The sequence below is a fragment of the Hoylesella timonensis S9-PR14 genome (assembly GCF_000762405.1).
GTDB classification, from domain to species: domain Bacteria; phylum Bacteroidota; class Bacteroidia; order Bacteroidales; family Bacteroidaceae; genus Prevotella; species Prevotella timonensis_A.
In genome coordinates this window covers 1-57,671 of sequence record NZ_JRPQ01000278.1, presented here as the reverse complement: position 1 = coordinate 57,671, position 57,671 = coordinate 1, and the positions used below count along the sequence as shown (strand labels likewise).

44 protein-coding genes (1 of these 44 running past the window's edge) are annotated in these 57,671 nt (G+C 43.9%); 19 read left to right on the top strand and 25 right to left on the bottom strand.

The annotated features are described in order from the left end of the window. From HMPREF9304_RS13355 to rodA, 11 genes are all read left to right on the top strand, one after another. Positions 1–562, top strand: partial view of a virulence-associated E family protein gene (locus tag HMPREF9304_RS13355; RefSeq protein WP_036882775.1) — the end only. 713 nt of this gene lie to the left of the window's left edge; 562 of the gene's 1,275 nt are visible here — the last part of the coding sequence; its start codon lies off the left edge, out of view; its stop codon occupies positions 560–562. A 218-nt stretch (positions 563–780) separates the two neighbouring features. Beyond that, a complete protein-coding gene (locus HMPREF9304_RS13350) occupies positions 781–1,743 on the top strand; it encodes a toprim domain-containing protein (protein ID WP_036882773.1) in 963 nt (320 codons plus the stop codon). A gap of 4 nt (positions 1,744–1,747) precedes the next feature. After that, a complete protein-coding gene (locus HMPREF9304_RS13345) occupies positions 1,748–2,215 on the top strand; it encodes a DUF3408 domain-containing protein (RefSeq protein ID WP_036930021.1) in 468 nt (155 codons plus the stop codon). 358 nt (positions 2,216–2,573) lie between these two features. Next, positions 2,574–3,005 carry a plasmid mobilization protein gene (locus tag HMPREF9304_RS13340; protein WP_036930020.1) on the top strand — a complete coding sequence of 144 codons (432 nt, stop codon included), beginning with the start codon at positions 2,574–2,576 and terminating at the stop codon, positions 3,003–3,005. Further along, entirely contained in the window at positions 2,989–4,047 is a 1,059-nt protein-coding gene (locus HMPREF9304_RS13335; protein WP_036930018.1) for a relaxase/mobilization nuclease domain-containing protein, read from the top strand. Before HMPREF9304_RS13340 ends, HMPREF9304_RS13335 begins: the two co-directional genes overlap by 17 nt. Before the next feature lie 573 nt (positions 4,048–4,620). Next, entirely contained in the window at positions 4,621–5,214 is a 594-nt protein-coding gene (locus HMPREF9304_RS13330; protein WP_036930016.1) for an IMP cyclohydrolase, read from the top strand. Between the two features lie 71 nt (positions 5,215–5,285). Then, positions 5,286–6,308: a rod shape-determining protein gene (locus HMPREF9304_RS13325; RefSeq protein WP_008125450.1), complete on the top strand. Its 1,023-nt coding sequence runs from the start codon at positions 5,286–5,288 to the stop codon at positions 6,306–6,308. 38 nt (positions 6,309–6,346) lie between these two features. Further along, positions 6,347–7,204, top strand: a complete 858-nt coding sequence (gene mreC / locus HMPREF9304_RS13320; protein ID WP_036930014.1) for a rod shape-determining protein MreC — start codon at positions 6,347–6,349, stop codon at positions 7,202–7,204. Positions 7,205–7,220: 16 nt separating this feature from the next. Continuing rightward, on the top strand, positions 7,221–7,721 hold the full coding sequence (gene mreD, locus HMPREF9304_RS13315) for a rod shape-determining protein MreD (RefSeq protein ID WP_036930012.1): 501 nt from the start codon (positions 7,221–7,223) through the stop codon (positions 7,719–7,721). A gap of 29 nt (positions 7,722–7,750) precedes the next feature. Further along, a complete protein-coding gene (gene mrdA / locus HMPREF9304_RS13310) occupies positions 7,751–9,601 on the top strand; it encodes a penicillin-binding protein 2 (RefSeq protein ID WP_036930010.1) in 1,851 nt (616 codons plus the stop codon). Beyond that, positions 9,582–11,051, top strand: a complete 1,470-nt coding sequence (gene rodA / locus HMPREF9304_RS13305; RefSeq protein ID WP_036930007.1) for a rod shape-determining protein RodA — start codon at positions 9,582–9,584, stop codon at positions 11,049–11,051. The genes mrdA and rodA overlap by 20 nt, the downstream gene beginning before the upstream one ends. A 71-nt stretch (positions 11,052–11,122) precedes the next feature. Here the strand turns inward: rodA and HMPREF9304_RS13300 are convergent, their stop codons facing one another. The 4 genes from HMPREF9304_RS13300 to HMPREF9304_RS13285 form a co-directional block, all read right to left on the bottom strand. After that, the gene (locus HMPREF9304_RS13300) at positions 11,123–12,646 is read right to left on the bottom strand and encodes a Gfo/Idh/MocA family protein (protein WP_374187988.1); all 1,524 of its coding nucleotides are present in this window, start codon (positions 12,644–12,646) and stop codon (positions 11,123–11,125) included. A 215-nt stretch (positions 12,647–12,861) separates the two neighbouring features. Beyond that, on the bottom strand, positions 12,862–13,317 hold the full coding sequence (locus HMPREF9304_RS13295) for a gliding motility lipoprotein GldH (protein WP_036930004.1): 456 nt from the start codon (positions 13,315–13,317) through the stop codon (positions 12,862–12,864). 6 nt (positions 13,318–13,323) lie between these two features. After that, positions 13,324–14,541: a PSP1 domain-containing protein gene (locus tag HMPREF9304_RS13290; protein ID WP_036930003.1), complete on the bottom strand. Its 1,218-nt coding sequence runs from the start codon at positions 14,539–14,541 to the stop codon at positions 13,324–13,326. 81 nt (positions 14,542–14,622) lie between these two features. Further along, on the bottom strand, positions 14,623–15,774 hold the full coding sequence (locus HMPREF9304_RS13285) for a DNA polymerase III subunit (protein ID WP_036930002.1): 1,152 nt from the start codon (positions 15,772–15,774) through the stop codon (positions 14,623–14,625). 737 nt (positions 15,775–16,511) lie between these two features. Between HMPREF9304_RS13285 and aroB the strand changes: the two genes are divergently transcribed. Continuing rightward, on the top strand, positions 16,512–17,564 hold the full coding sequence (gene aroB, locus HMPREF9304_RS13275) for a 3-dehydroquinate synthase (protein ID WP_036929997.1): 1,053 nt from the start codon (positions 16,512–16,514) through the stop codon (positions 17,562–17,564). 30 nt (positions 17,565–17,594) lie between these two features. On the opposite strand, the gene HMPREF9304_RS13270 is transcribed toward aroB, so the two are convergent. The 8 genes from HMPREF9304_RS13270 to HMPREF9304_RS13235 all read right to left on the bottom strand — a co-directional run bounded on the left by HMPREF9304_RS13270 (position 17,595) and on the right by HMPREF9304_RS13235 (position 26,720). Continuing rightward, positions 17,595–18,302 (bottom strand): phosphatase PAP2 family protein, encoded by a 708-nt coding sequence (locus HMPREF9304_RS13270; RefSeq protein ID WP_036929995.1) that lies wholly within the window; start codon positions 18,300–18,302, stop codon positions 17,595–17,597. After that, on the bottom strand, positions 18,302–19,870 hold the full coding sequence (locus HMPREF9304_RS13265; RefSeq protein ID WP_309597608.1) for an LTA synthase family protein: 1,569 nt from the start codon (positions 19,868–19,870) through the stop codon (positions 18,302–18,304). Before HMPREF9304_RS13265 ends, HMPREF9304_RS13270 begins: the two co-directional genes overlap by 1 nt. 499 nt (positions 19,871–20,369) lie before the next feature. After that, positions 20,370–21,452, bottom strand: coding sequence for an AMP-binding protein (locus HMPREF9304_RS13260; RefSeq protein ID WP_036930038.1), 1,083 nt, complete (start codon positions 21,450–21,452; stop codon positions 20,370–20,372). Positions 21,453–21,456: 4 nt separating this feature from the next. Next, entirely contained in the window at positions 21,457–22,509 is a 1,053-nt protein-coding gene (locus HMPREF9304_RS13255) for an o-succinylbenzoate synthase (RefSeq protein WP_036929992.1), read from the bottom strand. Between the two features lie 10 nt (positions 22,510–22,519). Then, the gene (gene menB / locus HMPREF9304_RS13250; RefSeq protein WP_004349392.1) at positions 22,520–23,347 is read right to left on the bottom strand and encodes a 1,4-dihydroxy-2-naphthoyl-CoA synthase; all 828 of its coding nucleotides are present in this window, start codon (positions 23,345–23,347) and stop codon (positions 22,520–22,522) included. Between the two features lie 6 nt (positions 23,348–23,353). Further along, positions 23,354–25,066 (bottom strand): 2-succinyl-5-enolpyruvyl-6-hydroxy-3-cyclohexene-1-carboxylic-acid synthase, encoded by a 1,713-nt coding sequence (gene menD / locus HMPREF9304_RS13245; RefSeq protein WP_036929990.1) that lies wholly within the window; start codon positions 25,064–25,066, stop codon positions 23,354–23,356. 123 nt (positions 25,067–25,189) lie between these two features. Next, complete coding sequence (locus HMPREF9304_RS13240; protein WP_036929988.1) at positions 25,190–26,308, bottom strand: isochorismate synthase; 1,119 nt, start codon at positions 26,306–26,308, stop codon at positions 25,190–25,192. After that, entirely contained in the window at positions 26,301–26,720 is a 420-nt protein-coding gene (locus HMPREF9304_RS13235; RefSeq protein ID WP_036929985.1) for a PaaI family thioesterase, read from the bottom strand. The genes HMPREF9304_RS13240 and HMPREF9304_RS13235 overlap by 8 nt, the downstream gene beginning before the upstream one ends. A 619-nt stretch (positions 26,721–27,339) precedes the next feature. Between HMPREF9304_RS13235 and HMPREF9304_RS13230 the strand changes: the two genes are divergently transcribed. From HMPREF9304_RS13230 to HMPREF9304_RS13220, 3 genes are all read left to right on the top strand, one after another. Beyond that, positions 27,340–29,859: a ribonucleoside-diphosphate reductase subunit alpha gene (locus HMPREF9304_RS13230; RefSeq protein WP_036929984.1), complete on the top strand. Its 2,520-nt coding sequence runs from the start codon at positions 27,340–27,342 to the stop codon at positions 29,857–29,859. Positions 29,860–29,977: 118 nt separating this feature from the next. Then, the gene (locus HMPREF9304_RS13225; protein WP_004351072.1) at positions 29,978–31,021 is read left to right on the top strand and encodes a ribonucleotide-diphosphate reductase subunit beta; all 1,044 of its coding nucleotides are present in this window, start codon (positions 29,978–29,980) and stop codon (positions 31,019–31,021) included. A 12-nt stretch (positions 31,022–31,033) separates the two neighbouring features. Next, on the top strand, positions 31,034–32,257 hold the full coding sequence (locus HMPREF9304_RS13220) for a BaiN/RdsA family NAD(P)/FAD-dependent oxidoreductase (protein ID WP_036929983.1): 1,224 nt from the start codon (positions 31,034–31,036) through the stop codon (positions 32,255–32,257). A gap of 301 nt (positions 32,258–32,558) precedes the next feature. On the opposite strand, the gene HMPREF9304_RS13215 is transcribed toward HMPREF9304_RS13220, so the two are convergent. The 5 genes from HMPREF9304_RS13215 to HMPREF9304_RS13195 all read right to left on the bottom strand — a co-directional run bounded on the left by HMPREF9304_RS13215 (position 32,559) and on the right by HMPREF9304_RS13195 (position 41,412). Beyond that, positions 32,559–34,061 (bottom strand): arylsulfatase, encoded by a 1,503-nt coding sequence (locus HMPREF9304_RS13215; RefSeq protein ID WP_231564548.1) that lies wholly within the window; start codon positions 34,059–34,061, stop codon positions 32,559–32,561. Between the two features lie 51 nt (positions 34,062–34,112). Next, positions 34,113–36,182: a RagB/SusD family nutrient uptake outer membrane protein gene (locus HMPREF9304_RS13210; protein WP_036929980.1), complete on the bottom strand. Its 2,070-nt coding sequence runs from the start codon at positions 36,180–36,182 to the stop codon at positions 34,113–34,115. Between the two features lie 17 nt (positions 36,183–36,199). Further along, the gene (locus HMPREF9304_RS13205; RefSeq protein WP_036929978.1) at positions 36,200–39,676 is read right to left on the bottom strand and encodes a TonB-dependent receptor; all 3,477 of its coding nucleotides are present in this window, start codon (positions 39,674–39,676) and stop codon (positions 36,200–36,202) included. A 126-nt stretch (positions 39,677–39,802) separates the two neighbouring features. After that, positions 39,803–40,816, bottom strand: a complete 1,014-nt coding sequence (locus tag HMPREF9304_RS13200; RefSeq protein WP_036929975.1) for a FecR family protein — start codon at positions 40,814–40,816, stop codon at positions 39,803–39,805. 32 nt (positions 40,817–40,848) lie between these two features. Continuing rightward, on the bottom strand, positions 40,849–41,412 hold the full coding sequence (locus tag HMPREF9304_RS13195; protein WP_036929973.1) for an RNA polymerase sigma-70 factor: 564 nt from the start codon (positions 41,410–41,412) through the stop codon (positions 40,849–40,851). A 326-nt stretch (positions 41,413–41,738) separates the two neighbouring features. Here HMPREF9304_RS13195 and HMPREF9304_RS13190 point away from each other — a divergent pair, with 326 nt between their 5' ends. Continuing rightward, the gene (locus HMPREF9304_RS13190; RefSeq protein ID WP_036929971.1) at positions 41,739–42,281 is read left to right on the top strand and encodes an NUDIX hydrolase; all 543 of its coding nucleotides are present in this window, start codon (positions 41,739–41,741) and stop codon (positions 42,279–42,281) included. Positions 42,282–42,294: 13 nt separating this feature from the next. Here the strand turns inward: HMPREF9304_RS13190 and mfd are convergent, their stop codons facing one another. The 8 genes from mfd to HMPREF9304_RS13150 form a co-directional block, all read right to left on the bottom strand. Then, on the bottom strand, positions 42,295–45,789 hold the full coding sequence (gene mfd, locus HMPREF9304_RS13185) for a transcription-repair coupling factor (protein WP_036929969.1): 3,495 nt from the start codon (positions 45,787–45,789) through the stop codon (positions 42,295–42,297). 282 nt (positions 45,790–46,071) lie between these two features. Further along, positions 46,072–46,824, bottom strand: coding sequence for a polyprenol monophosphomannose synthase (locus tag HMPREF9304_RS13180; RefSeq protein WP_036929967.1), 753 nt, complete (start codon positions 46,822–46,824; stop codon positions 46,072–46,074). Positions 46,825–46,936: 112 nt separating this feature from the next. Then, positions 46,937–47,695, bottom strand: coding sequence for a lysophospholipid acyltransferase family protein (locus HMPREF9304_RS13175; protein ID WP_036929965.1), 759 nt, complete (start codon positions 47,693–47,695; stop codon positions 46,937–46,939). A gap of 17 nt (positions 47,696–47,712) precedes the next feature. Then, positions 47,713–48,882 carry a metallophosphoesterase gene (locus HMPREF9304_RS13170; protein WP_036929964.1) on the bottom strand — a complete coding sequence of 390 codons (1,170 nt, stop codon included), beginning with the start codon at positions 48,880–48,882 and terminating at the stop codon, positions 47,713–47,715. 55 nt (positions 48,883–48,937) lie between these two features. Then, the gene (locus HMPREF9304_RS13165) at positions 48,938–50,260 is read right to left on the bottom strand and encodes a dihydroorotase (RefSeq protein WP_036929962.1); all 1,323 of its coding nucleotides are present in this window, start codon (positions 50,258–50,260) and stop codon (positions 48,938–48,940) included. A 14-nt stretch (positions 50,261–50,274) separates the two neighbouring features. Beyond that, the gene (locus tag HMPREF9304_RS13160) at positions 50,275–51,072 is read right to left on the bottom strand and encodes a DUF4369 domain-containing protein (RefSeq protein ID WP_036929961.1); all 798 of its coding nucleotides are present in this window, start codon (positions 51,070–51,072) and stop codon (positions 50,275–50,277) included. A gap of 248 nt (positions 51,073–51,320) precedes the next feature. Then, positions 51,321–51,731, bottom strand: a complete 411-nt coding sequence (locus tag HMPREF9304_RS13155; protein ID WP_036929960.1) for a hypothetical protein — start codon at positions 51,729–51,731, stop codon at positions 51,321–51,323. Next, positions 51,715–52,062, bottom strand: coding sequence for an FtsB family cell division protein (locus tag HMPREF9304_RS13150; RefSeq protein ID WP_008125391.1), 348 nt, complete (start codon positions 52,060–52,062; stop codon positions 51,715–51,717). The genes HMPREF9304_RS13155 and HMPREF9304_RS13150 overlap by 17 nt, the downstream gene beginning before the upstream one ends. A 147-nt stretch (positions 52,063–52,209) precedes the next feature. Between HMPREF9304_RS13150 and HMPREF9304_RS13145 the strand changes: the two genes are divergently transcribed. The 3 genes from HMPREF9304_RS13145 (at position 52,210) to HMPREF9304_RS13135 (ending at position 57,476) form a co-directional block, all read left to right on the top strand. Further along, on the top strand, positions 52,210–53,991 hold the full coding sequence (locus HMPREF9304_RS13145) for a DNA polymerase III subunit gamma/tau (protein WP_036929958.1): 1,782 nt from the start codon (positions 52,210–52,212) through the stop codon (positions 53,989–53,991). A gap of 920 nt (positions 53,992–54,911) precedes the next feature. Continuing rightward, complete coding sequence (locus tag HMPREF9304_RS13140; protein ID WP_036929957.1) at positions 54,912–55,937, top strand: lysylphosphatidylglycerol synthase transmembrane domain-containing protein; 1,026 nt, start codon at positions 54,912–54,914, stop codon at positions 55,935–55,937. 81 nt (positions 55,938–56,018) lie between these two features. After that, a complete protein-coding gene (locus HMPREF9304_RS13135; RefSeq protein ID WP_036929956.1) occupies positions 56,019–57,476 on the top strand; it encodes an aminoacyl-histidine dipeptidase in 1,458 nt (485 codons plus the stop codon). Positions 57,477–57,671: the final 195 nt, after the last annotated feature.

Genomic DNA, 57,671 nt, shown 5'->3' with positions numbered 1-57,671 from the left:
CTGTCCGATGGTCAAATACCGTATGCCCTATGACAAGTATGTGGAGGAACATCCGCACTTGGCGAGCTTCGTGGCATCGGTAAACGGCAATGATTTCTTGACCGACCCGACAGGCAGCAGACGATTTCTTCCCTTTGAGGTGCTATCTATTGACATAGAACGAGCTAAAGCTATTTCTATGGATGCCGTCTATACCGAAGCTAAATCCTTGTTAAACGCAGGCTTTCGCTATTGGTTTGACGATGACGAGATAGCTGAACTCTACAAGGAGAGTGAGGACTTCCAAGTGCAGACCGCAGAAATGGAACTCTTGTCGTGCTGTTTTGAGAAGCCAATGGAGGACAATTCTCATTGTGCTTACATGACCACTACCGAAATACTCGCTTATTTAGGTGTTTATACGCATCAACCCTTGACACTCAAACGTATGGGCGAAGCACTCAAAAGAGCTGGCTTTGAAAAGGTAAGCAAGAGGCGTGAGGGTTGTAGTCCTGTCTATGTTTATAAGATTAGGAAAATCCACCCCTGCCCACTGGTAAATAGCTGTAGTAGTTTGATGTAGTAGAGTGTGTAGTATCATCGTTTACTGCAAAGTATTGTTGATTATTAATAACTTACATTAAAGAAGTATGTAGTAAGAAGAAAGTGAAAAAAGTTTTTAGGGGAAAAGCTTTAGGAAGCAAAAAAGCATCAATGAAGTTTGCGCTATCAGCATAATCAAAATATAATCCGATATAAAAATCAGAATGAATAAATGTTCAACCAATAATTATAATGACAATGAAAGATGAAGATTTATCACGCATTAAGCGATACCCCATAGTGGAGTATCTTGAAAGGAAAGGTATCAAACCAGTGCGCAGCACACCAGCCTATGCCCTTTACCATTCACCGTTTCGTGAAGATACGCATCCAAGTTTCAAGGTGGACACAGAAAAGAACCTTTGGATAGATTATGCTGAAGGCAAAGGCGGAAGTATTATCGACCTTTGTGTGCGGTTAGAAGGCTGCACGCTGTTGGCAGCCATCCGTCAATTGGGACGAAACGCTCCCGATTATACTGCTTGCAGTTCTCAAAAGACAGACAGGGCAATGAAAAGAAGTAGCAAACCTATGGCATTCGCAAGTGGGGCAAGAAGACTGACAGGTATATTAGACACCTTGCCACCCCACTTGCAGAAATACCTCACGGAAGAACGCTGCATCAACATAGAAAAGGCTATGCACTTTCTGCGTTGTATCAGCTATGAGGTAGGAGGTCGCCATTACCAAGCCATTGGTTTCGCCAATCAATCTGGAGGTTATGAGCTTCGAGATAACGGTATGTTCAAGGGAACAATAGCACCAAAGGACATTACTCCGATATTTACAGACAGAGCTAATCCTGTCTGTATATTCGAGGGATTTATGGACTTTCTATCCTTTCTTTCAATGAAAGAAGAATTTACCAACCACTGTCTTGTGATGAACTCCGTAAGCAATGTAGCGAGGAGCATCCGCTACCTCAATGAAAAACAGGTGTTTTCTATTCGTACATTCTTTGACAATGATGAAGCAGGACGCAGAGCTACGGCAGATTTCGTGAAGGCAGGTTTTAAGGTGGAGGATATGTCCGTGCATTACAGGGACTTCAAAGACCTCAACGAGTATCACGTCCATAGGGTACGTGAGAAACTAAAACGACAAGGACAGATGCAAGGTAAGTCTGTTAAGATGAAACAAGTTAAACATAAAATGAGATAGAAAAATGGAAAAGAAGAAAACAACAGAGGTAGAGTATGACCTTTCATATTATTTAGGTGGTAACGAAGAAGAACTGCTCGGAAGAAGTAGCCAGCAGCACACAAAGATGACACGGAGCGGTAAGCCATCAGAGGATGTCGAGCCATTACAGAACACAGAGGTATCACGGTGTACCGAGCTTTCACACGAAACTGAACAAGCAAGGCTGCCAGAGAATGCACCCGTTCAGAAACGCATCAGTGTCAAAATGAGAAAGGAAACGCTTGAAGCCTACAAGCAAGCCTATCTTTTACCTGCCAAACTCAGTAATAGGAAGGCTGTCTATCTGAGCAAGGAAACACAGGAACGTGCAGACCTTATCGTGCGAAGATTGGGCGACAGGGGCAGCAATCTTTCAAGTTTCGTGGAGAACCTCGTGCGCAGCCATTTAGATGAGTACGGAGAAGATATAGAGAAATGGAGGAAACTGTAAGCACGAAAAAAAGGTGAGGATTTCAAAAAAAGTGATGACCTTTTTGTGCAAAACCCTCAACCCTTTCTCGGAAAAATGAATACCATATTCTTGACCCAATAATTGAACGGTGGGAATGCCACGAACGTAGTTAGACAATGAATGCAGTGCATTCGATTTCAAGTAAAGAAACGCTTCGGGCGTTATCGGCTTTTTCACTGACATTGCAAGACGTCAGTTTGTACCCACAAACTGCGCTTGCTCCCCTCGATAAACAGTCGGGGAGATTAGACCGTAATCACTCCGTTCTCATCGGTCATCATTCAGAAATTAAGCAGTAATGAATCATCTATAATGATTAACTTTCAGAGAAACTTATATGAAGAAATACAGAAGAAAAGCTACCCAATGGCAGCAGAAGGACAATGAAGAAAAACAGATGAACAAGACGGAGTTCATCAAGGTTAGGTGTACTTTGGAGGAGAAGCAGCGCATCAAGGCAAAGGCAGAAAGCACAGGGCGGAAGTTCTCCGAGTTCTGCCGTGAGATTCTTTTGAATGGTGAAGTGGTAGCCGTTCCCAAGATGACCGACAATGAAAAGGAAGCCATTGCCGTACTCCACCGAACGGGAATGTACTACGCACAGGTTTCCAACCTCATCAGGATAAAGGACGAGTCATGGGTGCCGATAACCAAGAACCTTTCCATATGTGCCAAAGAAGCATTTAAGCGTTTTTTCGACCCTCACTTCCGCATTGGTGACGATATATATAAGGTCTTAAATCTGCCGAGATATGATAGGAAAGTGTAAGGCGATAGCGCACGGAAGTACTGCATTGGACTATATCTTCAGAGAGGGCAAGCTGGGTAATCGGCTTGCCTTCCATAACCTTTGTAGCAGAGAATCAAAGGCTATTTACGAGGAAATGAAGTTGGTCAGCGATTACAATACCAGATGCAGAAACAAATACCTGCGCATCGAAATCGGCATTGCACCACAGGACGAGAAGAAACTATCAGTTTCTGAACTTGCCCAAATAGCCCATCTGTTTGCCAAGAAAATGGGACTTGACAACCATCAGTGGGTGGCAGTAACGCACAAGGATACAGACAACAGGCATATCCACATTATTGCCAACCGCATCAGCCTATACAGCGAAGTCTATGACACCACCTTTGTAAGCAACAAGGCTGCAAGAATAACAGAGGAAATCAGCAGGGAGAAAGGCTTAACCATTGCAAAGGAAGTCAAGACTGAAAGGAAGCATAAGAAAGCGAAAGCCAATCCAACAAGAGAACAGACCAAGCAGCAGGTTCAGAAGATTTGCTATGCTCTGCTTGAAAAGTACAAAGGCACAGGTATCACGGGACACTCCATGTTCCTCTATGAGCTGAACAGGCAGGGAATAACCATAGAGCGCATGAAGAACAAGCAGGGAAAGGTCTATGGCTTGAAGTTCTCATACGGAGGACAATCTTTCAAGGCGTCGGAAATAGGCAGGGAGTTCGGCTACCGTTCCCTGAAGAAGAACTTTGAACCAACTAACAAAGAAGCATTAAAAAGACCACACCAAACGATACAGGAACCGATAGAAAAGAACGAACAGCCTGATACAGGCTATCAACTCGTACCCAAAAGCCGTTCCTCTATCTCACGAGACAATGACACACCACAAGTGCAGAATTCTATTAGTACAGTGGCAGACTCCATTGTTAGTGCAGCCGATGAAGTTGTGGAAGGGTTAGGCGATTTGATTACACCATCCGCACAGGGCGATGATTATGCCGAAGCAGCATGGCAGCGCAAGCTCAGATACCAAGCGAACAGAAAGAAACGAGGGAGAAAACTATAAGCCATACGAGTTTACAAAAAAACGCAAAACAAAGAATTTCTTAGCATAAACGCTTGTTATTCGGTAACAAAGTATTATCTTTGCAGACAGAATAACAAGCGTTCTTTGTTAGGCAGAAAACAGCAAAGCCAAGTAGCTCGCTCGTTTCCAAATCGTTACCTGTTTAGTTATACCAACAAGGTAACTTCTTTATTTTCAGATAGATATATTTTTATAATTATCTTGCGTTGCTTAACCCATTGACTTAACAGACTAATTCAGTGACTTAGCTGACTTAACCCATTGACTTTGTATCATTAACCCAATGACTTAACGACCTTAATTCATTGATTTAACGAGATTAACCCATTGACTTAGCAGGATTAACTTAATGACCTAAAAAGCCTAACCCATTGAGTTAATGTGTGCATTTGAAAGTTACGAAAAGCAAATAGAGCAGCATTAGCAGAGATAGATGTATTGATTGGTCGGGAAAATTGAACAAGAATGTTTGTGAAAAAAAGTTTTTTCTATCCTTTATTGCGGTGCATTCAAGGGTTTTTCGTAACTTTGTAACCAAATATACATTAAAGTATGACTGGAACAAAACAAATCAAGACAGCACTGATTTCAGTCTATCATAAAGACGGACTTGAATCACTGTTATCAAAACTGCACGCAGAGGGCGTGAAATTTCTTTCAACTGGTGGAACACAAAGTTTTATAGAATCGTTGGGATATGAATGCCAAACGGTAGAAAGCGTCACCTCATACCCCTCTATTTTGGGCGGACGAGTGAAAACATTACATCCTAAAATCTTTGGAGGTATCTTGGCTCGACGAGACAATGACAGTGATCAACAGCAAATGAAACAATATGAAATACCTGCGATCGACTTAGTTATCGTCGACCTCTATCCCTTTGAGCAGACAGTAGCAAGTAATGCACCCGAAGCTGACATCATTGAGAAGATTGATATTGGCGGCATCTCGCTCATTCGCGCAGGGGCAAAAAACTTCAAAGATGTTGTCATTGTACCCAGCAAGGCAGAATATAGCATGCTGGAAGATATTCTGAACAGGCAAGGAGCACAGACAACTTTAGAGGAAAGAAAGAAGTTTGCTGAGCATGCGTTCAAGGTGAGCAGCCACTATGACACAGCCATACATACATGGTTTACCAAATAATATGACAGATATGGATATCGCAAATCGAAGCGAAATCCAACATTAGGTCTCAATAAAATATTGATTTAGAAATGGGATTTTTTTCTTTTATCCAAGAAATTGCAATGGACTTAGGAACCGCCAACACTATTATTATCAGTGATGACAAAATAGTTGTTGACGAACCTTCCGTCGTTGCGCTCGACCGTCGTACTGACAAAATGATAGCAGTAGGCGAAGAAGCAAAAATGATGTATGAGAAGACGCACGACAATATTCGTACTATTCGCCCTCTGCGTGATGGTGTGATTGCCGACTTTACAGCCTGCGAACAGATGATGCGTGGACTTATCAAGATGGTAAGGCCTGGTAGACGCTTGTTCTCTACCTCACTGCGCATGGTCATAGGAGTACCATCGGGAAGTACTGAGGTAGAACTTCGTGCAGTACGCGACTCTGCTGAGCATGCTGATGGGCGCGATGTGTACTTGATTTTTGAGCCTATGGCAGCAGCCATTGGTATCGGTATAGATGTAGAAGCACCCGAGGGAAATATGATAGTCGATATCGGTGGTGGCAGTACAGAGATAGCTGTTATCTCTTTGGGAGGTATCGTATCCAACAACTCCATACGCACAGCGGGCGACGACCTTACTGCCGACATTCAGGAATACATGAGCAGACAGCATAATGTGAAAGTCAGCGAACGTATGGCAGAGCGTATTAAGATTCATGTGGGTTCTGCTTTGACTGACTTAGGAGATGAGGCACCAGAGGATTATGTGGTTCACGGTCCTAATCGTATCACCGCATTACCTATGGAAGTACCTGTTTGCTATCAAGAAATAGCACACTGTTTGGACAAGACTGTGGCTAAAATAGAAAACGCTGTCTTGTCTGCATTAGAGTCAACTCCACCTGAATTGTATGCCGATATTGTTCAGAATGGAATCTATCTCAGTGGTGGTGGTGCATTGCTCCGTGGTATCGACAAACGTTTGACAGACAAAATCAACATACCATTCCACATTGCAGAAGATCCTCTACACAGTGTTGCCAAAGGAGCTGGCATCGCATTGAAGAACGTAGATCGCTTCTCGTTCTTGATGAGATAAGGAGTGGTGTATTTTCACACTAATAATCAACTGTAAGTATGCGGAATCTCATTGAGTTTCTGGCACGTCAGCACCATTGGTTTGTATTTGTGTTACTTGAGGCAATTAGCCTTACCCTGCTTTTCAGCTACAATAATTACCAAAGTAGTGTGTGGTTTTCATCAGCGAATGTCGTTGTTGGTAGGATATATGACTGGAGTTCGCAGTTAGAGCATTTCTTCTCACTCACCAAAGTGAATGAAGAACTCACGGCAAGAAATATTGCGCTGGAAGAGAAGATTTCAGATTTATCCGAGAAACTGACAACAGTAACAAAAGATTCATCTTACGTGAAAGATAGCTTACTGCTACCTGTACAAGAGATGAAGTTGATTCCCGCCAAAGTCGTAAGCAACTCTATTATTCGGCCTGATAACCTCATGACTATCAATAAAGGTTCGAAAGATGGAGTGAAAAAGGACATGGGGGTGGTCTGCGGAACAGGGGTTGTAGGCATTGTCTATTTGGTGTCTCCACAGTATTCAGTAGTGATTCCATTGCTCAATACAAAGTCCAATATCAGTTGTAAAATAGAAAATAGAGAGTATTTTGGCTACTTGATTTGGCAAGGTGGAGCTACCGACATTGCTTATCTGGATGACATTCCACGACACGCACGGTTCAAGTTAAACGAAAATATCGTAACCAGTGGTTATTCGTCTATCTTTCCACCCGGAATAAAGGTGGGAAAGATTCTGCATGTGTACAACTCTGCAGATGGAGTTTCTTATAGATTAAGTGTCAAGTTATCAACAAATTTCAGTACGTTGCGCGATGTTTCTGTGGTCGATAACACCGCTATGAAAGAGCGCATAGAACTGATGCGGGCAGCCAGCGATTCACTGGAAGCTAAATAAAGATAGGAGTAAAGAGATGGGGGTTGATTTATTGAAAGGTATATCCATATTTGTAATATTGCTGTTATTACAAGTGCTGATATTTAACCATATCCATCTCTTTGGTTTTGCCACACCCCTTTTGTATGTGTACAGTATGTTGCTGTTTAGAAGAAACTTCCCAAAGTGGGGCATTTTGGTTTGTGGATTCTTGGCAGGACTAAGTGTTGACATCTTTTCAAACACCCCCGGACTGGCTTCTGCCAGTATGACATTTATCGGATTGATACAACCTTATGTATTAATGTTATTCTTGCCACGTGATAGTGCGGAAGACTTACAGCCGTCAATGCACACATTAGGCATATCTGCCTTTTGGGGCTATGCCCTTGTATTAGTGTTCTTGTATTGTCTCATCTTCTTTTCACTCGAAGCATTCAATTTCTTTAACTGGCTTCAGTGGCTCAAGTGTGTCGGTGGTAGTACGGTTTTAACACTGATTCTACTCATGACAATAGAGAATGTTAGACGAGGGTAGACATGCAAAGTTGACCCACGAATTGACGAATGAAGGATTATAATCTTGAAAACCGCAGGTATGTTATTGCAGGGGTGGCCATTACTATTGTGGTCATCTATACCATTCGTTTGTTTACTTTGCAACTGTTGAGCGATGATTATAAAAAGAATGCTGACAGTAATGCTTTTCTTAAGAAAATAGAATATCCGTCTCGTGGAATCATTACAGACCGTCATGGCAAACTGATGGTGTATAATCAGCCAGCTTACGACATCATGGTCGTGATGAATGAGCAAAAAGGTAGAATAGATACTCTCGAATTTTGCGAAGCCTTGGGTATTACCAAAGAGTTTTACCAGCAACGAATGACGGAAATTAAAGATCGCAACAAGAATCCAGGTTACTCACGGTTTACGCAACAACTGTTTATGAGTCAGCTCAGTGATAAAGAGTTTAGTATCTTTCAGGAGAAAATGTATCGGTTCCCAGGTTTTTATGTTCAGAAGCGTAGCATTCGACAATATCAATATCCATACGCAGCACATATCTTGGGAGATGTGGCAGAAGTATCACCCAGCGACATTGAAGAGGATGATTATTACCAAGCAGGAGACTATATTGGAAAATTAGGTATTGAACGTTCTTACGAGAAACAGCTAAGAGGACAGAAAGGGGTTCAGATATTATTACGTGATGTTCATGGTCGCGTGCAGGGCAGTTATCAACATGGAGCATTAGATAAAAAGCCTATACCCGGAAAGAATTTAACGCTTTCTATCGATTTACAATTGCAAGCACTCGGTGAACGATTGCTGGAAGGAAAGATTGGTAGCATTGTCGCCATCGAGCCTTCTACGGGTGAAGTGCTGTGCATGGTATCTACACCTACCTACGATCCACGTTGGTTAGTGGGAAAGAAACGCAGCAAGAATCATCTTGCTTTACAGCGAAATGTGTGGAAACCTCTCTTAAACCGTAGCATTATGGGACAATATCCACCCGGTTCAACCTTCAAGACGACACAGGCTTTGACGTTTCTCTCAGAAGGAATCATCTCCCCTTCCACCCCATTTGCCTGCCATCGAGGATTTTATTTCCGTGGACTTCACGTAGGTTGTCACGGTCATGCTTCACCCTTAGCGTTAATTCCAGCTATTAGTACCTCATGTAATGCTTTTTTTTGTTGGGGGTTGTATTATATGATGAGCAATCGCAAGAAATATAGAAACGTACAAACAGCCATGAACACCTGGCGCGACTATATGGTCAGCATGGGCTTTGGATACAAGTTAGGAATCGATCTCCCTGGAGAGAAGCGTGGTCTCATTCCCAATGCAGCGTTTTATGATCATGCTTACAAAGGCTCATGGAATGGACTGACGGTGATTAGTATTTCGATTGGGCAAGGCGAAGTCAATCTTACCCCATTGCAAATCGCCAATCTCGGAGCTACCATCGCTAACCGAGGATATTATTATGTACCTCATGTTGTGAGAAAAGTACAAGGCGATGCCATGGATACGCTATACACTCGAAGGCATTATACCAAAGCAAGCAAACGGGCTTATAATTACGTTGTGGCTGGAATGCGGTCGGCTGTAGAACGAGGAACATGTAGGTCAGCAAACCGATCTGATTATATTGTCTGTGGAAAGACGGGTACAGCAGAGAACCGTGGACACGACCACTCCGTATTCATGGGCTTTGCTCCCATGGACAACCCAAAGATAGCCATTGCTGTCTATGTTGAGAACGGAGGATTTGGTGCTGATTATGGCGTTCCTATTGGGTCTCTCATGATGGAACAATACATCAAAGGAAAGCTTTCACCAGCATCAGAGGCGAAAGCAAAGGTATTTCAAAATCGAAGAATAGGATATGGCAAGAGTAACCGATAAACCATCTGGCGTCTTTCGTTCATTAGACTGGTGGACCATTCTTATCTACATGTCACTGCTCATCTTTGGCTGGCTAAGTGTCTGTGGAGCAAGTTACACGTATGGTGATACCGATATTTTCAGTTTGAGTACGCGTTCAGGAATGCAAATCATCTGGATTGTTTCGTCCATTTTTCTCGGATTTGTCCTGCTCATGTTAGATGACAGATACTATGACATGTTTGCATATATCATCTATGCCGTCATGCTGTTGTTACTTTTTGCAACTATATTTAATCCCCACGAGATAAAAGGTTCAAGGTCATGGTTAGTGCTTGGTCCCTTGCGTCTACAGCCTGCAGAGTTTGCAAAGTTTGCTACTGCCTTGGCTGTTGGTAAGTACATGGGACGATATGGCTTTAATATTCATAAGTGGAAAGACTTTGCTTATGCGTTAGGCATTGTACTTCTACCCATGCTTTTCATCGTAGCACAGAAAGAAACAGGTTCTGCTTTGGTTTATTTATCATTCTTTCTCATGTTTTATAGAGAAGGAATGCCTGGCAGTGTTTTGTTCACTGGGGTGGCTATGATTATTTATTTTGTAGTTGGCATCAAGTATGAAGACGTACAGTTGTGGGGACTTCCTGTCTCTTTGGGTAAATTCATTGTCATTTTGCTCTTACAATTGTTTTCTACGTCCATGGTTTACCTCTACTGTAAGGATAAGAAACAGAGTCAACTCCTCACGCTTATTTCACTCGGTACCACCCTCATCGCCCTGTTGTTTGCCAAGTTTGTGGTGCCATTTGATATCGTTTGGATTCAATTAGTTGTATCATTCGCTTTGATTGGCTTTCTACTTTACAGCTGGTTAGCAAGCCAATATAAGAATTATCTCTACATTGCATTGTTTGCATTGGGTTCATTGGCTTTCTTTTACTCTGCCGATTATGTCCTAAATAATGTGATGAAGCCTCACCAAAGAGTACGTATAACAGTGCTGTTGGGCTTAGAAAAGGATATTTCGGGGGTGGGATACAACGTACATCAGAGCGAAATTGCCATTGGAGCTGGTGGACTGAAAGGCAAAGGTTTCTTGAATGGAACCCAAACAAAACTAAAGTTTGTTCCCGAACAAGACACAGATTTTATTTTCTGTACGGTAGGTGAAGAGGAAGGGTTTATTGGATCGGCAGGTGTATTACTGCTTTTCTTGGCTTTAATCTTACGACTTTTGAAAATGGCAGAACGACAACCTTTTGCCTTTGGGCGTATCTATGGCTATTGTGTCGCCAGCATCTTTTTGTTCCATGTCTTTATAAATGTGGGCATGGTACTTGGGCTTACCCCCGTTATTGGCATCCCCTTACCGTTCTTCAGCTATGGGGGGTCATCGCTATGGGGCTTTACCATCCTGTTATTTATATTTCTGCGCATTGATGCTGCACGCAACCTCGTCCATACGTAACAATACGACAGAAAAGAAAAACGGGAGTCAAACCCAAATTATCGTTGTTTTTAACTCCCGTTCTTGATACGTTACTTTTTCTTTTTCTTATCTATTTTCTCCCAGTAACGTTTACCTTTTTCCTTCAGTTTTGCTGTAAAAGCTTTTGCTTGGGCATCATTTGCCGCCTCTTCTTCAGGAGAGGCAAAAGCATGAGAATAACCCTTTATCGTATTCCAACCACCTCTTGTAAAGTCGGGTACCTCTACTGGAAGACAACCATTCTCCATGGATATCGCTCCCAATTCAGCCAAACAGCACCATTCTGCCAAGTCATAAACATCAATGTCCATAGGCAATCCGTTCTGTAGACAATAAACCAAACGACAGTCCATGATGAAATCCATACCGCCATGTCCGCCTACTTCCTTCGCTTCATCGCCATATTTTGTCACCAAAGGACTTGCGTAAGCTTTTTCCAATGCCTTCATATCTTCCTTTGATAGGTACTCATGCCCCGACAAATCATCGTTAGAGGGAGACACGCCACCTTGCTTCATGTTCTTTGAAGATAGTGCATAGCCCTCAACAGGATATTTGTTAGCAAAGCCTTCAGTACCTGTGAGCTGATACATTCTATTATATGGTTGAGGAGTCATGACGTTGTGATGTATCTCGATGACTTTCCCTTGCTCCGTTCTAATAAGCGTTGTGGTTTGGTCTCCATTGGCAAATTTCTCACAAGGCTTTCCACTCATCTGCTCAACATGTTTCTTTCCATTGAACGACTTTGTGTCCATGGCTACCAAAGTCTTCATTCTATCGCCTCTGTGGATGTTCATTACTTGTGCTACTGGACCAAGTCCATGGGTAGCATAAACATCTCCACGATATTTTTGATTATAGTCCAATCGCCATCCTAACTTATCGTTTTGGTCTTTTTTCCAATAGTGATCCCAGAAAGGAGATAGCTCGTGGCGGTATGCTCCTTGTGCATAGATCACCTCACCAAACAAACCTTTCTGTGCCATGTTCAACGAATTAAGCTCAAAGAAATCATAACAGCAGTTTTCGAGCATCACGCAATGCAACCGAGTCTTTTCTGACATGTCAATAAGCTGCCATATTTCGTGCATGTTCATCGCAGAAGGAACCTCGATAGCCACATGCTTCCCATTCTCCATGGCACACTTAGCCACGGGGAAGTGATGCAACCAGTCGGTAGCAATATATACTAAATCAATATCTTTGCGCTTGCAAATTTCCTCGTATCCCTTTTCACCACTATAGATATCGGCAGCTGGCATCGAGGCTTTCCTCAAGTACTTTTGACAGTCTTCTGCCCTTTCCTTCTCATAATCGCACAATGCCATGACCTGTATACCAGGAATATGCGTCCATCTCTCCACAGCTCCGGGGCCACGCATACCCAAGCCAACGAAAGCCACGCGTACGGTTTTCAGTTTTGGTGTCTTTAATAACAAAGCCGACTGTTGTCCTGCTGCACGCTGAGGTACTTCGGTAACAATCTTTCCACCTTCGATTTTATACTTCCAATTGAATTGTGCCATTCCCTTACTGGGCAGCAACGTAAATGCTGCTACAGTAAGCATCATAGATAATGTCTTTAACTTTTTCATTTTTTTATGGGTTAATAATAATTTAGATAGTTTTTTTGGCGTTACAAAGATACAAATAAAAAAAGGGAAAATGGACATTTGCCGACTCAAAAAAAATATCTTCAGTGAGCAGTTTAATATCCTTTTCTCCCTCTTCCACACAATAAAGAAAACATATCTTGACAAGCGTGGACTGAGCCCTCTCTACAAATTTACTTTCTTATAAAGGTGATACCCACATTGCTAATACCTGGTAGAATCTCCCTTTTCATATCGTGTCTTACCTTGATGTGGAGCGAATCACCCTGATGCAACTTTAACTGAGTAATATTAAAATCGTATTGATAATAGCTAATACCTCGTCCCTGTGCTATCCCGTTGTTGCCAATAAGTTCACAATCCAAAGTGTCTACATATTTATTACGATGGGGCAACACCGTTTGCTCTACTATCAGGGTCAGACTTTTGAAAGGAAAACTACTATTGATGCGCATGGCCAACTTTGCTTGATAGTTGCCCGACTGGCGCATCGGTGGCACATCAAAGGTCAAAGTATCATTTTTCTCCCACCCGGAAAGAGGTGTATGCTGAAATCGATCATACACCTTGCCTTCGTTGCAAGCAAAAAGAAGCAAACAGCAACAAACGAGTATCCCTACATTTTTCATGCTCCACTACTGATTCATCGTCTCTTCCGAACGTCTTCTCTCTGTTGGGCGACCCTCTTTATCCATGGGTTTTCGGCGATTTCTGTTTTGACTTGCCCCACGTGTTGCCTCCTGTTCAGAACCTTGTTGGCGTCTTCTTTTCCGTTTCTTTGTTTGATCAAATCGACTAATGTCAGCTTCAGCCAACAAATCGACAGGACGTGCTTTCTCTTTTTGCCTACCATCCGAAAGCAACTGTGCTGGTTTTTCACCCCGCTTGTTCATCTCTATAATCTCCTTGGCACGATGGGTGGTAATCGTTTCTAAGTTAGCAGCGAGGTTTTTATCGGTAGAATAGGTGACTAACCCAGCCAAGATGTCCGCCTTAAAGAAATAGTAATCCCCATCAACGGTTTGCAGAATAATCTCTCTATTTGGGATTTTCCTGCTTGATTCCACATAATTATCGGCTTCATAGTTGAGACAGCACTTCAGTTTGGCACACATCCCAGCCAATTTTTGTGGATTTAAGGAAATGTCCTGTATACGGGCAGCATTCGTGCTTACCGATACAAAGTTCTTCATCCACGTGGCACAGCACAGCTCACGTCCGCATGGACCTGTTCCGCCGATACGTCCTGCCTCCTGTCGGGCACCTATCTGCTTCATCTCAATACGCACATGAAAGGCATCCGCCAACACCTTAATGAGCTGTCTAAAGTCCACACGTTCATCGGCAATATAATAGAAAATGGCTTTGTTGCCATCGCCTTGGTATTCTACATCTCCAATTTTCATCTGTAGCCCCAAGTCTTTGGCAATCTTCCTACTTTGTATCATCGTATCATCTTCACGTGCCTTCGCCTCTTCATACTTTTGCATGTCCACAGGCTTCGCTATTCGATAAATCCGTCGTATCTCATCTGGAGACTTCAGGTTGGCTTTCTTAATTTGGAGTTTCACCAAACTTCCTGTCAACGTCACCACGCCTATGTCATGCCCTGGACTTGCTTCTACTGCTACGATATCGCCTTTTTTCAAGTCCAGTCCGTTCACATTATGGTAATATCCCTTTCGTGTATTCTTGAATTGTACTTCTACCAAATCTGTCGTTAGGTTATTACCTGGAACATCAGCCAACCAGTCGTAAGTGTTCAACGGTCTGTCTTGACGACAACAAGATCGACGACAGAGTCCTCTGTCACAACCGTTGGCTAATTTGAATTTCATATTTTTGTAATCCATTGTTTCTTTTTTGTCATGAGATGTCTGGCACTTATCCCTACCGTTAATAACATCGGAGAGCGCATCATCTCTATTATATGTTTATTTTCTCATCAATAGCACTATTAAATGCAAGGCTAAATCAAAAAAAACAATTTTAGCATTGGCATTTTGTCCTATATCCCTACGTGCCGTTGCCAATAGCTCTTCAATTTCAATCACATTCGCTTCATTCACAAAACGAGCAAAGTTTTTAGTAAAATCTTCTTCTTCCTGCGTCATATAAACGAGTTCAGGTTGCTGAAAGTTATACATAAAACTTTCACGAATCATCCTACTGAAATAGGTCAGCATGCGCCGTTGCTTTTCACGTCCAAATCCTGCCACGCTATCTGTCCACTTCTTCAAGCTCCTGATATTGCGCATGTAAGCCAAGCGCATCAACAGCTTAAAGGTGTCCAAGAACTGCTTGTTCTCGTTGTCTGCGCTCAACGTCTGCAATGCCCTAAGCCAACTGCCGTTTGCGATACGAGCAATATAATGCGCATTATTCGCTTCTATTCCTCGTTGCTGTATCAGTGCTTGCTCAATAGCCACGTCGTCGATGCGTGGAATATCAATTCGTTGCACACGACTCAGAATGGTTTCTAACAGTCGGTCAGGCTCTTCGCATACCATTAAGAACAAAGTTTGCGAGGGAGGTTCTTCTAACAATTTCAACAACTTGTTGGCGCAAACCTGATTCATTCGTTCAGGTAGCCATATTAAGCAAACTTTATACCCTCCTTGACTGGACTTCAAACTTAACTTCTGCGTCAGGTTGTCACTCTCTGCCTCAAATATTTGAGCCTGTTGGGTGGTTGCCTTCATGCACTCGAGCCACTGGTCAATGCTAAAATAGACGGTGTCATTGAGCAACGTTCGCCACTCTTTGCCAAAATCGTCACTAATCATTTTGTGATCGGAAGATGTACCTGTGGGACGAATCACTGGATACGTAAAATGCAAATCGGGGTGTTGCCAGTTACGCAACATCGCCTCGGCATTGTGTATGGCACTTTCTGAGGCAAGGATAGACTGTCCGTTTGCGTCTCGCTCTCCTAAGACATAAGAGGCAAAAGCCAAAGCCAAAGCCAACTTGCCGCATCCTTGTGGACCACAGAGCATCAGCGCATGTGGTACACGATTTTCGTGTACCAGCTGCACAAGCCGAGCCTGTGCCTCCTCCTGACCAATCACCTCGCTGAATTTCACTGTCCTCAATGGTTGATAAAAGCCTTACATAAAAAGCACTTTCATGCCAATTTACGTTGTTTGCAAAGTTACTAAAAATTACGCAAAATTGTTACAAGGAATCAATATATTTGACAAATTGCAATGGGAAAAATGGTAAAAAAGCGTACAAAAGGTTCTTTATAATTGCAATATTTTACGTCTTCCGCATCTTCGGCTGCATTTTAGCCGAATTTTGAAAATGCGCTAATGCGCTTATCTACATGGGTTTGTCGGCTTACTCCATTACACTTACACGGTTAAGTCATGTAGATAGGCAGGTTAACCCATTGACTTAATCTCGTGAAAACAGTCATTATTTTGCACGTTTCTACCCAAATAGACTCGTTTTTGAACAAAAAAATCACTTCAAACTATACTTTTACCCTAACTTTCCCCATTATTTGTAATGCTCAAAACATCAAGAAATCAGAACGAAGGGCAAATACTTTTTCTATTTGTGCAAAACTTTTGAACCAAAAAAGTGTCATTTTATTTTACGATTTTTATTTATTTCTTTTGTAAAAATCATTACTTTTTTTCATCTATTTCATTCCTGAAATGGGATATATTTTTAGAGACAAGGAAAAAAGAGGATAAGAAACAGAGTCCAAAGATGGCATCACAAAAAACAGAGAAAATGTTTACAGGAATTGAGAGATGCCCACATTTTTTCGTATTTTTGCAGACACACCAAGCGTATATCAAGCAAATATAGCATGAAGCAAAACATCATCATCTCTCATCATTTACAAACAGACCTAACCAAAGCTATTGCAGACTGCCAACCCGACTATCTGTTTGTACTCACAGATAGCACCACAAGAGAACATTGTTGGACGCGAATACAAAATTTGGAAATACTGAAGGAGGCACAACTCATTACCATTGCCCCTACCGATACGCACAAAGACCTGGGCGCTGTAGAACAAATTTGGACAGCACTGCAAAACAACCATGCCACTCGCCATTCTTGTCTTATCAATTTGGGAGGTGGAATGGTCACCGACATTGGTGGATTTGCCGCTTCTACCTTTAAGCGTGGCATCTCATTCATCAACATCCCCACTACCCTTTTGGCAATGGTAGACGCTTCGGTGGGCGGTAAGACCGGTTTCAATTTTAATGGATTGAAAAACGAAATTGGTGTTTTCAACGAGGCAAACTTTGTGATTCTCAACACCTGTTTTCTTCAGACACTGGATTTGGAGAACCTGCGAAGTGGTTATGCAGAGATGCTGAAACATGGATTACTTGCCCATGAAAATAGGTTTGCTCAATTACTTTCGTTCAATTTGGAGCACCCCATTGACTACCAGCTTTTACAACAGATGGTGGAAGATTCGGTGAAAATAAAAGAGGACATTGTGAGACAAGACCTTCATGAGAAAGGTTTACGCAAAGCACTCAACTTAGGTCATACCTTTGGACATGCTTTCGAGTCTTGGTCTTTGAAACATACCCCCGTACTACATGGTTATGCGGTTGCCTACGGACTGACTTGCGAATTGTATTTGAGTGCCCTTAAAAGTGGGTTTCCTACCCACAAGATGCACCAGCTGAACCAGTTTATTCACGAGAACTACGGTACACTTCCTATCACCTGTCATGACTATGATGCGCTTATCCAACTGATGAAGCATGACAAGAAAAATGTAGGAGACACCATCAACTTTACTTTGCTTGAGAATATAGGAAAGGTGAAGACAGACCAGACAGCCACGGTTGAAGAAATCAAAGAAGCTTTGGATTTTCTAAGAGAGGGATGCTAAGCACATCAGATGCTATCCTTACAAGAGGGATTAAAGCCCAATACTGGGGTCATAAAACGATGCTAAAATCAGCATGATGACGACAGAGAACACGCATACTGCGATAGGTATATACTTGGTGTATTGAGACACGGATGTCGCCCTATGCCTTTGAGCAAAATTGCGTACATACCACCACACCGTAAAACAAACAAGTGTGGCATTGAGAAGTCCTAACAAGGCTCCTGCCAATAAGTCGCCAACATAGTGTACGCCCAAATACAAACGAGTATAGCATTGTAGCAAAGCCCATAATATCATCAACACGCTCAAACTTCTTTGTCTGAAAAGGTAAATCATCAGGAACACCAACCCCCATGAGTTGGCAGCATGTGCCGACGGGAACCCATATTTTCCACCTCGATATCCGTCTACTATCTGTATCACTGATGAGATAGGATTATCTAAGTTAGCAGGACGAAGTCTGCAAACAGCTTGTCGAATAACAGAAGAACTGGTTTGGTCGTTCAAAACCAACAGCAAAATAGCAAGTATGAAGAATACAGAAGCGTCTTTCCAACCAAACTTTTTATACATCAGGTACACCAAAGAAGCGTAAAACGGAATCCATACGAACCGCCCAGTGCAAATTTCCATAAAGTTATCCCAATAGTCTGTATGTCCTCCATTCAGCCAAATGGTTGCCAAGGTGTCCCAGTGTACCAACGTATGAATGAGTAAAAGTAAGCTGTCTGTCATTATCTTGTTGCTATGTCGTTAAAAATTGTTTGCGTATAGGCTTTGCCTGCCTGCACATATTGTTGCTGTTTGTCTCCAAAAGCATGAACGATTTGTTGTCGCTTAAAATCATAGGTCACCCCATGATGCGCATCCATGAGTCCAAACCCATCGTTCATCATAAAGAAAGCAAAATGAGGTGCTGCTGGATTAAACATATCTTTACTAAATGGCAACGCCACATGAGCTATGCCCAAGGAGCCTAACAGAGTGGCTGCCAAGTCTTGTTGCGATGCAAATGTGTCAACCTTCTGTGGCTGGCGCACTGCCCCACCAGTCCATATCATAGGAATATGGTAGCGCGCGAAAGAAAAATTATCAATGTCTAATGGCCAAGCACCCAAGTGATCGGGCAAGAGAATTACCAAAGAACGGTTCCATTGTGGAGATGACCTTAAGCATTTAAGAAAATCAGTCACACAGCTATCTGTATAAGCAAAGGCATTCAGCACCTTGTCATTAAGTCTATAAAATGGCACATCAAAAGGTTCATGCGAACTGGAGGTTTGAATAACACGCAAAATAGGTGTGGAAGTCTTTGTTTGCCGAAGGTCTTTTTTCACCCTTTGAAACAACAAATGGTCTGGTACTCCCCATTTACTGATACGTTGACTCACAGGGAAATCAACATCCTCAACAATCTGCAAAAAGCCTTGATTGATGAGAAACGAGCGCATATTGGTAAAGTCGGCATCGCCACCATAATAATATTGCAAATCCCAACCTGCCTGTTTCAAGAGTTGTGGCATGGATGTAAGGGCGGCAGTCTTCTTGGGATACTTCATTAAGCTTACAGTTGCTGGTGCTGGATAGCCGTATAAGATGGACAACAAACCACGATCTGTACGAAAACTGTTAGCGTAAAAGTTGGAGAAATATACGCCTTCTTTTTTCAAATGATTGAGTCCGGGAGTGACGTTGGCAACACTCATCAAGGTATCGGAGAAACTTTCCAGCACTATCAAATAGATATCGGGGCGTTGTACGGTTAGGAAAGAAGAGGAAACTGTTGAGTCAGCCTCGCTTTTAGAGGACAACATCGTCGAAACCAATCGATGCGCTTGCTGCTCATCCATCAAGCGATACATCGAAGAAAAATCTTCTTGATGTGTCACACTTTCCATAAAGGAGAATAACGGATTAACAGCGGCATGGTTGAGTCGTTGATGATTCGAGAAATAAGCTTTACCTGTGTTCATCGTAGACGTTGACCATCCGCCGCGTATGGGTAGAAACAAGGCTGCTACGAAAACGAGAAGAAACAGCCAAGGCAAGGTAGAAACAGGCTGACATAGGGTTGTGGAGAAACGACGACCTATGGTTTTGAACAGGGAGTATATAAGAAAAGAAATCCCTATGACTGCTACCAATCCGAGTAGCAATTGCCAATAGCTCACACTGGCGATGGCATCTTTGGGAGAAGAAGCAATATAAAACAGGGGTGTCGCATCTAATGGGAATTGCCAATAAGGATACAAAGCAATATTAGCCACAAACGACAGCGAAACTAAGACTGCTGCTAATACCATCCAACATTGATAGCTGCTTGAAACAACTCGTTTGACAAACGGTGTATGAACGCAATGAAAGGGCAAAGAACCAAGCAATAACAGAAGTCCAGGAACTGCTGTCATATAGCCCGCCAAAGATAAGTCTAAGGGTAAACCGTGCCAAAGAACCGCATACAAACTTGATAACCCTTCACCTGTAAATAGTAGAAAGAAAGGCTTTTGTAATACAAAAACAATCACCCATAACACAAAAATTGTGAGTAACCAGCTTATTTTCTTACCAAAAAGGATTTTTGACACCATATAAAAAATATTATTTCCCTGTATATCTGTTCCAACTTCGCACTCATATCACACAAGCTTCAACTGATAAGGACAAAGATAACCATTAGGAATTGAATCAGACAGCAACAACATGCAAAAGTATAAAGAACTATACGAAGTACAAAATGTTGAAGAAAGATTATATGATATTAGTTGTTACCATCAACGATTGACCAACTTCTTACTACGAGGATTACGCTTCAACCTTATCTAAATCAAAGACATGGGTTGCAGGAAAGTTAAACGTCTCCGCCATAAGAAGCGCTTCGGCTCTATTGGGTTTGCCATTCTCAGTCATAGGTATCTTGTCTACAGCAATGTATAAACGTGGTTCCCAGTAAGGAGGAAGGGTTCGATGACATATTTTATGAAGGACTCGCAACACAGCTTGAGGATTTTGAGAAGCTGCTTGTTGTCGAGAATCAGATAGTTCCATTTGAACAAAGAGTACGACAATTTCGCCAAATTTAGCATGCTTCCGCTTGGTGATCATATAAGGAAAGGTCAAGAAGTTACGCATCAGGTTCTCCAACTCCTCGGCATGAACCTTCACACCACCCGTGTTTATCACATTATCTTGTCGACCAATGATGCGAAAAGCAAGGGCGTTTTGACCCTCAGAAGTGCTTGTCTCTCGGATTTTTGCAATATCATTCGTCACAATAGGTGAGTCACAAAGCATCGGAGCATCAATGACCAAGCATTCATCAGCATTCGTTGTTACCTTTATTCCTTGCAGGGGCGTGTACCAACTTGAAGACTCGAGACCGCTCAGTCTGCGTAAGGCAATGTGTGAAAGGGTTTCGGTCATGCCGTATGTACTCCATACCGCATGAGGAAAGTCGCGCAGTTGGACTGCCAAGACATCGTCAATGGCCCCTCCACCAATGATAAGATGTTTGATTTGGCGTAATTTTTCCCGTTCTTCGGGTACTTGCAGCGAGTTATATACTTGCAGGGGAACCATGGCGGCAAAGGTAATTGGAGCATCAACCGTTGCCAACGGATGACCAGAGGGGGCTACCTGTATCAAACGGAGTTGCCTGACCAGTGAGCGAACCACCATCATCTTGGCGCCAATATAATCGAGATTCATGCACAACAATGCGGTGTCACCAGGCTGTAATGCAAGGAAGTCACACGTCATCTTGGCACTTTCAATCATTTTTTCCTTTCTTACATTCAACTTTTTCGGTGCGCCTGTCGACCCACTGGTTTGCACATGGATAGTCTGTGCATCATTATTCCATTCGCTGATAAATTCTTGATAAGTCATTTTTTCATCCATTTAATGTCTTTGTCGGCATGAACCACAACTGATCTCCTCTCACTTCCAACGGCATAGGTATGTTATCCGTAAACAGAAGTCCTGTCCCCAAGCCCTGCGGAAAGGTGACATGCGGGCCATAAATCTTTGCGGCAAGCTGTGCAATGGCATTCAATCCCACATTACTCTCCAATGCACTGGTGAGCCACGAACCTATGTTTCGTTGTTTTGCTAACGTTATCCATTCTTCTGTTCCATACATGCCACCATGCAACGAAGGCTTCAAAACGATGTATTGTGGGCGTATGGCATTGAGCAACTCTTCTTTTTCTTGTCGCTGGTTCACACCAATGAGTTCCTCGTCGAGTGCGATTGGAATAGGTGACTCACGGCACAAGAGCGCCATTTGCTGCCACTGATGCTGCTTGATGGGTTGCTCTATCGAATGAATGTCATACTTGGCCAACCGTTCCAACTTTGCAAGAGCCTCATCGGGTGCGAAACCTCCATTGGCGTCAAGGCGCAACTGAACTTGCTCTGAGGTGAAATGCGAACGGATAGCGCGTACCAGTTCCAATTCTTTCTCAAAGTCGATTGCGCCTATTTTCAACTTTACACACCGAAAACCCTGCTCCAATTTTTCCTGCATCCTACGCGCCATTTCCTCAAATGTACCCATCCACACTAAGCCGTTGATAGTGATTCCCTCCTCTCCTCGTGCGAAAGGAGTATCAAATAAGGCAGCACTTCCGTTTGCGTTTATTTGCGCCAGCGCCGTTTCCAACCCAAAGAGTATTGACGGATAAGGTCGCAAACGCTCGTAGTTGATTCTTCCCTCGTGCGCCACCTCATTGCACGCTTCGGTTAATATTTGCTCATAATCAGGACAAACGTCACAACTTAAATCAGGCAAGGTGGCACACTCGCCCACCCCTTTGACGGAAGGACGGTCTTCACGCCAAAGGGTTACATAGTAACTCTTGCGTGTTTGGTACACTCCCCGTGAGGTAGTGGCAGGATTTTTGAAGTGCAGTGTGCGCTTACAGACTGAATAACAATATTTCATTTGCGTGGCATCAAGGAAACTGCGGATACTTATCAAAGTCGGGCTTGCGTTTCTCCAAGAACGCTTTTCCACCCTCTTGCGCCTCATCCATGGTGTAATACAGCATGGTAGCATCGCCAGCCAACTCCTGAATGCCTGCCTGTCCGTCCAATTCGGCATTCAGTCCAGCCTTGATCATGCGTAACGCCAAGGGCGAACGCTGCATCATTGTCTCCGCCCATGACACGCATTCATCCTCCAATTCATCAAATGGCACTACCTTGTTCACCATCCCCATACGCTCTGCCTCGTGTGCCGAGTACTGCTTACACATGAACCAAATCTCCCTGGCACGCTTTTGTCCGACCATTCGAGCCAAGTACGAAGCACCGAAACCTGCATCAAAAGACCCAACCTTTGGTCCCGTTTGGCCGAAGATGGCATTCTCACTGGCAATCGTCAGGTCACACATGACATGCAACACATGCCCTCCTCCGATGGCATAACCATTCACCATGGCTATCACAGGCTTGGGTAAGCGTCGAATTTGCATCTGCACGTCCAGCACGTTGAGGCGTGGCACGCCGTCTGTTCCTACATATCCGCCTCGTCCCTTCACATGCATGTCGCCCCCAGAGCAAAACGCTTTGTCTCCTGCTCCCGTAAGAATAACCACACGAATGCCCGCACACTCTCGGCAATAGGCAAAGGCTTGCGACATTTCCCATGTGGTGAGCGGCGTAAAAGCGTTGCGATAACGCTCACGGTTGATTGTTATCTTCGCAATTCTGTTATACTCCTCGAAGAGGATTTCCTTAAAGTTGAAGCCGTCAATGGACTTCCATTGTCTCTTTTCCATATCAAATTAAACTTGTTTGTATTCGTTCATTGCCTGTTCATCTTGTTCTTGCGAGGTAAACACCTCAAAGACTACGGGGCGGTCAAAGTTGTCGTTCACAAAGCGATTCATGTTATTTTCAAGTTCTTCTTCATCATGTGCCGAAAGGTAAGCCACGTTGTTTTGCTGGCAAATCCCACAAGCCGATGTATGATGTTGGGCAGAAATCAATGTCTGATGAGCCGTACTATCTTTCAAACCCGGCAAACTTTGGAAGATAACCCCACCCCCATTGTTCAGCAACAGCACTCTGAAATTGCCCCCTAAGTTATGCCACAAGGCGTTTTGGTCGTAAAAGAAGCTTAAATCACCGATGACGCAATACACGTTTTGAGTTGTCACCAGCGAGCAACCTGCTGCCGTTGACAAGCTTCCGTCAATGCCATTGACGCCCCGATTACAAAAAACATAATCGCTGGCAAAATGATTAACCAATCTAACGGACATGCTGTTGGCGGCATGGAGGACATACCTGCCCTTGTTACTTGCGGTCTCAAAAAATATTTTCACTGCCTGCCATGAAGAGTAAGGGGGATGAAAACGCTCATTCTGCGCTTGCACTTGTTGTATCAACGTTGCCCATCGTGAACGAAAACCATACTCAAAAGGCAGCCTTTGCCTTTCTTTTTCCCCACGGACATACCGCAAGATTACCTCCAAGACATCATACGGTGCACCCTCAATCACGCCTGTCAGGTTTTGAAAAGTATCGTATATTGCTCCTCGCTCATTGACAATCCAAGTCTTGGCAGTTGGAGATTGGCGCAGAAAAGCTTTCAAACGCTTGCTCACCAACGTTCCCCCAAGGTACACCACTACATCAGGTTGATATTGTTCTACCTGCTGCATGCGCGCCAACACCTTATCTATATGTAAGAGAGAAAGCCTTTCGGTTGGTGGATCGGGATAGCGAGGCGCATCCTCATGACAAGCCATTCCGAGACATTCGTACACAACTACCACATCCGTTGACAACGCACATAAATGCAAAGCCATGCGCTGGGCTTCTTTGTTACTTAATTGTCCCACGACTATCATCGGACGCTTGGCCGATTGGACGTCCGTCAAAAGCGATTGACAGTGACCCACATCAGTCGTTGCCGTTACCTGTCGAATCGCACGTTCGGTTGGCAAAGCTGGCACATTGAACGTAAACAAGGGTTCTGAAATGGGCACATTCAAGTGTACCGGACTGCCACCATGCCGCTGACAACAAAGCAACGCTTCGTTTACCAATCGATTACAGTACCACCGTTCGTCATCAGTAGAAGGCTCGGGTAACGAGACTGCCTTACTGACAAAACGTCCTAAAGCATCCAATTGTGGCAAGGTTTGACCGTCTTGTTGGTCAATCCACATCGAAGGTCTGTCTGCCGAAATCACCACCAAAGGCACATGTTGATAATAAGCCTCTGCCGCAGCTGGCAAAAGATTGAGCAATGCCGTACCCGAGGTGACACAAACGACAACAGGATGTCTTAAGATTTGAGCCATACCCAAGGCATAAAATCCAGCCGATCGCTCGTCTGTTACAGGGTGGCATGTGATGTTGGGGCATTCGTTGAGATTATGTACAATGGGTGCATTGCGCGAACCGGGACACACCACAGCGTGTTTTACACCGTGTGCCACTAATAATGCGGTGAGTATATTGACGTTCTCTTTGTCTGAATAGGGCATGGAGGAAATGTTTAGTTGACGAGTTTGTGAGTTTATAAGTTCGTGAGTTTTTAAGTTTTTAAGTTGAAAACTTTGCTAATCATAAAGTTCAAAGCTCAATATTCAATGTTCAAAGTTATCAGCTTACAACTCCCCTTCCCTTTGGGGAGGGGTCGGGGGAGAGGCTACTATTTTCCTCATCGTTTCCATCTTCGCCACAGTTTCTTCCCACTCCTGTTGCTCTACGCTATCAAGGAGCAGTCCTCCACCGGCATAGAGACGATAACTATTCTCTAAAATTTGCATACATCGAAGTGAAACATAAAGATGAGTTTCGCCATTTGGATTGAGTAAGCCTGCAAATCCACTATAATAACTGCGGTCGGCATGCTCGTGTTGTAGAATAAACCGCTGTGCCTCAGCCTTTGGCAGTCCACACACAGCAGGTGTAGGGTGCAAAGCTTCGAGTAGAGACCCCAAGAACTTGGTATCATGAAGGCTAAACATAAAATCACTGCGCAGATGCACCAAGTCACCAGCCTGAACGGTATAAGGACCTCGCTGAGTAAGTTGAGCGGCGAAAGGCGACAGACATTGTTGGATATACATAGCAACCAACTGCTGCTCGTGCTTGTTCTTAGCCGACCAATCACGCATGCCATCGCCATCCGCCCATGGCGTACTGGCGGAAGAGCAATCTGTATCGGGCGCCAATTCTCCTGCTTTCATCGTGCCAGCCAAAGCCATGGTGCGCCATATCTCTCCGTCACCGTCCAACAACACCTCGGGGGTAGCCATGAGCCATGTGCCAGTCTGGGGCGTTGACACCAACATGATGCAGAGATGAGGATATATTCGGCAAGCTTCCATAAACATAGCTTCCGCATCTATGGTTGCCGAGTGCGATATTTCTTCACGACGAGCCAACACTATTTTCGCTAACTTTCTGTCTTTGAGCTGTTGATGAAAACAACGGAAAACCTCGCCGTATCTCTCCCTGCCATCGGAAGACGTAGCCAATATTGTCGCACCGTATTCATTGTGCAGCCTTACAGAACATTTGCTGACACGCACCCTTTCTTTCTTTTCAGGATGAATCAACACGACAGGATGCGCCTCGTCTATCTTGAAAGGAGCAAGCACAAAGCCCTCTTTTCCATTCAAATCTGTTAATGAAAAGTAAGTCTCTGGCTCTCCATTCTTTTGGGTAAGTTTTATAAAATGCCTTTTATCGGGCAGCCTATAATACGCAAAACTATTCATTCTGAGACTTGTTCATCACATAATTGATAACTTGCACAGTTGAAATGAGTTCTTCTTGCTCGTTTTTTATCTCAATATGCCATTGGTGCAACGTTGTTCCTTGATGTTGCAGCCTGCCAAATGCCGTTACCGTTTCGCCTTCCATCACCGTTCGCACATGGTTGCCGCTGACGTTGATGCCTACACAAATTTTGTCGGGACATATAGCCATACTGCCTACTCCTGCTAAATTTTCCGCCAAAGCCAAGGTGGCGCCACCACTTAAGAAACCAAATATCTGTTTATTTTTATGGTTTACTTCCATTCGAGCCATACAAGTATCTGGCTCGGGTGTGGACAAGAACTCCATACCGAGTGTGTTAGACAGTCCATCACAACACGCTATCATGTCTTTAATTTTTTCTATATCCATGGTCACAATCGTTTCTTATTTATTCCAAAATTACAAAAAATGATAGAATTGGCAAAATATTAAATTAGGTTTTTAACAAAAATACAGCGCATTTTAGCATTGACACAACTTCTTCTGCCAAAATACGAGAAATACGCACAAGTTTACTTATCTTTTTGACCACCAACACATTAGGAACAACATTGCAATCATATCCCATAAAATTGTTTATAAAAAACGCCTTTTTCATGCCCAAACTGCCCTTATTTAGCGCAAATAAGCACGCAAAAGCATGGAGATAACACTGCAAACTCAATGGAGTAACCGTCCTATCCCATTGACATAACAAGATTAAGTGATAGAGACAAGCGAACAAAGCCTTATTTTTGCACCTAAATAGGCAACTTATTTTTCTATTTTGAGAATTATTTTTGTAAAATAAAACGAATTCGATTAACATATTAAAGAATTATTAACTATACTTTACTTTTAAGGGTAAGCACCAATCAGTAAACCACTTCTCGTTACCCAACTTATTCTTTTGTCTGTAAAAAGTACAAGATATAATTTTTTCTTCCAACGCATTTCATTAACTTTGCAGAAACAACATAAAAACTCATACTTCTTATTATAAAAATCAATGGATATTACTAAACGTAACGGCTCAACCGAGCAATATGACAAGGAGAAAATTGCTACGGCCATTAAGAAGAGCTTTATCAGTACGAAACACGAGATAGACGATGCCACCATCTACCAAATGGTACAATCGGTAGAAGATATTGTTTGTACCAACCACATCAAGCAAAATGTGGAGAGCATTCAGGATGAGGTGGAAAAGGCGCTGATGAAAAACGGTTATTACGCCGAAGCAAAGAGTTTTATCCTGTTCAGATGGCAGCGAACCGAGATACGCCGCACTTATAGACGCATCGCCGAGGATTTGCAAGACGAGCATATCACAGAGGTATTGAAACACATTGCCGCAGATTTTACAGACAAAGAATATAGTATATTGCTGCTCATTGACAAGTATGCCAGCTTCAGCAAGGCGGGCATGACTGCCACCGAACGCATGGACGCACTTATCAAGGCAGCGGTGGAGCTTACCACACAAGAGGCTCCTGAATGGGAATTCATTGCAGCCCGACTGCTCAATTACCAACTCAACAAACGCATCGCACGCTTTGAAGACAGTGAGGGACTGATGTCACTGTATGACAAGATGAAGTTCTTGACAGACAGAAATCTATATGGCGCATATATCTTGCAACAATACAGCAAAGCCGAAATAGAACAAGCGGCAACATTTATGGATGCCAGTCGCAACCACTTGCTCAACTACTCAGGACTGGAACTGCTCATCAAACGCTATGTGATTCGTAATTTTGATAACAATCCCATTGAAAGTGTGCAAGAAATGTTCTTGGGAATAGCCTTGCATCTGGCAATGAACGAGCCACAAGACCGCATGATGTGGGTGCAACGCTTTTACAATATGCTGAGCAAACTGCAAGTAACCATGGCAACCCCCACCCTTTCTAATGCGCGTAAACCGTTTCACCAACTGTCAAGTTGCTTCATTGATACCGTTCCCGACAGTTTGGAAGGCATCTATCGAAGCATAGACAACTTTGCGCAAGTGAGCAAGTTTGGCGGTGGCATGGGTCTTTACTTTGGTAAGGTGCGCGCGGCAGGCGGCAGGATAAGAGGCTTCAAGGGTGCCGCCGGTGGCGTTATTCGTTGGATGAAACTGGTAAACGACACTGCCGTTGCCGTTGATCAGTTAGGCGTTAGACAGGGTGCGGTGGCTGTTTATCTGGACGTATGGCATAAGGATTTACCCGAATTCCTACAACTTCGGACCAACAATGGCGATGACAGGATGAAAGCACACGACATTTTTCCCGCCATCTGTTACCCCGATTTGTTCTGGAAAATGGCAGAAGAAAACCTCAACCAAGACTGGTATATGTTCTGTCCCAATGAGGTGATGACGGCTAAGGGGTATAACTTGGAAGACTATTATGGTGAGGAATGGGAGAAGCGCTATTGGGATTGCGTGCATGACAGCAACATTTCGCGAAGAGTTATGTCTATAAAAGAGATAGTCAGACTTATCCTTAAATCGGCTGTGGAGACGGGTACTCCCTTCACCTTTAACAGAGACACGGTGAACAGGGCCAACCCCAACCACCACAAAGGCATCATTTACTGCTCTAACCTCTGCACGGAGATAGCTCAAAACATGTCGCAGATAGAGGAAGTGTCTAACGAGATACGCACCGAAGAGGGCGACACCGTAGTGGTAAGAACCGTGAAACCGGGCGACTTTGTGGTGTGCAACCTTGCCAGTTTGTCGTTGGGACACCTGAAACTGGAAGACGAAACAGAGATGAGAGAGGTGGTGTCAAGTGTAGTAAGAGCCTTGGACAACGTGATAGACCTGAACTTTTACCCTCTTCCTTTCGCAAAAATCACCAATCGCACCTATCGAAGCATCGGCTTGGGCGTGAGTGGTTATCATCATGCGCTGGCCATAAGGGGCATCAAATGGGAGAGCGAAGAACATCTGTCGTTCATAGATAAAGTGTTTGAGCGCATCAATCGTCTGGCTATTGAAGCCAGTTCGGACATTGCAAAGCAAAAGGGAAGCTACAAATACTTTGAGGGTAGCGACTGGCAAACAGGCGAATACTTCACCAAGCGACAATATACATCGCCCCAATGGAAAGCACTTGCCAAGAAAGTAAGCCAACAGGGCATGCGCAACGCCTACCTCTTAGCCATCGCACCCACCAGCAGTACCAGTATTATTGCAGCCACCACAGCAGGCGTAGACCCTGTGATGAAACGGTTCTTCTTAGAAGAAAAGAAGGGCGCCATGTTGCCTCGAGTTGCTCCAAGCTTATCGGATAAAACCTATTGGGTGTACAAAAGCGCATACCTGATAGACCAATCGTGGAGCATGAGAGCCGCAGGAATAAGACAGAAACATATTGACCAAGCACAAAGTGTCAACCTATACATCACCAATAATTATACCATGCGGCAACTGTTGGGACTGTACACCTTGGCTTGGCACTGCGGTGTGAAAACCATCTACTATATCCGAAGTAAATCGTTAGAGGTAGAAGAGTGTGAAAGCTGCGCCTCATAAGCCCAAAAAAGATTGATGTGACAACAAGTTGATGGCGTAAAAAGCAAGCCAAAACTCATAAACTCATAAACTATCAACTCGTAAACTCATAAACTAAAAAACTCATAAACTAAAAAACATGACACAATTAAAGCGCAATTCGCTATTCAATCCAAACGGAGATACAGACCTACGATTGAGAAGAATGATTGGAGGAAACACCACCAACCTCAATGATTTCAACAACATGAAATACCAATGGGCAAGCGACTGGTACAGGCAGGCCATGAACAACTTTTGGATTCCTGAAGAAATCAACCTCACCCAAGACACAAAAGACTATCCACGATTAGACAAAGCCGAGCGCACTGCCTACGACAAGATATTGAGTTTCCTTGTTTTTCTCGACTCCCTGCAAAGCAACAACCTGCCTTCGTTGTGCGAATACATCACAGCCAACGAGGTAAACCTATGCCTGCACATACAGGCTTTTCAAGAGTGTGTGCACAGTCAGAGTTACAGTTACATGCTCGACACGATATGCAGCCCCGAGCAACGCAATGACATTCTGTATCAATGGAAGACAGATGAGCATCTGTTAAGGCGCAACACCTTCATCGGCAATTGCTATAATGAGTTTCATGAAAAGCAAGATTTGTATGCACTGATGAAGACCTGTATTGCCAATTTCATCTTGGAAGGCATCTACTTTTACAGTGGTTTTATGTTTTTCTACAATCTCAGTCGCAACGGAAAGATGTCTGGATCGGCGCAAGAGATACGCTACATCAACCGTGATGAGAACACTCACCTGTGGTTGTTCAGGAACATTATCAAAGAATTGAAAAAAGAAGAACCCGAAATGTTTACGCCCGAAAAGGTGAAAGTGTACGAAGAGATGATGAGAGAGGGCGTTCGTCAGGAAATTGCATGGGGACAATATGTGATTGGAAACGACATTCAAGGACTCAATGCGCAAATGGTGACAGACTACATTCATTATCTGGGCAACCTGCGTTGGCACAGCTTGGGCTTTGATTATCTGTATGAGGACAATCAAAAAGAACCCGAAGACATGAAATGGGTAGCGCAATATTCAGACCCGAACATGGTAAAGACCGACTTCTTTGAGGCGAAAAGTACGGCATACGCTAAGAGTACAGCCATTGAAGACGACTTATAAGCGCGAATAAACATGCTCAGTATTGCCGTTATTGGTGGTGGGGCAGCTGGCTTCATGGCTGCCATCACCGCCAAAAGACAAATGCCGAATGCCCACGTCTGCATCTTTGAGAAAGGGAAAAAGGTGTTGGCGAAAGTGGCTGTGACAGGTGGTGGGCGTTGCAACATCACAAACTCGTTCGCACAAGTAACCGACTTGAAGCAGGCATATCCACGCGGCGACAAGCTCATGAAACGCTTGTTTAAGGTCTTTGGTTATCAAGATGCGTACCAATGGTTTGAGGATAATGGGGTTAAACTCACCACACAGGCTGACCAATGCGTGTTTCCACAATCACAAACATCACAATCTGTCATTGATTGCTTGATGGGATTGGCACAGCAATGGGGTGTGGAAATCTATACAGAGCATTGTGTAAAGAAGATTACTCCACTGGAAAATGGAGACATCAAGTTGTATTTCGCACGGCAAGAGCCATTGGTTTTTAACCGTGCAGCTATCACTGTAGGAGGCACACCGCATGCGAAACAACTGCAATATCTGTCGGACATAGGACACAAAATAGAACCGCCATGTGCTTCATTGTTTACATTCAGCATTAAAGAGCAACGTCTTACAGCACTAATGGGAACCAGTGTAGACTCCGTCTATTTATCCATTCCCGGCACAAAACTGCGAAGTGAAGGCACTCTACTTATCACGCATTGGGGATTGAGCGGACCGTCAACGCTCAAATTGTCGGCTTATGCCGCTCGAATACTCAACGATCGCAACTATCAGTTTGATGTTTCAGTAAACTGGATTCACACCACCAACACTCAAATTGTAGCAGACACACTACGCCAAACTGCCGTGGCGAACGCACAAAAACAACTGAGCTCCGTCCGCCCTTACATGTTGTCTGCACGCTTGTGGAACTATTTGATTGAGCGAGCAGGATTCTCCGTTCAGCAAAAGTGGAATGAATTGGGAAGCAAAAGTATCAATAAATTGACCGAAACGCTCACCAACGACACATACACCGTAGCAGGAAAAGGTACTTGGAAAGAAGAGTTTGTTACCTGTGGCGGTATCAGTTTGAAGAGCATCAACCTTACTACGTTAGAGAGCAAGGCATGTCCAAATTTGTTTTTTGCTGGCGAAGTGGTCGATGTTGACGGCATCACAGGGGGATTTAACCTACAAGCGGCATGGACAATGGGCTATGTCGCAGGACTAAATCTGACAAATGCGTAAAATAACCATCAACCACAGCACCTCATTTCTACTAAGAAATAGAAGAACACGAGGATAAACCATCTTGTCAAACCTCCCTTTGAATAAAAGTTCGTTGCGGTAGGATGCGTTCACTTGCTGGTCAATTCCCGTCGCAGGCCTATCAGTTGACAGCAGCACTAACAGCACATGCAGGCTACAGACCACCGCCACAGCGGGTGCGACATTCAGCAACGCCGCACCCTACATGACACACACCGCCACTGGCTGAGTCTTAATTTGCGTCATACCCTAAAATCACAAAGCCTGTTTCAGTCTTTTCTTACTCAGGTAAGGTCACCTGGAACAGCCTACTATCCACATGCTCTTTCTGTACGATCTGTACCATTTTCCTCACAATGTCTGGATGCAAAGCCGCCATATCGTGGTCTTCGTGCAGGTCGGAAGCAAGGTTATATAAGTGTGGCGTGCCCTTTATCACCACCATCTTCCAATCTCCCATACGCACGCCTATCTGGTTGGTCTCGTGAAACTCCCAATACAAATATTCGTGTTTAGTGGTCTGCACTCGCCCAAGCAGCGTTGGAGCAAACGAAATACCGTCGAAGTAATCATCCTTTATTTTTCTGTTCCTGTATTTTTTCTCATAATCCTTTACGCCCGCCAGTTCGCAGAAAGTAGGCATCAGGTCGTAAAAAGCCACCTGCAAATCGGTGCTTGTACCCGCCTTAACATGTCCTTTCCACCATGTGATGAAAGGAATGCGGATGCCCCCCTCATAGCATTGTCGCTTCAAGCCTCGCAGCTTGCCGTCTCGCCCAAAGAAATCGGGGTCGGCACCACCCTCCTCATGGGGACCGTTATCACTGGTAAACACCACAAGCGTATTTTCGTCCAAACCTTTCTCCCTTAGTTTCTTGAATATCTGTCCCACATACATGTCCAACCGGGTAATCATGGTTGCAAACTGGGCATGCGTGTGTGTCACAGCATTGTACCTGCTACCTTCGTTTCCTCCCCATGTCTTGTCCTCGAAAAACTTACGCTCGTAGAATGCTACCAGCGAATCATCGGGCTGCACCAGCTCAGCGTGAGGCAAGGTATAAGTAAAGATACCAAAGAAAGGATGTTTCCCGTCTTGCCTGTCGAGCCACTGCAAGGCACGCTGATGTATCATGTCTGCAGAGTATTGTGTGCGCAGAGCATACTGCTTGCCAAACATAGGATAGCGTATGTTTGCATCTAACACCACCCTTCTCACAGCCGTATCACCCCGCTGCCTGCTGTACTCGTTCAGGAAGTTTGGATAATACAGATGAGCCTGAAACTGGCAGATGTAGCCATAAAACTCATCGATGCCTCGCTTGTCGGGCGTTGACACCGAGCCTTCATACCCTCCTGCCCACTTGCCAAACATCCCTGTTCGATAACCATTGTCTTTCATTATCTCTGGCAGAATCACATGGCTGGGATCATAGGGATGCTGACCAACAACAGAATAGTCTTTGTTTATGCCATAGGTTACCAATGGCACGTCACACCAATACTCCTTGTTGCCCCTGACGGCAGTATGTCCAGTGTGTTGCCCAGTCATCATGCTTGCTCTTGAGGGTGCACTTACAGGTGCACCAGCATAGGCCTGCGTAAAGCGCATGCCTTCTCTGGCCATGCGGTCGATGTTGGGTGTGTTGATGTATGGCTGCCCATAGCACCCCAAATCACCATAACCCATATCGTCGCACATAATATAAATAATGTTAGGTTTGGTTGGCTTCGCCACCTTAGGGTGTCCTTTTGCCATTACAGGTGTAACGGCAAATGCCATTACACCTGTAACCATGATGTTTTCTCGAATATCAAAGTGCTTCATGTTTATTTATTCTGTCAATCCAAACAGCTGGTTGTAACCGGGATTCTGTGTCAGTTTAGGATTCAGCACAATTTGGCTTGTGGGTATCATCATGAGGTAATACGCATCCAACCAGCCGCCTGCCACCAACGGACTTTCATAGGTATAAATCCAACCACTTCCCACCGTGTTGTTTTCTGCACTGGCTTTGCCAGATGACTGTATCTTCTCGTAATCGACAAACTGTCCAGAATAACTATTCTTTCTGGGTGCATAGATATTGTCTTGCGCTGTGGTCCAAAGTCCACAGGGCTGGCGGTTGACATAATAGGCAGCCTTTGCCCAGCGACGAACGTCATAAAATGCGAACCCCTCGCCAAAGAGTTCTGTTTGACGCTCTCGCCTGATCTCCCACAACACGGGGTCTACGTTATAATTGCCAAACTTACCACCTTTGCCTGTCCACCATGGAGCATTGCCCTTGTCTCTATCAGGGTCAAAGTCGGCATCTATCTCAGCTACCTTCATGGGCGCAACTCCTGAACGTAAGCGCAGCTTGTTGATGGTCGCATCGGCAACAGACTGGTTGAATATTCCAAGTTCCCATGCGGCTTCGGCATAATTGAGCAATACCTCTTCTATCTTGAAGATAGGCTTATCGGCAGTGCAAAAAGCAGATGAACCAGTAGAGAATTCCCACATATCGTAATTCTTCCAAAAATAATATCCCGTGCGGCACCTCATAAAAGGGACTCGCGAATCGGTGGTGAAGTTAGGACTTACTGGTGTAAGAGCAGCTCCCCAGTTTTGTCCAGGGCATCTCTTCATGCCCTTTCCACCATACATGCCGCCTCTTACACACTGGTCGTTGACGCCCATGTAGTCGATGTAGAAACGATATTTGGCTGCCTCGGCGGCTGTCACTACATGACCTTGATTGTTGTCGCCAGCCTTCAAGAATCGCCAACTCCTGAATGAGTGAACATTATCCGCTGCTCCATTGTTTGGCGCCACTACATAAGGAGGCTGTATGTTTTGGTACAATCGGGGGTCGCGACCAGCAAAAGTGTCCCACATATCCTTGCCTTTTCCACCTTGATAGCCCGACTTGGGGTTTGCAATGGGGTAGCCGTTCTTCATCAGAAACATATCTACTGTATATTGCGGCACGTCGGCGGCATTGGCGGCTATGTGTTCGTAATCATTATAGCGGTGCATCAGCATGTTGTCTACAAACTCCTTGGACAGTATAACGCCGTCCACACCCTTCAAGTTCTCTGTGGTCCAGAGCTCACCGTAGCCTGCGGCATCTTCTTTCTCACTGCCGCATCCTTTGTACAGCGTAGGATAGGCATCCATTAGTTCCTTGGATACCTTGATACATTTGTGGAGATAAGCCTCGTAAGGTTCGTCCAGTCCGTGATATTTAGCCCACGTTGCCTCTCTTAACAAGAAGCGAGACAATGCCGCCTTTATTGCATGTGCCGTAATGGTGTTGTCGCCGTCGTGCTGCGTCCCGATGTTGTCTGCGGCGTATTCCAGACGGGCAATGATGCTATCTGCCACCACGGCTCGAGACGTACGTGGCCCATACGCTGCCTCATCATTCTCACTCAGCACCTTGTTTACCCAAGGCACGTCGCCAAAACGATCTACCAGCTCCATATACCAATAGGCAGAAAAGAAATAAGCCACCGACCGCCAATGTGCTGATTGTGCCGCCGTAAGGTGTCCGTCACCAAGATGGCTCAACAAGATGTTGATACGACGGATGTATGAGAAGTCCCATCCTCCCCCGTCGGTAGTGGGCATCACCGTTTGGTAGGCATAAGGATTTCGCTGGTTGCCCCGATGGGTTACCAAGCCTCCGTACATATCCCCATAAAATTGTGCGTTGACATAACAGCGATTTATACTGGTACGGATAGTCGTATTGGTAAACATCTCATAGCATGGGTTGATAAAAGCCTTGAAGTTGTCGTTTTCCAAAAAGGCATTGTCTTCTATCATGTCCGTGACAGGATACTTGTCCAAGAAGGCATCATTGCAAGAAGACAGCGCCACCATGACCAATAAGGTTAATATAATCTTTTTCATGTTATTTGCTTGTTGAGTTAGAAAGTAATGCTTGCACCAACTGAGATGGTACGATAATAAGGATACGTCCAGGAAATTCCGTTGCTTAAAGCATTTGCATGTGAGCCAGCGGCCGTTCCCTCTGGGTCATACCCTTTTGGCAAAGATGTGAAAGTGGCCAAGTTTTCCATGCTAAGGAATACCTTGGCACTGCGAATAAACAGCTTGTGTATCCATTCTTTTGGAAGAAGGTAAGAGAGAGTGACGTTCTTGACGCGCAGGTATGCAGCGTTCTGGAGATACCTATCACTTATCCTTGTGTTTGAACGGATGTTGTTGCCTTGATCGTAAATACGGAATAACTCGCAGCCAGGATTGGCAGCCACCATGTAGTCTGGGCTGCTGGGATCGTAGCTCTTGGCTGTCCAATAGTCTGTCTGGTTATAGTAAAGCGGTTGGAATACCGCATCACCAGCATCAACACCAGCAAAAGGAAACAGAGCCGACCCACCCAGCCAATAGTCACGCTTGCCAACGCCTTGCAACAATACTTCGAGACTGAGACCCTTGTAGCTGGCACCTATGTTCATACCAAACTGATAACGCGAGGCGTTGTTGCCTATAACTTTCCTGTCGCCTGCTTTCTCCACGGTGCCTTCCCCAGCGGTAATAACACCATCACCGTCCAGATCCTTGAACTTCATGTCGCCTGGCTGCGGGTTGTAACCATTAATCCTGGTCACTCCCTTGTTCAGCACCCAGGTTCCCTTTCTTGCCGCATCTTGATCAAAGTCGCCAATGGCATAATAGCCATCAGCCTCATATCCCCAGATTTCTCCTATACGCTGCCCTACATAGTAATCTGACAACAGCCGCGACTCGTTGTTGAACTTGGTAATCTCTGCCCAACTGTCATAGACGTTCAGTCCTATCCTGTAGTTTAGGTTGCCTACATTGCTGCGCCAAGCTACACTTAGCTCCCATCCTTGGTTCTTCATGTCGGCCACGTTTTGCAAGGGAGCTGTCGTTCCCACCACCTTGGGAATCTCTATACCCGCTGCCAACATTCCTGTGGTCTTACGGTTGTACCAGTCAAAAGTGGCATTTAGCTGATTGTTGAAAGCATAAAAATCGCACCCAACATTAAAGGTTGTTACTTTTTCCCATGTAAAACTACTGCTTACAAGTCCCGGTGAGGTAATGTAAGTAGTCTTCCCTCCTGCATCCAAAATGTAAGTACCTGCACTGTTTACAGACATTGTAGGCGTGAACTGATAGGGGTCGATACGCTGGTTTCCCACTGTTCCATAAGACGCACGCAACTTAAGATCATCCAGCCACGACTTGGACGCACTCATGAACTTTTCCTGCCCCAATCTCCAACCGGCACTTACAGACGGGAAAAATCCAAACCGATTATCTTTCGGGAACTTGGACGAACCATCGTACCTGCCGTTCAATTCAAATAAATACTTATCGGCATACACATAGTTAAAGCGCGCAAAACCACTCCTGATGGCATATTCAGAATACTTATCTATGATTTTCTTTTCACCCGTTCCACCTTCAAATGATGGCACGCTTGGAGTGGCTTGCGCCAATACGTTTCCATAGAAGTACCGATAATAATACTCCTCTTGGTTGAAACCAAACATCGCCTTGAAGGCGTGGTTTCCCCATGTATGTTCGTAATTGGAGAAAACGTTCAGAGCATTGTATTTCGCAGTGGTGTCGTACATTCTGTAAAAGTCTTGTCCTTTCTCCGTTGAATTCTTTGCGGCCAACTGAACATCAGCAAAGCGAAACCTGTCCGAATAAAACTGATAATGAGTGTCTGTTCGATTGTAGGTGTATTCACCGGTGATGATCCAACCAGGCAACAACTTGAAAATGGAGCGGAGCGAGATGCGAGGCACGGATTTCTCTTCATGAGAGACAGGAGCCAACCGTATCATGTTGGAAGGTGTTTGCGAGGGCAAACTCTCATTAGTTCCCAATATTTTGTCTGGTATGTCACCTTCTGGATAATAATTTATCAGCCTTGTTGTGTAATAGTGATTCATATTTCCGACAACCTCTGGTTTTGAGAGATCAGAATTTGTGTACGAGATGTTGGCCTCTTGCGTGTACCACTTCAGAACATCAGCCGCTATGAATCCGTTGATTGTCTTGCGTTCAAACATGTCCTTATTGGTAATCAAGGGTCCATCTTCCTTGCTGAAACTACCAGAAAGCCTGTACCTGATACGATCTGTACCTCCTGAAATCGTCAGGTTATGGTTTTGAATGGCACCTGTTGTCATCATATTCTTGGCCAAGTCATTCTCGTTCAGCCAATACACCTTTCCATCTGCATCCTGGAAGATACCGTCTCCTACCGTTGAAACCGAGGAAGGATCTTGCTTATATTTGTCAAGATAGTCACGCCACTTGGATACTTCACCATTGCCAGCCCAATACGAATTGGAATAGCCCGCTTCCATGTAGGCATTAAGATATTCCCTGAGTGATGACTGCTTCAAGAAGTTTGCGGTTTGTTCCCACCCCACATTGAAATTATAGTTGGCTGAGAAGTGTTCGTTGGACTTGGGATGTTTCAACGAAACAAGTATGACGCCACCTGCAGCACGCGCTCCATAGATTGCCGAACTGGCTGCATCCTTCAGCACAGTGACGCTTTCAATGTCGTCAGGGTTCAGTGTGCTCAGGTCGCCTTCAACATTGTCTATAAGCACCAATGGGGCACCGCCGTTGATGGACAGCGTACCTCTGACGTTAAGAGACTTTGCCACACCCGGTCCAGAACCACCACCAATGGTGAGTCCAGGCATGGCTCCCTGCAATGCCGAAGCAGCACTTACCACAGGCCGGTCGCCCAAGACGTCTTCCATTTTCACCTGTGCCACAGACCCTGTGAGATTTGCCTTCTTTTGGGTACCATAGCCTACGACAACGACTTCTTCAAGTGCTTCGATATTACTCTCCAAAATAACGTTCATCCCAGCGGTCGCTTTCACTGCAGTTTCCTTCATTCCTACATAGGAGATCGTCAGCATGGCACCCTCTGGAACATCAATGATAAACTTCCCATCAATATCGGTTACCACACCTTTTTTAGCTCCTGCCTGCTTAACAACGGCTCCTACGATTGCTTCACCAGAGGTATCTACAACCATACCCTGAATCATTCGCAAGTTCTTTTGAGTTTTCTGTACGGGTTGTATCAGAATATAATTCCCATTCACAGAATAGGTGTACCCTGTACCGGCTAGCAGTTCAGTTAGAATGTGCAAAACATCCGTGTCTTTCTGTGTCAAGGTGACAAGGCGGTCGGCATTGAACTGCGACACATTGTATTCGATTTTATACTTCGAGAGCTGCTCTATCCGCTCGAAAGCCTTCTTCAGAGACATACGCTCTCCATTGAACGACACACGTTGCGCATGGATGGACATCGTTCCAACCATAAGCATACACAATGCCAATCTCAAGCAACAAATTACTCTTTTATTCATACATGGTTTATAGTTATAGGTTTAATTTCATGGATAAGACGTGAAAGCTGGCAACAACACCCAAAGTAATAGTGTTAAATAATCATAACAATTAAAAAAAATACACGATGTGAAGCCTCTTTAATGCTACTCAAAGTAAATGTCATTACCTTCTACCCGATAGGCAATACCTGGAATGAGGCGTTTGATGACATAGAGAACGTTCTCCAACTTCTCATTCTGATTGAAATGTGCACGGATACGCTGCTGAGCATATCGACCGTTCAGTAAATGGCATTTCACATTGTACATCCTTTCAATTTGTCGCAGGGCTTCTTTCAAAGAGACATCTGTAAGCTGCAACTTGCTCTTTCGCCATGCGTCGCTCATCTCATCACCTACTTGCTGCACAACCACTTTTCCTGTGGATGGAACATACACCAACTGCTCGTTTGGCACGAGAAAGTGTGTTCCGTCATGAAACCTGTCGTGCACCGCAACGACAACCTTTCCCGTTTTCAAGGTTACAGTCACTGCATCCTCACCAACATAGCTTTTTACATTGAAAGATGTACCCAACACTTTGGTCTGCAAGCAACGTGTGGTTACAACAAAGGGGCTACTTTTTTTGGTAACTTCAAAGAAACCCTCGCCCGACAAAAATACCTTGCGCGTTTTTTGTACAAATGCCGTTGGATAAATAAGTGTAGAGCCTGCATTGAGCCATACTCTGCTGCCATCTGGCAAAACAATGTTTTTTTTCTGTCCATAGTCGGTCATAGCCTCAAGAAATTCCACCTGCTCCACCTGCTCTGCTTTTTTGGAAGTCTGTATATACCAGTAGGCAGAGAAAGACATAGCCATGACGGCAATCAGCCATGAGGCAGCAAGAATTCTCCAACGAGGACGCATGACAGCACCTGCAGCTTTGGTTGCGTTGTCAGATACCAGCGACAAGTTGTTTTCAACCTGCATCAAGGCGATGTCCAGCTCATCGTCGTGCAGTGTGGCATGACGTGTGTCATCCCATATTTTTTGCATGGTATCGTCTTTTTCTGCCAATATTCGCTCATCTGCCAAGTAGCGGAAGACACGCTTCTTCGTGCGATTGGAAACATTGTGATGAAAGAAGTACTTGATGATGGCGTCTCTATATTTCATATTGTCTGCTTTATATCAATGACGAACTTCCGTCAAAATACACCCAAGTTGTTAACAATTAATAAGAAGAGATAAACTATTTTTCTTAACTTCCTTAACGCTAAATTAAGGTGGTTCTCTGCGGTTTTTTTACTGATAGACAGGGCTTTGGAAACCTCTTCAAGGTTTAGACCCTGTTCTCTGCTCATCCGGTAGACAGCTTGCCGCTTTGGTGGCATTGTCTCTACCACCATATCTACAAGCAACCTCAACTCCTCACACTCCAAGTCTTCAAAAGGAGACGCAGAATCTGGAAGACACATCCCATCGTCAATGCGCTCAATGACAAGGTTCTTCTTCCTACTTCTAATATAATCCAAGAAAGTATTGCGTGCCGTCTTAAACAGATAGGCATCTAAATTTCGAACAGCAACAAGTTGGCTGCGATGCGTCCACAACTTCACAAATACCTGCTGCGCAATGTCATCAGCATCGCTTGCCTCTTTTGTAAGTCCTAATGCAAAAGCACGTACACGAGGATAATATTGTCTAAAAACTGCCTCAAATGCAGATACGTCACCAGAGGCAAGCCGCACAAGATAGTTGTTTATGTCCAATTTTACGAAGATTGAAAGGGATGTTGTTGTCCCCCACTTTACAATAGTGTTTTTGTTGCGTTGACAAATGTACGCAAAAAAAGGCAGTTTACAGACATTTCGGCTCCCAAAACGACATCTATTTTTATAAACGCCTGTCCATACAGACCTAAAGAAAGGATATAGAAGCGGCTAACCTCCTGCTAAAAAGAATCACATAAGAAGATTAGACTTGTGCCATCAAAAAAAGTCGTACCTTTGCTACATCGTACACTTGGAACACAACGGTTTCCGAGTGACTCGCAGCACTGCAAAGTAGAGCATCCAACTATCTAAAATAAAAGAGCATGTCAATCAAAAAATGGGAAACATTAAAGTCTGATTATATCATCAAACGACCGTGGCTCACGGCTCGTCGAGACGAGGTACAACTACCCAACGGTGTGATTCACGACGAATACTATGTGCTGGAATATCCCGATTGGGTAAACGTTATAGCAGAAGACAGCGAGGGAAACTTGATTATTGAACGCCAATGGCGACACGGATTAGGCATTGTGTCGAATGAAATTTGTGCTGGCGTGATAGAAAAAGACGAAAAACCGCTCGATGCTGCCAAGCGAGAACTGCAAGAAGAGACAGGCTTTGGTGGAGGAACATGGAGCAAACTCATGACCATCTCTGCCAATCCCAGCACCATGACCAACCTTTGCCACTGTTTTTTGGCAAAGGGTGTAGAACGAATCAGCAGTCAACACTTGGACAAGACCGAAGACATCGAGTTTCAGTTACTGCCTAAAGCCAAAGTCTTCGAAATGCTCAAGAACGGTGACTTCATGCAGGCACTGATGATAGCTCCTTTATGGAAATACTTTTCTGAACATCTGTAAGGCGCACTCAGCGTTACATCGATGCACTGCTCTCTATCTCTCTAAGTATCTTCACGCCCTCTTCAACACTCGAAACGTTGCTCACATGCAGCATCCGCTTGCCCTTCACCTCCTTTAAGTCGCAGCGACGAGCATGCTGGGCAATATAGTTGAGCACGCTATCAAATGCCTTACTCTTATAATATGCACTCATGGGATTGCTCACAAACTGCAAGGTCATGTTTCCTTGTTTCAGTATGAGCTTCTCACATCCCAAGCGTTTGCCCACGCGTCGCAACGCCACGACATTCATCAGTTCCACACCTTCATGCGGAACAGGACCAAATCGGTCTTCCAATCTCTGTCTATAAGTGGTCAGTTCATTATCATCTTCAATATTATCCAACTCGCGATACAGCAACATACGCTCGCTGCTTCCTGGCACATAGTTATCAGGGAAATACATTTCCAAATCACTTTCCACGGCACAGTCGTCCACGAAATCGGCTCCCGACACCGCTTCTCCACTTGCAATAGACTCTTCGTACAGGTCGCTGAACTCATCATTACGCAACTCAGTAACCGCTTGTGAGAGGATTTTTTGATACGTTTCGTACCCCAAATCCTCCATGAAACCGCTCTGTTCTGCCCCTAACAAGTTCCCTGCCCCACGTATATCCAAATCTTGCATGGCGATGTTGAACCCGCTACCCAATTCAGAGAACGTCTCCAAAGCTTCGAGACGTCGGCGCGCTTCGGGCGTAAGAACCGACTTAGGGGGTGCCAACAGGTAGCAAAAGGCTTTGCGATTGCTTCGCCCTACACGTCCCCTCATTTGATGAAGGTCTGACAATCCGATGCGATGAGCATTGTTGATGATGATGGTGTTGGCATTACTAATGTCAATACCATTCTCGATAATAGAGGTAGACAGCAGCACATCGTAATCATGATTCATAAAGTCTATCAAGATATTCTCCAATTGTTCGGGCGGCATTTGTCCATGCCCAATCGCCACACGGCAATCGGGTACATATTTTTTAATCATCTTCTCAATCTCGGGCAGCGTAGAGATGCGGTCGTTCACGAAATACACTTGTCCGTTTCGGCTCATCTCAAAGTTGATGGCATCGGTGATGATTTCGTGTCCAAACGTACCTATCTCCGTGTGAATGGGATAGCGATTGGGAGGCGGTGTGCGCATAATACTCATGTCGCGCGCACCCATCAACGAGAATTGTAGGGTGCGAGGAATGGGCGTTGCCGACATGGTGAGCGTGTCAACGTTGGTCTTCAGCTTCCTTAACTTTTCTTTCGTTGCCACTCCGAACTTCTGTTCTTCGTCGATGATGAGCAAACCTAAGTCGTGCCACTCAACCGACTTTCCCAACAGCTTATGCGTCCCAATGATGATGTCGATGCGCCCTGCCGCCAAATCTTCCAACACCTGACGGGACTGTTTGGCACTTCGAGCACGGGAAAGATAGTCCACATTCACGGGCATGCCCTGTAATCGTTCCTTGAAAGTCTTATAGTGTTGGAAAGCAAGCACCGTGGTTGGCACCAGCACCGCCACCTGCTTGGAGTCGCAAGCTGCCTTGAACGCCGCGCGAATGGCAACCTCCGTCTTGCCAAACCCTACGTCGCCACACACCAAACGATCCATGGGACGTGCTTTCTCCATGTCGCCTTTCACCTCTGCCGTTGCTTTCACTTGGTCTGGGGTGTCCTCATATAAGAAGCTGGCCTCCAATTCTTGTTGCATAAAGGTATCGGCACTGAACGGAAACCCCTTCTCATGTCGACGCTTGGCGTAGAGCTTGATGAGGTCGCGTGCAATGTCCTTGATGCGCTTCTTTGCCTTCTCCTTGAGTCGTTCCCACGCACCTGTGCCCAATGTAGACAAACGAGGAGGTTCGCCAGTGTCGCTACGACGGTACTTGGAGATTTTATACAGCGCATGTATCGATACATCTACAATGTCGCCTCGCTGGTAGATAATGCGAATCATCTCTTGATACGTATTACCCGTGGGAACTCTCACCAAACCTCCAAACTTACCAATACCAAAATCAACATGCACAATAAAGTCGCCTGGCTCCATTTCCTGCAGTTCTTTGAGCGTGAGCGCCATCTTGCCAGCTCGTGCCTTATCCGACTTGAGGTTGTACTTATGAAAGCGTTCAAATATTTGGTGATCGGTAAAGCAGCATATTTTAAGTTGATGATCAATGTATCCTGCATGGATAGAAGCTCCCTTCACAGTCCCCTTCTCACCTTCTTCTGTTGCTGGTCGAGCACTCGGTGCCTGCAACTGCAGGTAGCCTCCTACCCCATTAGAAGACTCCGCTGCAAGTGGAATGGGGGTAGAGGAATTATTTTCTTGCTGCGCCTTCATGATTTCACGAAGTCGCTCTACCTGTTTTCTACTCTCCGCAAAAACATACAAAGCATACCCCCGATGTGCATAATCCGCCAATGTTTGGTACAGCAAATCAAAGTTTTTATGAAATAAGGGCTGTGGAGTAATATCAAAAGAAATAGAGACTTGAGGCGTCATATCAGATTGTAACCCAAACTGAATGCGCTTAAAACCTGCTATGTCTTGCAGAAATTGACGCCCACTAATGAGCTGTTGCTCCTTTTGCCAAGCGTGCATCAATTCTCGTTGCTCCACCTCGGTAGCACCTTCCAACTGCTCTTGCATCACTTGCTTGGCAAATCCTTCGTTGTATATGCGCTCTATGGTGTCGTGAACGAAGGTAAAATCTTGCATTACCAACAAGGCGGTGGGGGGCAATAACTGAAGAAAAGGAACTCTATCCTCTTTCATCTCCGACAGTTTGGGTACTATCTGAACTTGCTCTTTGTGTTCTTTAGAAAGCTGATCTTGCACATCAAACGTACGAATGGTATCTACCTCGTCTCCAAAAAAATCGATACGATACGGCCATTCACAACTATAAGAATAAACATCAACAATACTTCCACGCACGGCAAACTGTCCCGGCTCGTAGACATAATCAACTTCATGAAACTCGAAGGCACGCAACGACTTTTTCAACGTCTGCATATCCACCGTTTGTCCCACTGCCACTTGTAGGGTTCGCTCCTCTAATTTTTGCTTTGAGACCACCCACTCGCACAGCGATTCGGGCGAAGCAACGATATACAGCGGCTCTCCTAAACTTAGTTTCGACAGCACTTCGGTACGCAGAATTTCGTTTGCGGCATCACGCTGTCCGTACTTAATGGCACGCCGATAAGAGGAGGGGAAGTACAACACTTGCTGATTGCCCATCACCTGCATTAAGTCATGGTAAAAATAACCAGCCTCATCGGCATCTTGAAGTACAAAGAGTATGGTTTGTTGCAACTTTCCTACCATGCCAGCAAACAGCATGGGCGCAGCAGAAGCCACGAGTCCCTGTAAGAAAACGGTCTTTACAGATTTGTCCTCTAATGCTTTTCGGAGTGCACCCGCCTGGGGCGAAGCTCCATATAATTGTTGAATGTCTTGTATATTCATCGCAAATGCGTTGAGCATACAAAGGTAACGAAATAACGTGAGAAAGCTCCTTAAAACATGGCAATATCTATGAAGGAATCTAAAGCATTGGGGGAATATTGCTATCTACATGCCTTCACTTACCAAAACAGACTATTTTACCTACCAAAACAGACTGTTTTGGTGTCCAGAACAGACTATTTTGACCAACAAACCCATTGACTTAACACGACAGCGTCAATGGGTTCATTTCCTTCATTAAAATATATTGATAATAAGATAATCACCAACGAGAAAAAAGCCTTAATCTTTGGGCATGGGTGGATATTTTCGCAACCAACCATCTAAGCGCAAACGCATCACGCCAAAGAACGCCTCGCCAAAGATGCCACCACTCATCTTGCTGGTTCCCTCACGGCGATTGACAAAAATCACTGGTACTTCTTTGATCTTAAAGCCTATCTTATAGGCGGTGTATTTCATTTCAATTTGGAATCCATAACCCTTAAAACGAACTTCATCTAAAGGAATGGTTTCGAGTACACGTCGCTTATAGCACTTGAAACCCGCAGTGGTGTCGTGGACGTTGAAACCAGTCACAAACCGTACATACTTGGATGCGAAATAACTCATCAACACTCTTCCGATGGGCCAATTAACAACATTGACGCCACTGACATAGCGTGAACCTATCGCAAGATCGTATCCTTCGTCGTGACAAGCTGCATAGAGACGTGGCAGGTCATTGGGATCGTGGCTGAAATCGGCGTCCATTTCAAATATATAATCGTAATCTTGTTGCAACGCCCACTTAAAACCAGTAATGTAAGCAGTTCCTAATCCTAACTTACCAGAACGCTCCAAGATAAACAATCGGTCCTGAAACTCGTTCTGCATCAAGCCATGCACAATAGAAGCTGTGCCATCTGGACTTCCATCGTCTATGACCAACACATGAAAACATTTATCGAGTGCGAAGACGGCACGAATAATTTTCTCAATATTCTCTTTCTCGTTATACGTCGGAATGATGACGATGCTGTCGCTTTTGTTCATAATCGCTATATTTGAGGGTGATAGATAGATGCAAAGATAATGTAAACCGCTTGATTTACAAAACGTTCTATTCTATTTTTTATGCGTCTATATTTATTGAATGTCTAAAATCTTATTGGTCTGAGTTTGGCTGATAACCCTGTAACTCTGCTGGTAAGGCGTTCATTATCACTTGATAACTCTCCTGCAAGGTGGCAGTGATATTCTCTGAACTCTGCTCTTTTGGAGGGATAGGCTCATGTATGGTCAGCGTGAGTGGGTGCCATTGAACCCATTTCATATCACGCATACGAGGCATTACTTGAAAAGACCCGTTGATAGTTAGCGGCACTACAGGCAGTTGCAAATCACTGGCTAACATGTAAGCGCCACGTTTGAAGTCGCCCATATGCCCTGTAAAGGTGCGCGCTCCTTCAGGGAAAACAACTAACGACATGCCGTCTTTCAGCGTTTGGCGCGCCTCTAAATAGGTTTGTTTTATCTTGGCTGTCCCTCTTTTGTCCACGAAAATATGATGTGCAGCTTGACATGCCATTCCAATAAATGGCATCTTGCGAAGCTGATACTTCATCATCCACTTAAAGTTACGACCCAAAAAACCATAAATCAGAAAGATATCGAAGGCGCCTTGATGATTGCTAACAAAAACATAAGACTGCTTTTTATCGAGATGTTCACGACCTTCGACTTTCACAGGTAACAACAGAATGCGAATGGTGAGCCACGACCAACACTTTCCAGGATAATACCCCCAAAAGTGTCCGTTACCTAAAATACAGCCAAGGGTTGTCAGTAAGGTAGTTAACAAGGTGAGTAATGCCACCAAGGGGGCGGCAATGAACAACTGATAGATACGATATAAATATTTCATAGAGAATGTGCTGAATGTTATTTTTGTCGATGTAGGGTGATGACAGCAATTTCACTGGACACTCCAAAGCGAAAAGGAATGAGACCACCGAAGCCAGAAGTGACATAAAGTGCACGACTGCCGTCACGATACAGTCCGTAATCTTCTTTTAATAAGAGTTGGGAGATTCTAATTCCAAACAGACTTAACTGCCCTCCGTGCGTATGCCCACTCAACGTTAGTTGTGCATGCGATTGTGGCAGAATGATTCTTCGCCAAGCAGAAGGGTCGTGCTGAAGCATGACAACAAACGCATTGTCCCCTACTCCTCGCAAGGCTTGGTGCACATCTCCCTTTGCAGGATAAGGTGGAAGTCCGTCATTCTCTGTGCCAGCAATGACTATAGAATCGGCTCCACGATGAATGGTTCGATGTTCGTTAAGAAGCAACTGCCAACCATATTGGCGTTGTTGAGAGATGAGTTCTCGCTCATTGCCCACTTTAATCGCATTTGGTGCATCGATATATCCACTGTAATCATGATTTCCTAACACGCTAAACACCCCATTTTTGGCATGAATGGAACGGAACAAGTCTTGAAATGGATAGAGTTCTGAGGGCTGTAAGTTCTGCAAATCGCCAGTAAAGACAACCATGTCTGCTTGCTGTTTTCGGATACTGTCAACCGCTCTTTCCAAGAGAGGACGACGTGATTTCATATAAGTTCCTACATGTGCATCGCTCCAATGCACGATGCGATATCCGTCAAAGGCTGGGGGCAAGTCCATAAAAGCGATATCTATACGATTGATTTTTAATTGGCGAAGACCGAAAGTCGACCCATATACCAATATATATATCACCATAATGGATAAAAATAGCCCCACTAAATTGCCCCAATTATGATGCTTTTTGAAAATTCGACAATATCCCAACCCTATCAAAGAGCAGAGAGTAAAGATGCCTTTCGGCACAACAAGTAATCCAAGGAGAAGCAGATAGTTATCTATCCACGCAGGATTGTCGGGTATAAAGTTCTTTTCAGTCCCCATTTTGAACGTATATACCAACATCAAAATGGCAGGTAGCCACCACAACAATCGCTTCCACCGAGTATAGGTGGGTTTCTTTCGGAGGTAATGTAGATCTATATATAAATCTGGCAATACGATGAGAAACAGCAGAAAAATCAATATTCTTGCAATCATAGCTTTATTTTAGCCCCCAAGGGAGTATAAAGACATAAAACCACTGGCGCAATGACTACCTGAAACGCAAGGCTTCGCCACGATAGTTATTATCAAATTGACCGTTATTATAGATAATGTGACCGTTACAAATGGTTTGCATAACCTTCCAATGGAAAGTATGTCCCAACATTGGACTCCATTTACATTTACTCTGAATCACATCCTCGGTCACCGTCCAAGGGGTATGCGGTTTTACTATTGTGATGTCTGCCTTGTAGTTTTCACGTAAAAAACCACGATCATTCACTTCAAACAATTGGGCTGGATGATGACACATCAATGCAACAAGACGGTCAATGGTGAGTACGCCCTCATCTACCAACCCTAACATCGCAGGCAGCGAGAACTGTATCATGGGCATACCAGAAGCGGCTTTACAACTTCCTCCTTCTTTATCTTTAAGCAGATGAGGCGCATGATCGGTGCCGATGGTGTATATTTTTCCATTGGTCAAAGCGGCTCGCAGTGCCTGTCGGTCAGCTTTTTGCTTGACAGCAGGGTTACATTTTATCATGCTTCCCAATCTTGAATAATCTTCTTCCGAGAACATCAAATGCGCTATCACCGCTTCTGCCGTAATATTTTCTTGCTCGCCAAACAGTTCTAACTCTCTTGCTGTAGTTAGGTGAGCCACGTGAAGACGAGTTCCATATTTCTTGGCAAGACGCACAGCCAAAGCTGTAGACTGATAACAAGCCTCTTCACTACGAATCAATGGATGGTATTTCATGGCAGGATCGTCGCCAAACTTTGCCTTAAAGGCAGTCGTGTTACGACGAATTAGCTCGGTGTCCTCACAGTGTGTCATGACTGGAAGGGGTGCAGTGCGAAAGATTTTCGTTAAGACATCACTTCTATCTACCAACATATTTCCCGTACTGGCACCCATAAACAACTTTATGCCAGGCACGATATGTGGATTAAGTTGTGAAAACAGGTCAGCATTGGTATTGGAAGCACCAAAAAAGAAAGTGTAATTGATGTGACTGTTTCGCTGTGCCAATTCGTGTTTTTGCTGCAAAGCCTCCAACGAAGTCGTTTGAGGAACGGTGTTCGGCATGTCGAAAAACGAAGTTACTCCACCATAAGCAGCTGCCCTACTCTCTGTTTCAATATCAGCCTTTGCTGTCAATCCTGGCTCTCTAAAATGTACATGTTCATCAATCACACCCGGAATAACAAAACATCCCGTAGCATCTATCACTTGATAATCATTGCCACAGAGTTGTTGATCTTCTGGAACAATGTGGGTGATACAATCCTTTTCGATGATGATAGAGCCTCGAAAGACCCTACCCTCGTTGACTAATGTACCACCATGTATAAAGATTGCCATGAAAAATAATGTTTTTACTCTTTTGGTTCAGACGGTTTTGCCAAATCAGCAGGCGAAGCTGGCGGTGGCAGTTGCTGTGCATTGGATGGAATTTGATTAACCGCAGCAGGCATTTCTTTCATTCCATTCATGATTTGCTCATTCTCCAATGCTTTCTGATAATAGTCCTTGACATACGGATCGTTCTTAAATTGATCTGTAGCTTTACTCATGATGTCCTCTATCCATGGAGTTAATTCAGGATATTGATTACCAATAGTGACCATAAAGAAAACACCCGGTCCTAAAACATTATCGAAATTATCGGTGACAAACGTTGTTACTAAATGGTCTTCTTTTTGACTTAACTTGGCTGCCTCCGCATTCAGTTCGGCATTAACTAAAGCCATATCACTACCATTCATAATGGCTTGGTCATGTTTATGCACCAACTCAGCTTCCCGGTTTTTAAGTTGATTGTACTCTTTGAAGAACTTAAATAACTTCTCATTCAATGGTGTGCCACTGACTGTTTGCTGCGTGTTGTTGATTTTGATGTTGATATCGCCTTCTTCCAATACAAATGTCAGCACGCTCTCATTGTCCATGAAGATATTTGCCATACGAGCAGTATCGATATGACCCGTAAAATGGAACTGTCCATGAATGACATCACTGGAGTCAACACTCTTAAAATCATTGTTTTCCAGTACCTTCAGATACAACATTCGACCATCCAAGTCGGTTACATTCGATGAACCTTGGATATTATACGTATTAGCACAAGAGGTAAAAGCTAATACAGCGATAAGTAGGTATAAGGTTTTATTCATATATGTTTTCTTAAAGCAGTTGTAATTTAGACGAGTAGAGATTTCAACCCAACAGTATGAAAACCGATATTGTCTGTTACTATGTTCGTTAAAGATGACACCAATCGATATTCACTGCGCTGGATTTCAATGTCGGAAAGTCGTCTATCATATGCAAAGATAATATGTATTGCGGACGAACAAAAATATTTAAGGCAATTTATCATGACTACCTTTGCTTTTAGTATTTTTTGGGAATACAACAAGGTCTACGACTTCGCCTTGGATAGTTCATGCCCTATCCGATGCATGGTGTACATTTCCAGCAGCGCAGCAACCAAAAGAAGGACGACCCATTTATTATAAACAAGTTGATAATAGGTGAGATAGTTGGAAAAGGCTGCCTTAAAAAATTGGAATACCATATCCACCATGAGCAAACCAGATAGTATGAAAAGCACATCTGCAAAGGTCATGATTTTTTTTAGACGTTTCACAGTGAGCGAACTCCCTTCATACGTTTGCATCATTTGTATGACACCAAAGAGCAAAGCTCCTAATAAATAGATCCAACACACAATGTGTTGTTGCCACATAAAGGCGAAACAGCCTGCTCCGATAACCATCATCGCACCGCCAGAAAGAAATAAAATACTCTGAACTTTACTCAGTTGCTTCATCTGTAGATTTTGATTGTTGTGTTGCTTGGTCGTCACTCAGCACAAAAATATCTTCATCATCGGCTTTCATGAAATAGTTTTCGCGGGCGATTTTCTTGATAGCATTGGGATTGCGCTTTAGCTCACGCAGCTTTTGAGTGCTGATTTCGTTTTGAATACTATATTTCTCAATCTCTGCTTTCAAATCACTTATTTGCCATTCCAATTGGACACGCTTTAAGAAACTATTTTCATCAAGAAATCCAACAATAAGAATACCTCCGACAATGACTATCAGATATTTATAATGACTGATAAAACTCAGTATGATATTGAACCGACTCACAAGCAATAATTATAATATGTTGCAAAAATAGTGAATATAATCGGAATCGAAAAATGTCTTATTCAGAATTTTATCTAATTAACAAATAAACAGTTACCCCATGTGAACATCTGTAATCTTTTTGTTATCTTTGCACCACTAATATCCCTTATAATGAAAGATTATATTGTATCTGCGCGCAAATATCGCCCCACTTCGTTTGACACAGTGGTAGGACAAACAGCGCTCATCACCACTCTTAAAAATGCCGTAAAAAGCGGAAAGCTGGCACACGCCTACCTTTTTTGCGGTCCTCGTGGCGTAGGTAAAACAACTTGCGCTCGCATTTTTGCCAAAGCAATCAACTGCCTGCACCCCACAGCAGATGGCGAAGCCTGCAACGAATGTGAGAGTTGCAAAGCCTTCAACGAACAAAGATCATACAATATCTTTGAACTTGACGCTGCCAGTAACAACTCCGTGGAGAACATCAAATCGCTCATGGACCAGACGCGCATACCGCCTCAGGTTGGTAAGTACAAGGTGTTCATCATCGACGAGGTACACATGCTCTCCACATCGGCATTCAATGCGTTTCTGAAAACGCTGGAAGAGCCGCCCGCTCACGTTATTTTTATCTTGGCGACTACCGAGAAACATAAGATTTTGCCAACGATATTGTCACGCTGTCAGATTTATGATTTCGAACGCATGACGACGAACGACATCATCAATCATCTCAAAAAAGTTGCCGAAAAGGAAGGAATTACTTACGAAGACGAGGCACTCAATATCATTGCAGAAAAGGCAGACGGTGGCATGCGCGACGCTTTATCGGTTTTTGATCAAGCTGCCAGTTTTTGTCAAGGCAACATTACGTATGCTAAAGTGACAGAAGACCTCAATGTACTTGATACGGATAATTATTTCAACATTGTAGACCTATGCCTTCAAAACAAAGTGAGCGATGCGATGCTCCTACTCAACAGCATCATTGCCAAAGGCTTTGCGGGAGGTCACTTCATTAACGGATTGGCATCACACATCAGGAATGTACTCATGGCAAAGGATGCACAAACGCTTCCCTTATTAGAGGTAAGCCAGCAACAACGCCAAAAATATGAAGAACAAGCAAAGAAATGCCCTACGACTTTCTTGTACCAAGCTCTGAAATTACTCAATCAATGCGACATCAACTATCGACAAAGCAGCAACAAACGCTTACTGGTAGAGATTACCTTGATACAAATAGCTCAAATTACGCAGCCCGATGACACTCCCGCGGGTGTGGGGCATAGCCCCAAACGCTTAAAATCCTTGTTCAAAAAGTTGGCTCCCGTGAAGGACGGAGAGACAACACAACAGGTGGTAGGCTTAGAGACCAGCAAGGTGTCTCCAGTAAATGCCTCCCACTCTCAACTCTCTTCTGCATTCGAGAAGAAAGATACGAATGTACAAACTGCGACAAGCACTCAAACTGCAAGACCACGTCTAAAATTCTCTGACTTAGGTGTTTCGTTCAAGAGTCTACGGAAAGATTCTACAAAAGAGGTTCATCAGCCAGAAACCCAACAGCAAACAACTTCTGCAAGCACAACTTTTAGCAACGAAGAGTTGAGGATACAGTGGAACGTGATGTGCAACCGAATGCCACCAGAAAAGATAGGTTTATCCCAAAGAATGAAGAATCTTCTTCCTCAAATCACCACGTTTCCACAGGTAGAAGTGGTCATCGAAAACGATATCCTATTGAAGCAGTTGCAGGACATCAAAGGCAAGATTCAGGCAACCCTACGCATGCTACTTCAAAACAACAGCCTATTACTCTCTTTTCGACTGGCAGAAGCGCAGGAAGTGACGAAGATTTACTCGAAGCGTGAAATCTTTGAACTGCTCAAAAAAGAGAACCCACAACTGGACAAACTTTGTCATAACTTAGGTTTGGAATTAAGCTAATTCCACTGAATTTAATTTACAAAATCGCTATTATTTTTATCTGAGTTTTCTTTATAATAGAATTAAAAAGAGGATAAGATTGGAGTTTTTTACCTAAAAACAGCTCATTCTTTTGATAGAAACATGACTTAACCGTGCTGAAACAATGTTTCAACACCGTTATCTATCGCAAATAATCTGCTTATCTCCATGCATCAACACCACTAAATGAATGCTTCAAGGTCGCAAAATTTCAACATAAAAACACAAACAATTGATAATCAAACACTTAAAATTTTGCGATATTTCAGATAAAATATGGGTAAGTGGACTATAACGCAAGTATTCAGAGGGTTAAATGGTAAAGTTTTCTTACAAAACAAAGGACGGTTAATGTGCAAAAACCTTTTTCCTTTTCTTACTCCAAACAATCGAAAATGAAAAAAGGTTATGCCGACACCGACACAACCCCTCTGATATGTTAAACTAAAAATTTTTTCTTTCTAAAAAGGAAAGACAAGATTTACTTGCTCTTGAAGTTAATCTTGTTTCCTAAATGAATAGCTTGTGCGACAGTTATCGCTACAACAGCTAAAGTCATAATTGTTACCATAATCTTTTTACCTTTCTTTTTAATTTGTTATCCTTTTTCTTATTGTCGATGCAAAGATAGGGACAATTAACTGTGTGCGCAAACAATTTAGCACATTCTACCCATTTTTACCCCGTTTTGTTGATACAAATCAAAGAAACCGGTAGAAAAACATCCGTAAAAAGCTTTTTATTTATTTGGATATCCTCGCAAATTACTGTAAATTTGCATAAAAGAAACTTCGCCTTAGCAAATTCAGGCAAGCCTGATTGCGTTCGGCTCGTATTCTTTTTGCATAAGATAGAAAATGCGTAGTTGCATGTTACTCCAAATTCGTTAATAGCACTTTATGAAACTGTTCAATCATCAAACTGTCAATATTGCCTTATCCTTACTATTGGGTAGTGCTATACTATTTTGGATGTATCGCGATTTTGATTTCCAACTCATCAAGAATGTAGTGCTTGAAGAGATGGACTGGACATGGATGTGGCTGTCCTTTCCGTTTGGAATCTTGGCAGAAGCTTTCAGAGGTTGGCGTTGGAAACAAACATTAGAGCCTTTAGGTGAACGTTCCAGAACATCGGTCAGACTCAATGCTGTGTTCCTTTCGTATGCCGTTAGTTTAGTGATTCCACGCATAGGCGAGTTTGCCAGATGTGGTGTGTTGAACCGCTACGACAACGTTTCGTTTCCCAAAGCCTTGGGAACGGTAGTCACCGAGCGGGTCATTGACTCCATATTGGTACTGTTCATTACCGTGCTGACCTTCATTGCACAAATCAAGATTTTCGACACCTTCTTTATCCATACGGGTACAAACGTAGATACTATCCTCCAACAGTTTTCCACTGCTGGTTACATCGTAACGGCTATATGTGCCGTAGCCGTATTGATATTGGTGTTCTTCTTAGCGAAAAAATTGTCTATATATAATAAGGTGAAAACGACGTTGCACGATATAGGGCAAGGAATCACCTCTTTACGAAAAGTAAAGAACATCCCTTTGTTCCTGATTTTTACCTTGGCAATATGGTTGTGCTATTTCCTGCACTACTATCTCACCTTCTATTGCTTTGAGGCAACGGCTCACTTAGGACTGTCGTGTGCATTAGTTACCTTCATCGTGGGGTCGATTGCGGTCATCGTACCCACGCCAAACGGTGCAGGGCCATGGCACTTTGCCGTGAAAACCATGCTCATTCTGTACGGTGTTGCCGATACAGACGCCTTGTACTTTGTGCTCATTGTACACTCGGTGCAAACATTGCTCGTGGCGGTATTGGGCATTTATGCGTGGATAATGCTATCATTCACACAAAAAAGACTAAAATCAGTGAAAGCTGGCAACCTACAGTTTACTGACGAAACATAACAAACAGTGCATTTTTTCATCTGGAGCAGTTAGCTAAATGTAGAATTACATGACAGCTGAAACTCCATAAATTTAAATACTATGAGTGAAATTAAAAATCTAAAACCAACGTGTGTGTGGCGTAATTTCCACGCATTGACACAAGTTCCACGCCCTTCAGGACATCTGGAGAAAGTGCAACAGTTCTTACTCGACTTTGCTAAAAAGGCAGGTGTTGAAGCCTATATCGACAAAGCGAACAATGTAGTCATGAAAAAAGCTGCAACACCAGGCATGGAAAACCGTAAAACGGTGATTTTACAAGCACACATGGACATGGTTCCTCAAAAGGCACCAGAGAGTCATCACAACTTTGAAACCGACCCCATCGAAACACATATTGACGGAGAATGGGTAAAAGCCAACAATACTACATTGGGTGCTGACAACGGAATGGGTGTGGCAGCTATCATGGCTGTCATGGAAGACAAAGAAATGAAGCACGGACCTATTGAAGGACTCATTACTGCTGACGAGGAAACAGGTATGTTTGGTGCTAATGACCTGCCAGAAGGAGAACTGGATGGCGATATCTTGATGAACTTAGACTCAGAGACTTGGGGCAAATTCGTCATCGGTAGTGCAGGCGGCATCGATATTACTGCTGAATTAGATTATAAAGAAGTAGCAACAGATAGCTCAGATGCTGCTGTAAAGGTAACATTATCTGGACTTCGTGGCGGACACTCTGGTTTGGAAATCCATGAGGGTCGTGGCAATGCCAACAAACTGATGGTGCGCTTTGTGCACGATGCCATTCGCCAAACAGAAGCAAGACTCGCTACATGGCACGGAGGCAACATGCGCAATGCCATTCCGTTCAAAGCCGAAGTGGTTCTTACGCTCCCCAAAGAGAATGTTGAAGCACTGAAAGAATTGGCTACTGACTGGAAAGAAGAATTCATTGAAGAATACAGAGATATTGAGAAAGGTATCGAATTGACAGTAGAAGAGGTTGCAACGCCAAAGACACAAGTGCCAGAACCTATTCAGGACAACTTGATAGCTGCTATCTATGCTTGCCACAATGGTGTAGAGCGCATGATTCCTTCTTTACCTTCAGTGGTAGAAACTTCTTCAAACTTAGCCATTATAGATATTGAAGCAGGCAAGGCTACGTTCAAGATATTGGCTCGATCTTCCAGCGAAGAGATGAAAGCCTATGTGTCTGAAATGCTCCAGAGCTGCTTCAATATGGCAGGAATGAAAGTAAGTTTCAGTGGTAGTTATGTCGGTTGGGATCCAAATCCTGATAGTGAACTACTCAAAATGCTGTTGAAAGTTTATAAAGAACAAAACAACGAAGAAGGTATCGTACAGGTAGACCACGCGGGACTGGAGTGTTCTATCATCTTAGGCAAATATCCTCACTTGGACGTGGTATCGTTTGGTCCTACCATTCGCAGCCCACATACCTCGACAGAGCGTTGCCTTATCAAGACTGTAGAGCCTTTCTGGCAATTCTTAAAGCAAGCTTTGGAAGAAGTACCTACGAAATAAAAAACGTGTGATGGAATAGAATAAGTTTGTAAAACAACGTATTTGAACAAACTATTCTATCCATTAAGACCTTTAGCGAGCCGATGTGCCTTCATTGTGATAAGCACTTCGGCTCGCTTGTTTTGAAAACTTGAAATGCTATAAAGGCTGGTTCTATAAATTACCACCGCATATAGTCATTAAATTTTTATGAAA

Coding starts and splice junctions, on each gene's coding strand:
- HMPREF9304_RS13350 (WP_036882773.1), top strand. CDS start 781: ATGAAAGATGAAGATTTATCACGCATTAAGCGATACCCCATAGTGGAG.
- HMPREF9304_RS13345 (WP_036930021.1), top strand. CDS start 1,748: ATGGAAAAGAAGAAAACAACAGAGGTAGAGTATGACCTTTCATATTAT.
- HMPREF9304_RS13340 (WP_036930020.1), top strand. CDS start 2,574: ATGAAGAAATACAGAAGAAAAGCTACCCAATGGCAGCAGAAGGACAAT.
- HMPREF9304_RS13335 (WP_036930018.1), top strand. CDS start 2,989: ATGATAGGAAAGTGTAAGGCGATAGCGCACGGAAGTACTGCATTGGAC.
- HMPREF9304_RS13330 (WP_036930016.1), top strand. CDS start 4,621: ATGACTGGAACAAAACAAATCAAGACAGCACTGATTTCAGTCTATCAT.
- HMPREF9304_RS13325 (WP_008125450.1), top strand. CDS start 5,286: ATGGGATTTTTTTCTTTTATCCAAGAAATTGCAATGGACTTAGGAACC.
- mreC (WP_036930014.1), top strand. CDS start 6,347: ATGCGGAATCTCATTGAGTTTCTGGCACGTCAGCACCATTGGTTTGTA.
- mreD (WP_036930012.1), top strand. CDS start 7,221: ATGGGGGTTGATTTATTGAAAGGTATATCCATATTTGTAATATTGCTG.
- mrdA (WP_036930010.1), top strand. CDS start 7,751: ATGAAGGATTATAATCTTGAAAACCGCAGGTATGTTATTGCAGGGGTG.
- rodA (WP_036930007.1), top strand. CDS start 9,582: ATGGCAAGAGTAACCGATAAACCATCTGGCGTCTTTCGTTCATTAGAC.
- HMPREF9304_RS13300 (WP_374187988.1), bottom strand. CDS start 12,646: ATGATGCTTACTGTAGCAGCATTTACGTTGCTGCCCAGTAAGGGAATG.
- HMPREF9304_RS13295 (WP_036930004.1), bottom strand. CDS start 13,317: ATGAAAAATGTAGGGATACTCGTTTGTTGCTGTTTGCTTCTTTTTGCT.
- HMPREF9304_RS13290 (WP_036930003.1), bottom strand. CDS start 14,541: ATGGATTACAAAAATATGAAATTCAAATTAGCCAACGGTTGTGACAGA.
- aroB (WP_036929997.1), top strand. CDS start 16,512: ATGAAGCAAAACATCATCATCTCTCATCATTTACAAACAGACCTAACC.
- HMPREF9304_RS13270 (WP_036929995.1), bottom strand. CDS start 18,302: ATGACAGACAGCTTACTTTTACTCATTCATACGTTGGTACACTGGGAC.
- HMPREF9304_RS13265 (WP_309597608.1), bottom strand. CDS start 19,870: ATGGTATTAGCAGCAGTCTTAGTTTCGCTGTCGTTTGTGGCTAATATT.
- HMPREF9304_RS13260 (WP_036930038.1), bottom strand. CDS start 21,452: ATGACTTATCAAGAATTTATCAGCGAATGGAATAATGATGCACAGACT.
- HMPREF9304_RS13255 (WP_036929992.1), bottom strand. CDS start 22,509: ATGAAATATTGTTATTCAGTCTGTAAGCGCACACTGCACTTCAAAAAT.
- menB (WP_004349392.1), bottom strand. CDS start 23,347: ATGGAAAAGAGACAATGGAAGTCCATTGACGGCTTCAACTTTAAGGAA.
- menD (WP_036929990.1), bottom strand. CDS start 25,066: ATGCCCTATTCAGACAAAGAGAACGTCAATATACTCACCGCATTATTA.
- HMPREF9304_RS13240 (WP_036929988.1), bottom strand. CDS start 26,308: ATGAATAGTTTTGCGTATTATAGGCTGCCCGATAAAAGGCATTTTATA.
- HMPREF9304_RS13235 (WP_036929985.1), bottom strand. CDS start 26,720: ATGGATATAGAAAAAATTAAAGACATGATAGCGTGTTGTGATGGACTG.
- HMPREF9304_RS13230 (WP_036929984.1), top strand. CDS start 27,340: ATGGATATTACTAAACGTAACGGCTCAACCGAGCAATATGACAAGGAG.
- HMPREF9304_RS13225 (WP_004351072.1), top strand. CDS start 29,978: ATGACACAATTAAAGCGCAATTCGCTATTCAATCCAAACGGAGATACA.
- HMPREF9304_RS13220 (WP_036929983.1), top strand. CDS start 31,034: ATGCTCAGTATTGCCGTTATTGGTGGTGGGGCAGCTGGCTTCATGGCT.
- HMPREF9304_RS13215 (WP_231564548.1), bottom strand. CDS start 34,061: ATGGCATTTGCCGTTACACCTGTAATGGCAAAAGGACACCCTAAGGTG.
- HMPREF9304_RS13210 (WP_036929980.1), bottom strand. CDS start 36,182: ATGAAAAAGATTATATTAACCTTATTGGTCATGGTGGCGCTGTCTTCT.
- HMPREF9304_RS13205 (WP_036929978.1), bottom strand. CDS start 39,676: ATGAATAAAAGAGTAATTTGTTGCTTGAGATTGGCATTGTGTATGCTT.
- HMPREF9304_RS13200 (WP_036929975.1), bottom strand. CDS start 40,816: ATGAAATATAGAGACGCCATCATCAAGTACTTCTTTCATCACAATGTT.
- HMPREF9304_RS13190 (WP_036929971.1), top strand. CDS start 41,739: ATGTCAATCAAAAAATGGGAAACATTAAAGTCTGATTATATCATCAAA.
- mfd (WP_036929969.1), bottom strand. CDS start 45,789: ATGAATATACAAGACATTCAACAATTATATGGAGCTTCGCCCCAGGCG.
- HMPREF9304_RS13180 (WP_036929967.1), bottom strand. CDS start 46,824: ATGAACAAAAGCGACAGCATCGTCATCATTCCGACGTATAACGAGAAA.
- HMPREF9304_RS13175 (WP_036929965.1), bottom strand. CDS start 47,695: ATGAAATATTTATATCGTATCTATCAGTTGTTCATTGCCGCCCCCTTG.
- HMPREF9304_RS13170 (WP_036929964.1), bottom strand. CDS start 48,882: ATGATTGCAAGAATATTGATTTTTCTGCTGTTTCTCATCGTATTGCCA.
- HMPREF9304_RS13165 (WP_036929962.1), bottom strand. CDS start 50,260: ATGGCAATCTTTATACATGGTGGTACATTAGTCAACGAGGGTAGGGTC.
- HMPREF9304_RS13160 (WP_036929961.1), bottom strand. CDS start 51,072: ATGAATAAAACCTTATACCTACTTATCGCTGTATTAGCTTTTACCTCT.
- HMPREF9304_RS13155 (WP_036929960.1), bottom strand. CDS start 51,731: ATGAAGCAACTGAGTAAAGTTCAGAGTATTTTATTTCTTTCTGGCGGT.
- HMPREF9304_RS13145 (WP_036929958.1), top strand. CDS start 52,210: ATGAAAGATTATATTGTATCTGCGCGCAAATATCGCCCCACTTCGTTT.
- HMPREF9304_RS13140 (WP_036929957.1), top strand. CDS start 54,912: ATGAAACTGTTCAATCATCAAACTGTCAATATTGCCTTATCCTTACTA.
- HMPREF9304_RS13135 (WP_036929956.1), top strand. CDS start 56,019: ATGAGTGAAATTAAAAATCTAAAACCAACGTGTGTGTGGCGTAATTTC.